Raw genomic sequence first — 54484 nt, 5'->3', positions numbered from 1 at the left:
TGGCCGGTGTAGCGATCGCGGCCGTGGTGTTCCTGGCGGCGCCGAACCTGTTCAAGGGCGAGGGCGATGGCTTCCTGCGCGCCGGTCCGCAGCCGAACCCGAACGCGCAGCCGGCGCCGGTCGCCGATGCCGACAGCGATGTCGGTACCCAGCCGGCCGCGCAGCCGGCTGCGCCGAAGCCGGCCGAACCGGAAAAGCCGGCCGCCACCCAGTACGACTTCTACACCCTGCTGCCGGGCAAGGAAGTCGAGATGTCCGACGCCGAACTGGCCGCCAGCGCGCGTGCCGAAGACCAGCGCCGGGCCAAGGCCGAAGCGCAGCGCGCGCAGGCGGCACTGGAAGGCAAGCCGGTTCCGCCGGCGACCACGACCGCACCGGCACCGGCGGCCACCGCCAGCGTGTCCAGCACCGCGCAGGTGACCGCCACCAGCCGTCCGCTGCCGGCACCGCTGAGTGAACGTCCGGCTGCGGCAACGCCGCCGGCCAGCACGGCCTCGACCAGCACCGCCGCCGCCACGCCGGCAGCGCGCGTGGAAACCGCAACGGCAACGGCGGGTACCCCGGCCACTGCCGCACCGGCGGCCGCCGACAACGCCCGCTATATCCTGCAGGCAGGCGCCTTCGGCGCCTCCGGCGATGCCGAAGCAACCAAGGCCAAGCTGGCGATGATGGGACTTGCGGCGCGCGTGGAGTCAGCACGGATCAACGGCAAGACCGTGTACCGCGTGCGCATGGGGCCGTATGGCAGCGCCGGTGAACTGTCCGAAGCCAAGCAGAAGCTGGATGGCACCGGCCTGCAGGCAATGGCGATCAAGGCCCAGTAAGCCTGCCGCTGTGAATGAAAAAGCCGGGCATTGCCCGGCTTTTTCTTGTTTCTGCAGAGTCGAGCCATGCTCGACTCTGCAAACGGCCATCAGCCTTCGCGGGCGACCTGGAAACCGGCGAACGACTGGCTGACCGGCATCAGTTCCAGGCGATTGATGTTCAGGTGCGGCGGCAGGCTGGCCACCCAGAAGATCTGTTCGGCGATGTCTTCGGCGGTCATCGGGTTGGCGCCGTTGTAGAGCTTGTCCGACGCCGCCTGGTCGCCGTGGGTACGCACCACGGTGAACTCGGTTTCAGCCATGCCTGGCTCGATCGTGGTCACGCGCACGCCGGTACCGTGCAGGTCCGAACGCAGGCCCAGCGAGAACTGGCTGACGAAAGCCTTGGTGCCACCGTAGGCGTTGCCACCCGGGTACGGGTAGACGCCGGCCACCGACGAAATATTGATGATCGCGCCCTTGCGCTCCACCAGCTGCGGCAGCAGGCGGTGGGTCAGGGTCACCAGCGCGGTGATGTTGGTGTCGATCATCGTGGTCCAGTCCGACAACTTGGCGCTCTGTGCCGGCGCGGTGCCCTGCGCCAGGCCGGCGTTGTTGACCAGCAGATCGATCTCGCCAAAGGCGGGCGGCAGTGCCAGCAGCGCCGCTTCCATCGCAACCGGATCGCGGATGTCGAAGGCGGCGGCATGCACCACGTCCTTGCCGTAGCGATCGACCAGCGGCTGCAGGCGTTCGCCGCGGCGGCCCGTGGCGATCACTTTCCAGCCGGCCTGGGCGAAGCGGTGGACGGCGGCGGCGCCGAAGCCGGACGTGGCGCCGGTAATCAGGACAGTGCGGGTCATCAGGCAACTCCAGGGGGAAAAACCGGACGCCCATTCTGGCATTCCCGGCCCGTCCTGAGTTGCCCGCCGTCCTGCCGTCCCCCCGGCTCAACGCACGCGAAACACTCTGGCCTTGGGCAGGTCTTCGTCGACCTGCAGGAACCAGCGCCCGGCAATTCCTGGAACAACGGCGATCTGCGGCGACTGCAGCACCTTGCGCAGCTTCATCTGCCCCTTCATCACCTGCCATTGCTGGCCGTTATCAAGGGTGAACAGCGTGCCGGGCTGCCAGCCTGCGACCTCTCCGACCACGCGTGCATTGACCGGTCCTTCTTCCAGGCCCAGATGCATTGCTGCCGGTGCCGGCACATTGGCAGGCAGCGGCGCAGCGGCGGGGGCCACCGCTGCCGTCGGCCCGGTGGCCGCGCGCTCTGCCTCGCGCAGTACCCGGTTCAGCGCCTGCAACTGCGCTGGACTGAGCCCGACCTCGGCCAGTTGGGATGCACTCAGGCGCCGCTCGACGGGTACGAAGCGGTCCTGGGCGAAGGCAGCGAAGCTGCTGGCGAGCAGCAGTGCGGAAAACAGATACCGGCGCATGCAAGGGTCTCAGCGAACGAGTGCCCACGATGCTGCAGTTCGATGACACTCCGGTGACACGCCAGGGGCCGGTACAATGGGCCATGATCAACAACGATGTCCTGCGCAGCGTGCGCTATTCCCTGGACCTGGGCGACCACCACGTGGTGACCCTGTGCCAGATGGCCGACCCGGCCTTCGCCGTGGATCCCGAACAGGTGAAGGCCTGGCTGCGCCGCGAGGACGAAGCCGGTTTCGAAGCGATGAGCGACAGCGCGCTGGCGCACTTCCTCGATGGCCTGATCGTGCACCTGCGCGGTCGCGACGAGAGCCAGCCGCAGCGCGCGGTGGAAACCCGCATCGACAACAACCTGGTGCTGAAGAAGCTGCGCGTGGCGTTCCAGCTGCGCGACGTCGATCTGATGGAGATCTTCGCCAGCGCCGGTTTCAACGTCTCCAAGTCGGAAGTCGGTGCGCTGTTCCGCCAGCCCGGGCACACCAACTACCGGCGTTGCCTGGACCAGATGCTGCGCAACTTCCTCAAGGGCCTGAGCCTGCGCTTGCGCGGCTGAGCACGGCCTCGACGAACGCCCGCGCCGCCGGTGTCGGCAGCCGCTGCCAGACCAGGTGCACGCGGCGGGTCGGGGTTGGCTGCAGCGGAATCCGCACCACGCCCTGGAAGCCTTCGGCGATCAGCGCCGGCACGATGCCAACCGCCAGACCATGGCGGACGAAGCGCTCGACCAGTTCCATCAGGTTGACCTCGAAACGCACTGTGTGCGGCAGGCCAGCGGCGACGAAAGCATCGTCGGTCTGCCGCCGCGCACCGGTGCCGCGCGGGAAGTCGACCAGCGCCTCGTCCTGCAGTTCGGTCAATGGCAGCCGCTTGCGCCTAGCCAGCCGATGCGAGGGGGCCAGCACCGCCACCAGGTCTTCTTCCTGCAGCATCTGGTGGCAGACCCCGTCCAGGCCGGCCGAGGGCGCCAACCCCACCAGTGCAACATCCAGGTCACGCGACTGCACCTGCGCGATCAGGTCCTCGCTCTTGTCCACCCGCAACTGGAATTCCACCTGCGGGTGCGCCTGCTGGAACGCGGCCAGCATCGCCACCACATCGATATCGGTCAGCGAGGAGATCTGCCCGATCGCCAGCAGCCCGCGCACCTCGCCACTGACCGCGGCCACGTCGGCGCGCAGGTGGCGCAGGCTGACCAGCACCTGGCGTGCGTGCACCAGCAGCGCCTCACCCGCTGCCGTCGCCCTCACCTGCCGCGGCAGGCGCTCGAACAGCGGCGTGCCCAGTTCCTGCTCCAGGTAGGCAATCTGGTGGCTCAACGCGGACTGCACCACATGGCAGCGTTCGGCGGCACGGGTGAAATTGCCCTCTTCGGCCAGGGCAACGGCAAATTCGAGCTGCTTGAGATTCATCCAACTATCTCGTTTCCAGATGGCATGGATGATGATGATTCATTTCCATCATGGCCGCAGCAGGTGGACACTGTGCCCCCCGCTTCCTGGATCACCGCGTGAGCCCGTCCCTCCCCCCTCTGCACCGCTGGCAGGTGCTGCTGATGTCCGTGGCTACCGGCGTGGCCGTGGCCAGCAACTACTATGCGCAGCCACTGCTGCACACCATTGCCGATGCCTTCGGTGTGCCGTTCGGCCAGGTCGGCATGGTGGTCACTGCGGCACAGCTGAGCTATGCCGCCGGACTGATCCTGCTGGTGCCGCTGGGAGACCTGTTCGAACGCCGCCGCCTGATCGTGGTGATGAGCCTGCTGTCGGCCGGCGGACTGGTGATCAGTGCCTGCGCACCGTCACTGACCTGGCTGCTGGTGGGCACCGCCATCACCGGCCTGTTCTCCGTGGTCGCCCAGGTGCTGGTGCCGTTCGCGGCCACGCTGGCCGCGCCGGAACATCGCGGTCGCGTGGTCGGCACGCTGATGAGTGGCCTGCTGCTGGGCATCCTGCTGGCGCGCACCGTGGCCGGCCTGCTTTCCAGCCTGGGCGACTGGCGCCTGGTGTATGCGATCGCCGCTGCCACCCTGGTGCTGACCGCACTGGCATTGCAGCGCGGTCTGCCGCGATTCCACCACAGCGCCGGCTTGGGCTATTTCGCATTGCTGCGCTCGATCGGCGTGCTGTTCGTGCAGGAACCGGTGCTGCGCCAGCGCACGCTGCTGGGCGCCTGCAGCTTCGCCATGTTCGCGATCTTCTGGACCCCGCTCGCGTTCCTGCTGGCACAGCCGCCGTATGCCTACAGCGACGCCACCATCGGCCTGTTCGGGCTGGTCGGTGCGGCCGGTACGCTGGCGGCCGGCCTGGCTGGCCGCATGTCCGACCGTGGCCAGACCGGGCGTGCCACCGCCATCGCACTGCTGCTTTTGCTGCTGTCGTGGCTGCCGCTGGGGCTGTCCGCACACTCGCTGCTGGCATTGCTGGTGGGCGTGGTGGTACTGGACCTGGCCGCACAGCTGTTGCACGTCAGCAACCAGAACCTGATCTACGCACTGCAACCGGCGGCACGCAACCGCCTCAATGCCGGCTACATGACCGGCTATTTCATCGGTGGTTCGCTGGGTTCGCTGCTGTCTGCGCAGGTCTACCAGCGCTTCGGCTGGACCGGCGTATGCGTGGCCGGCGCTGCCGTGGCTGCGCTGGCCCTGCTGCTGTGGCTGCCCGGCGCGCTGCGCGCGCGCCAGGCGTCGCTGGCCGACTAGAAGCTGCCCTGCAGCGCCAGCTCCCATCGCCCACCGGCGTTGCCGGGGAACAGGCGCTTGGCTGCGTTGTCCGTGTCATGCACGGTGGCGCGCAGTTCCCATGCCGGGGTCAGCGAGGCGATGGCACTGAGCTGCCCATGCAGGTAGTCCGGGCCCTGCGCGGTGGCCAGCCAGTACTGGCCCACCGCTGCTTCCAGGCGGAGGCGTTCGTGCAACGGCACACGCACACCCAGCTGGGCATAGGTACCGCGATGGCCGCCGGCCAACGCATCGTTGGAATGGGCGACCTGCAGCCAGGCGCGCTGCTTCCAGGTCACCGTGGTGTTGAGCTCGGTCCAGTCCAGCGCGCGGCCGGTGCCCGGGTACACGTAACGGGTCAGGTTGGCATCCAGGCTCCAGTCCGGTGCCAGTGCGCCGGACCAGCCCGCCACCAGGTCGAACTCGCTGCGCGCGCCATTGTCCGGCTTGAACGAAACGTTGGACCCCCACACGCTGGCGTACCAGCCCGCTGGGATCGAGACCTTCGCGCCGGCCTGCACCGCCGGGTCGCCGTCGCTCTGCGAGCTGCCGCGCCATACGTAGTCACTGGTCAACGCCGCACTGCCACTGACCTGCACCTGTGCCTGCGCGCTGCCGATCCCGAGCAGCCCTGCCAGGGCGGCCACCAGCGCCGCCATCATCCCCTTGCTGTTCACTGCACTGTGTTCCTCGTCGAAGGCGGTCACGCCGCCGGGAACGCAGTGTCGAGGCGAGGGCCGTAACGGATCGAGGGTGCTGCCGGGCCCGTGGCGCAAATTCGGCGTAAATCCCGTGGACTGCGGCCAATGCCAGCAGCGCGGTATCATGGCGCCCTGTTTCCAGGAACCAACCGCGTGGACGCCATCCTGACTCCGGTATCGATCGGCGAGCTGATCGACAAGATCACCATTCTCGAGATCAAGGCCGAGCGCATCGACGATGCCGCCAAGCTGGCCAACGTCCGCACCGAGCTGGACGGCCTGCTGCCGTTGCTGCAGCAGCTGCTGCACGCACAACCGGCACTGGCCGCGCTGAAGCAGCAGCTGAAGGTGATCAACGAGCGCATGTGGGACATCCAGGACCAGCTGCGCGACAAGGAAGCGGCCCAGGTGTTCGACGATGCCTTCATCCAGCTGGCACGCGGTGTCTATGGCACCAATGGCGAGCGCGTGCAGGTGAAGAACGAGATCAACCGCGTGGCCGGTTCGGCCCTGGTCGAAGAAAAGCAGTACCAGGGCGAGTAACCCCGCCTCAATCAGCGTCGATCAGATGGCGGAAGCGGAACAGCTCGCCATCGTTGCGGATGCCCAGCTTGCGGTAGGCCGCTCGCTTCTGCGTGCTGATGGTGCTGGCCGCACGCCCACTGCGGCGTGCCATCTCGCCGGTGCTGCAGCCACGCAGCACCCACTGCAGGACAGCGCGCTCGCGCGTACTCAACCGTGGTGAACGCATGGACTGCTGGCGCTGCCGGCGGGACTGGTTCAACTGTGCACGCAGCTCCGGCGGCACGAAGCGCCCGCCGCGGGCGACCACGCTCACTGCGCGCAGCAGCATCTGCGGCGCGCAGGCCTTGGACAGGAATCCGCGCGCACCGGCCTGCAGGGCCAAGGACACGACACCCGCGTTGCAGTGTGCGGACAGCACCAGGATCGGCACTGCCGGCCAATGTCGTGATACGTGCCGCAGCAGTTCCAGGCCTTCCCCGCTGTCACCGATCGGCAAGGCGTCAACCAGCAGCAGATCGATCGCAGCTGCCTGCTGCTGCAGGCGCTGCAGCAGATCACCGCTGCGGCCATAGCTTCCATCGACCTGCAGGCCCGCCTGCCGGGCCAGCAGTTCCTGCACGCCATGCCGCAACAGTGGATGCGGATCCAGCAGCAACAAGCGGCAGGGAGAATCGCGGGGCGAGGGAAACGGGGGCATCGTTGCATTCCTGCAGGACAGGCCACTCACCCTAGGGCGCAGCCGACGCCTGCGGAATCCAATTCGTTGCAATGCCGCCCGTCCACCTCAACACGGTCAGGTAGCGTTTGCCCAGCCGGAAACGCAACAGGCCCGGCATGGGCCGGGCCTGTCGAGGCATCTTCAGCGCGCAGGCGCGCCGAGGAAGCAATTACCAGCTGAAGCGCGGGCCGACGGTGTATTCCTTGTCGCCGTGGCGGTTCATCTTCAGCTCGCCGTTCAGGCCCCAGTTCTGGTTCAGCTTGACCTGACCACCCAGGCGACCGTACCACTGGCCGTCGATATCGACGCCGTGCTTCTTGGCGTAGTCTTCGTAGCCGACCATGCCGTAGACCTCGGCGTGGGCACCGAAGGCGGTGCGGATACCGGCTTCAGCGCTGTAGCCGTTGAAGTCCAGGCCGTGCTTGCGATCGAACTTCTGGTAGGCAACGCGGGCAACGAAGTCGGTCGACGGAGCGATTTCGACGTTGTAGCCGGCACCGACCTTCCACTGGTCAACCTTGATGTTGGTGTGGTCGACTTCCTGACGGCTGTATTCACCGAACGCGTGGAAGTTCGGCAGGAAGCCGTAGGAACCCTTGACGCCCCAGCCGTCAGCCTTGATGCCATCGACGTCGGTCTTGGCGTAGTCGGCTTCAGCGTAGTTGTACGACAGGTTCTCAGCAGCCGAAGCGGTGAACGGCAGGGCAGCGGCCAGGGCCAGAGCAATCAGCGAATTCTTCATGGGGGTACACCTTTACTTTCTTATGGTGTGCAGCAGCGCCAGGGCGCCATCGCATCGGGAATGTAAATTCTCCGTTATTCGCCACAACGCTCCCTGAAAACAGTGGTCTTCGCATTGCTGAATTTTTGGGCTTGATTCAGGCTCCGTCTGGCATACGCGCGCGTCGCGCGTGCATCTGTAATCCTTCGACGATTGCAACAGGAGGTTGCCTTGCTCGTTTCCGATCCGCTGCGGACGTGTGTCCGCGCCGCTGTCTTTGCTTGCATTGCCCTCTTGTCGCCACACACTGCACGTGCGCTGCAGGCGACCGACTACCAGCGCGCCGAACGCGTGCATGACAGTCATCTGCGCGGTGCGCTGCGCAATGCTTCGGTCCTGCCCCACTGGCTGGCCGATGGACGATTCTGGTATGAGCGCGAAGACACTCAGGGCCGGCGCCAGGCGGTACTGGTCGATCCGGTCCAGGCGACACGCCAGACCCTGTTCGAACCCACTGCGCTGGACGCTGCGGTTGCGCCGCTCGGTGCCAGCGGGCCACGCCTGCGCCTGGCCAGCGTGCAGCAGGCGGACGATGGCCTGCGCCTGCGGTTCAGCGGAGAAGTGCCCGTCGATTGCCAATGGCCGCGCTGGCAATGCGCACGTTCGCCGGATGCGCGGCCGCCGGCCGATGCACTGCCTTCGCCCGTAGGCGATGCGTGGCTGCAGGTGCGCGACAACAACCTGTGGCTGCAGTCGCCTGGCACGGCGCCACGGGCACTGACCCACGGCGGAGAAGCCGGTAATGGCTATGGCGTGCTGCCGGACTTCGCCCTGCGCGGTATTCCACGCCGTCAGGGCCGGATGGCGGTGCGGCCGTTCGCGGTTGGCTGGTCTGCGGACGGGCGCTACGTGGCCGGCATCCGCTACGACGAACGCGCGCTGCAGGACTACCCCTATCTGGAAAGCAGCCCGACCCACAGCGCGCGGCCGCGCGTGCATACCGTGAAGCTGGGGGTGCTGGGCGATGCACAGCAGGTGCGCGACACCCTGTTTGTGGTGGATACCCGCAGCGGCAGGCAGCATGACATCGCGCTGCCCGAGGGCTGGAACACGCTCAGTGAGGCCGGCATCCTGGGTTGGGACGGCGATCGGTTGTATGCCGTGATCGCGCACTTCGGCACACCGCGCAGGCTGCGCCTGGTGGAGATCGATGCCAACAGCGGTGCACTGCGCACGGTTCTGGAAGAAGCCAGCGACACTCGCCTGCAGCTCAACGTGTATTCCTACAACCGGCCAGCGGTGGCCATCCTGCCCGGGCAGGACACCGCCGTGTGGTTCTCGCAGCGCGATGGCTGGGGTCACCTGTACCGGGTGCGCCTGTCCGATGGCAAAGTGCTGCGCCAGCTCACCCGCGGCCACTGGGCGGTGCGCGACCTGCTGGGTGTGGACGCTGCCGGTGGCTGGGCGTACTTCAGCGCCGGTGGCGTCGACGCGGGCGATCCTTACGTGCGCGGCCTGTACCGGGTATCGCTGCAGGGAGGGCCGGTCCAGCGCCTGGCCGCCGATGGCTACGACCACATGGCCGATGCCGGTACCGGCGCGCTGTTCGGCGGGCGCGCACCCCAGGCGCTGTCGCCCAGTGGTGGCTATCTGGTGGATACCGTTTCCCGTCTCGACCAGCCACCACGCACCGTGCTGCGGGCCAGCGATGACGGTCGCGAGCTGCTGTTGCTGGAAGCGGCGGACAACCGGGCAGTGCTTGCTGCGGGGTGGCGCCCACCGCAGCGCGAACGTCTGCTGGCCGCCGACGGGCGCACGCCGATCTTCGCCACCGTCTACCTGCCCCGCGACTATCGCGATGACGGCAGCTTCCCGGTGATCGATGCGATGTACGGCGGCGCCTTCATCAGCAATGCCCCGGTGACCTACGCCGAAGCGGTGTCCGCGCTGAATCCGGTGTCACGCGCCAGCCTGGCCGAGCTTGGCTTCGTGGTGGTCAGCATCGATGCGCGCGGCACCGGCGGCCGCGACAAGGCCTTCCACGACAGCAGCTTCCTGCACGGCGCCGATGTGCAGCTGGATGACCATGTGGCCGCGCTGCGCCAGCTGGGCGAACGCTACCCGGGCATCGACCTGCAGCGGGTCGGCATCTACGGGCATTCGTTCGGCGGTTACAGCGCGGCGCGGGCATTGCTGCGCTACCCGGCGTTCTACAAGGTGGGCGTGGCCTCGGCCGGCAGCCACAATTTCCAGGGCATGTACGGCGGCGCCCTGCACGGCATGGACCGGCTGTTCGGTGGCGTGCTGCCAGCCACGGCCATGACCGATGGCGTGCCGGCGCCCTTTGCCGGGCTCGACAACGCAGCGCTGGCCGGCAACCTGCGCGGGCATCTGATGCTGGTCTATGGCGAGCTGGACGAAAACGCACCGCCGGCGCTGACCCTGCAGCTCGCCGCCGCCCTGAACAAGGCCCAGCGCAGCTACGACCTGCTGTACCTGGCCCGGCAGGACCACGAGCTGTTCCGCAACGACGCCACCTACACGCACCGCATGTGGGACTACTTCGTGCGCCACCTGGCCGGCCAGCAGCCACCGGATACGGTGCTGGCACCACTGCCCGGTGGCCCGGGCTGAACGGGCGCGCAGAGGATGTCGATCCCCGACGCCCTGGTTCGTCGTGTACTTGAAGGCCGTGCATGCGGCACGGTCCATCCGGAGGCAGGCAATGAGCTACATCGATGGTTTCGTCCTGGCGGTGCCCACCGCCAACAAAGAGAAGTTCCTCGCCCATGCACGCACAGGGGATCCCGTTTTCATCGAGTACGGCGCGCTGCGCGTGGTCGAGTGCTGGGGTGACGACGTACCGCACGGCAAGACCACCGACTTTTTCGGCGCGGTGAAAGCCACGCCGGACGAGACGGTGGTGTTTTCCTGGATCGAATGGCCGGACAAGCCGACCCGCGACGCCGGCATGAAGAAGATGATGGAAGACCCAAGGTTTGATCCGGCGACGAATCCGATGCCGTTCGACGGCGCGCGGATGATCTACGGTGGCTTCGTGCCGATCTACGAACTGACCCGCTGAACCGGGCGGACGTGCTCAGCGCGCGTCCGTTTCATCGCTGGCGGAGGCATGGCCGGCGCCCAGTGCGGCGCCGGCGCCGAGGCCCACACCGCCCATGCCGGCCCCCATTCCGCCACCGCCGCCTCCGCCCGCACGACCGCCCTTGGCATCGCCGTCGTTGCGGCCCTTGCCACTGGCACTGCCCGGCCGGGTCGGCCCCTGCGGCGGTATCTGCAGGTCGGCCGGAATCGGCGCCAGGTCCAGCGCTTCGCGCACGAAGTCGCGCAGCGAGACCACCAGTTCGTGGGTATGCACCGGTCGCCCCTGTGCAAGATCGTTGGCAGCGCGCGCAGCCAACCGCACCTGTTCGTCGGTGCCCAGCAGCAGGATGTCCGACAGCGCCGCTTCAACGGCATCGCGGATGCGGCGCGCGCGATCCGAGCGGGGTTCGGCGATGCCTTCGGCATCTTCGCGCTGGCGCAGGTCGCGGCGATGGCTGGGATCCACGCCCAGTTCGCCGGTGAACGAACCGCCCAGGGTCTTGTAGGCCGCCATCAGCGTGCGCAGCCGTTCGTTGATCTGCCGGTTCTCGCGCTCGCGGCGCTGTTGCAGGGTCTGCATCACCAGCAGGCGGATGCCCACGCCCAGCAGGGTGATCAGGACCAGGCCGGCCAAGGTGGACAGCACGCCCTGCCAGGAACTGAAGTCGATACCGCGCATGCCCGGGGCTCCGGCGGGAAGAACCTGCATCTTGCCCCGGACAATGTCCCGGAAACGCGAAAGGCCCCACCACCCGGTGGGTGGCAGGGCCTTCGGTCACGGCGCGATTACTTGCGCTTGGCGGCCTTGCGCACGGCCTTCTTGGCCGGAGCCTTCTTGGCGGCGACCTTCTTCAGCGGGGCAGCCTTCTTGGCAACCGTCTTGCGGGTGGCGGCAACCTTCTTGCCAACTGCCTTCTTGGCAACGGCGGTCTTCTTGCCGACAACCTTCCTGGCAGCAGCGGTCTTCTTGCCGACGGCCTTCTTGGCGACGGCAGCCTTCTTGCCGACAACCTTCTTGGCGGCGGCGGTCTTCTTGGTGGCGACCTTGCTGGTGGCGGCAACCTTCTTGCCGACAACCTTCTTCGCAGCCACGGCCTTCTTGCCAGCGACCTTCTTGGCGGCGACGGTCTTCTTGGCCACAGCCTTCTTGGCGGTGGCGACCTTCTTGCCGACCACCTTCTTGGCGGCCGCGGTCTTCTTGGCAACGGTCTTCTTGGCGACGGCGGCCTTCTTGGTGGCAGCCTTCTTCACGGTGGCGACCTTCTTGCCGGCAGCCTTGGTGGCGGCCTTGGTGGTCTTCTTGGCAGCGGCGGCCTTCTTGGTCACAGCCTTGCCTGCAGCGGCCTTCTTCTTGGCCACTTCCTTCTTCAGGGCAGCGGCTTCGGCCTTGGCGTTCTTCTTGGCCGCTTCCAGCTTCTTCTTGGCGTTGGCAACAGTCTTGCCGACCGACTTGGCAGCCTTTTCGGCCTTCTTGGCAACGGTCTTCTCGACCTTGGCCACGGCCTTCTTGGCCTTGGCAACGCGGGTACCGGCAGCCTTGGTGGCGCGCTTGACGGTCTTCTTGACCGACTTCACTGCGTCTTCGGCAGCGTGGGCGATGGTCTCGCCAACGTTGGTGGCGGTTTCTTTGACGTTCTCGACAGCGTCGGTCACGACCGACACACCATTACCGTTGCTCATGTTGCCCTCCTGGGGGCCTTAAGTATCAAAACGGGGCGATGCTATACCGACATTGACGATCGTGGAACGGGGCATGCGCCACCAATCGCATCTGCTGCGACGGCGATGGTGTAGTCGACCATCCCTGCAGGCACACCGTGTTTACAGGAAACCCCTTTTTTTCAGTGCTGCGCCGCATGATCCGCGTCGTGACAGGCATTGGTTGTGTGCACCCGCCCGGATGCCGCGGAAGGCATGCAATATGGCGCGTCGCGGCACCGGGATGCGCAGAACTGCGCAAGTATCGTCCTGTATCCGCGCGACCTGCGGCTGACGTCCGCACACTGCCGGGCGCCGCCGCCGCTGTCGTCACCGGCCCAGCGCTGGTCGCGCGATCCGCGCTCCCGACGCGCGGTTTTCATGGCGCATTTATCCAGATCGCGACACACTCATTCAGCTTGTTTTACCGTAGAGCCGAACCGCCCCCATTCCCGCCAGCGAACCGACTCCCATGCGACCGCTACCTACCCTGCTCACGCTCGCAATCGCCGCCGCCTTCGGTGGCTTCGTTGCCACCGGCATCAACGCCCACCTGGACAACCGTGCCGATGCCGCACCGCTTCCAGCGGTGGTGCCGACCATGGCGGCACTGCCAGCCGCAGTGGCCGGGCAGCAGGTTCCGTCACTGGCACCGATGCTGGAGAAGGCGATGCCGGCCGTGGTCAGCGTCAACACCAAGCAGGTGGTGCGCGTACGCAATCCCTTCTTCAACGACCCGTTCTTCCGCCGCCTGTTCCCGGACATCCCGCAGGAACGCATCAACGAATCGCTGGGCTCGGGCGTGATCATCGACGCCAGGGAGGGCCTGGTGCTGACCAACCACCATGTCATCGACAACGCCGATGACGTACAGGTGACACTGGCCGACGGGCGCACGGTCAAGGCCGAATTCCTCGGCTCGGACCGCGATACCGACATCGCGCTGATCCGCATTCCGGCGCAGAACCTGACCGACATCAAGCTCGGCAACAGCGACCAGCTGCGGGTGGGCGACTTCGTGGTGGCCATCGGCAATCCGTTCGGCTTCAGCCAGACGGTCACTTCGGGCATCGTCTCGGCGGTGGGCCGCAGCGGCATCCGCGGGCTGGGCTACCAGAACTTCATCCAGACCGACGCGTCGATCAACCCGGGCAACTCGGGTGGCGCGCTGGTCGACCTGCAGGGCCAACTGGTCGGCATCAACACTGCCAGCTTCAACCCGCAGGGCAGCATGGCCGGCAACATCGGCCTGGGCCTGGCGATTCCCTCGAACCTGGCGCGCAGCGTGGTCGACCAGCTGGTCAAGCACGGCGTGGTGGTGCGCGGCACGCTGGGCGTGGAAAGCCAGAACCTGACCGCGCAGATCGCGCAGGGCCTGGGCCTGGGCGAAACCCGCGGTGCGCTGATCACCCGCGTGCTGGCCGGTTCGGCCGCCGCCGCCGCCGGCCTGAAGCCGGGCGACGTGGTGGTGTCGGCCAATGGCCAGCGCGTGGACAGCGCCGAAGCCCTGCACAACGTGGAAGGCCTGGCGGCGGTCGGCAGCCCGATGACGCTGGACGTACGCCGCGAAGGCAAGCCGCTGCAGATCAAGGCGACGTTGAAGGAACAAGCACGCGCGGTCACCGGCGACAGCCTGGACCCGCGCCTGGGCGGGGCCACCTTCGTCGACCTGCCCGAGTCGCTGCGCCAGTCAGGCGCCAGCGGCGTGCTGGTCAGCGAGGTCAAGCGCGGCAGCCGCGCCGCCAGCAACGGCCTGCAGCAGGGCGACATCATCACCGATGCCACCGTCGGTGAATTCGCCGACCTGGCCAGCTGGCGCGCCAACTTCCAGCAGCGCCCGCCGACGCTGGTGCTGCGCGTGCTGCGCAACAATGGCCAGCAGCAGGGCCAGCTCGTGATGCGCTGATCGCCCTGCCGTAACACCCCCTATACCCCGGCAATGTTATTGCTGTCAGTCCAGGTCGGCACCGCCGACTCCCGTTCCCCCATCGCAACAGGAGTGATTCGATGAGCCCCACCAATACCGAGAACCTGAAGGAACACCTGGGTGAAGCCGGTTCCCACCTGAAGCAGGCCGCTACGGCCGCCGGCGGTGCGATCAAGGGTGCAACCGGTGCAGCGACCGACGAGCTTCGCATCGGCAAGGCCAACGTCAAGGCTGAATTGTCCGACAGTGCACTGTCCGGCCTGGCCGCCGCCGAGTTCGGCGGTGCCGCCGCCAAGGAACAGGTCGATGCGCTGATGGACAAGGGCAAGGACCTGATCGACAGCGCCGCCGAACTGATCCGCGAACGTCCGCTGGCCTCGTTCGGCGTCGCCTTCGCAGCCGGCTGGATCATCGCCAAGCTGGCCCGCGGCAGCAGCGACAAGTAAGCCGCAGCGTGAGCGAAGACAACACGCAAGCGCCTGACCCGGCGGCCACCCCGCCGCTGGATGAGAGCATCCGCCAGGTCGGCGCGGCCGGTCGTGCCGCTGCCGATTCGGCCAAGCACACGCTGCGTTCACTGCGCCGGCTGGCCTCGGCCGACTTCGCGCTGGCGCGCAGCGCATTCGGTCGCGCGCTGGCCTGGGCCGGCGTGGCGATCGTGTTTGGTGCATCGGCGTGGCTGCTGATGGCCGCCACCCTCATCGCGCTGCTGCAGAGCTGGGGCCTGAGTTGGCTGCAGGCCCTGCTGATCACCTCGCTGCTGAGCCTGGCCGTCACCGGCTATGCGATCTGGCGGGTGTCCTACTTCTTCCACCACACCGGCATGCACGCCACCCGGCGTCAGCTGTCACGCCTGGGCCTGTTTGACGAACCCAGCGAAGACGACCCTGATGCCGGCGTGCAGCTGCCCGAGGGCAAGCCATGAAGTTCGGCGCGCTGCAGCGGCGGGTAAAACGCTGCGAACAGGTGGTGACCGTGCGCCTGGGCGAGACACAGGACCACTGGTCCACCCTCGGCCAGGTATGGCGACAGGGCTGGTCGCCGTTGCGCATCGTGGTGGTCGGCCTGGCCGGTGGCTTCATCGCCGGCAAGCTGGAGGTGCCGGGCAAGGTCAACGGTGCCCGCTGGCTGCAGATGGTCGGTTCGGTCTCGAACCTGTTCGCCAGTGCGCAGGCGGCGTTCGCCACGGCGATGGCGGCGCAGGCTGCGGCCACCGCCGACGATGCGGCCGAAGAAGCCGACGATGCCAGCGAGCAGGCACAGGCAGCGGCCTCCGCTGCCGGAGCACGGCCGCCACCGGCACCACGCTCCGTACCGGAGCCAGAACCGGACCTGCGCGGACCGCGTCCGGCCGAAGCGGCCACCGAGCTGTCCGAACGTTGATCCATGGAATCCGCCGCGCCGATCGCGGCCGGCGGATAATGCGCTCCCCTTCCGGTTGATGCGTCGATGAGCGAGTCCCTCCTGTCCCCGCCACCGGCCGGCCCCGACGAGCCAGAGGCCGCGCTGCCACCACCGTCGCGCCCGCGCGGGCCGATGTCGCTGGTGGTGCTGGCGACCCTGGCGGTGGGCTACACGCTGTGGGCCGCGCAGGACATCATCCTGCCGGTGCTGCTGGCGATGTTCTTCGCCCTGGTCGGCAACCCGATCCTGCGCCTGCTGCAGAAGCTGTGGATTCCGCGCGCGCTGGGCGCACTGTTGATCCTCGGCGCCGGCCTGGGCGTGACCGGTTCGCTCGCCGTGCAGCTGATCGGCCCGGCGATGGAATGGGCGCAGGAAGCCCCACAGCAGCTGCGCAAGGTCGCCCGCCAGGTGCAGAACCTGACCAAGCCGGTGCAGCAGGCCAACCAGGCGGCGGAAAACTTCGCCCGTGTGGCCGGTGGTGACAGCAACCACAAGGTGCAGGTGATCCGTACCCAGCTGGACGACCCGTACCGCATGCTGACCCGTGCACCGCGGCTGGCTGCCTCGGTGTTGGCCGTGGTGCTGCTGACGCTGTTCTTCATGATCTACGGGCAGAGCCTGCAGCGCGCGGCGATCGCCCTGTTCCCCAACCGCCAGCAGCAGCGCTTCACCACGGACATCCTGCGTTCGATCGAACGCGAGGTCTCGCGTTACGTGCTGACCATCAGCGTCATCAACACTCTGGTCGGGCTGGTGTTCGCCGGCGTGCTGATGCTGCTCGGTATCGGCCTGCAGGAAGCGCTGCTGTGGGGCACGGTGGCCGCGCTGCTGAATTTTGCGCCGTATGTGGGTCCGTTGATCGGCGTGGCGCTGATGCTGTTGATGGGCTTCGTCGAGTTCCGCGACCCGCTGCAGGCCCTGCTGCCAGCGGCCGCCTACCTGGGCCTGCACACGCTGGAAGGGCAGATGGTGACCCCGATCGTGCTGGGCCGTCGGATGAAGCTGTCGCCGCTGGTGCTGATCCTGGCGCTGATGGTGTTCGGCTGGGCCTGGGGCATGATCGGGCTGCTGCTGGCGGTGCCGCTGCTGGTGTGCATCAAGCTGGTGCTGGCACGCCTGGACGGCATGCAGGGCTGGGCACGCCTGCTGGAGTGACGGCATCAACAACGGATGGACGCAGGTGGCGGAACCAGAAACAGGGACGAAGTGGCAGACTATGGCGCCCTACCCGGATGGATCCGCTCGGATGAACTCTCTCGCCACGCGTTGCCTTGCCTTGGCCTGCATTGCCGCTCCCGCGTTCGCCGCGACACCGCCGACTGCCGATCAGGCGCGCACCCAGCTTGCTGAGGCGGTTACCTGCAAGCGGCACCTCACGCCCATACAGTTCGACGCCATGGCCCGGATGCTGACACCGGCCCCGGCAAGGGTGCAGGACGGCGAATCCAGCGGCGAGTTCCGGCTGACCACGCCCTTGATGGTGCTGGGCCAGCCCGTGAACCGGCTGCAGTCCTATGACGGCGACAGCGGCGAGGATGGCATCGACAGTTTCACCGCGTACTTCAGCTCGGCCAGTGTGGAACAGGTCGCGGCACTGGCGAAGATGTCCGACCCGGTAGCAGGCACCTACACGAAGGAAGTTGGCCGGCACAACCTGGACGTGCAGCAGTTCGACGGCCAGACCACCATCGCCTGCTCGTACAACCTGCGCTGACCCGGCCCAGCCACAGTGCCCACCCGCCCGCCGCGTCGCATGAAAGCCCGCGCGGGCAGGGGTAGAATGGCGGGGTGAATTTCCCCGTCCAAGCCATCACCCTCGACCTTGACGACACGCTCTGGCCGTTCGCTCCGATCGGCGCCCGCATCGAACAGGTCCTGCACGCCTGGATGTGCGAACACAGCCCCGCTACCGCCGCGATGTATCCGGTGGAGGCGATGCGCGAACTGCGCGAGCGGCTGTACCACGCCCATCCGCACCTCCACCACGACCTGAGTGCGCTGCGCCGGCTGACCCTGCACGAAGCACTGCACACCAGCGGTGCCAGCCTCGATCTGCTGGAGCCTGCGTATGAAGTGTTCTACGCCGCGCGCAACCAGGTGGAGTGCTATCCCGATGCGATCGACGCGCTGGCGCGCATTGCCGCACGGGTACCGGTGGCGGCGCTGAGCAACGGCAACGCCGACCTGGAGCGGATCGGACTGGCCCATCATTTCGCCTTCCAGCTGGGTTCGCGCGAACACGGCGCGGCCAAGCCCGAAGCCAGCATCTTCCATGCCGCGTGCACCCGCCTGGGTGTGGCACCGGCACAGGTGCTGCACGTCGGCGATCATGCCGACATGGACGTGGCCGGGGCGATTGCCGCCGGCCTGCGCGGCTGCTGGATCAACCGCGACGCAGCCACCTGGACCCATCCGCAGCTGCAGCCGGACCTGCAGTTCGACACCCTTACCGGCCTGGCCGACTGGTTGGATGCCAACCTCGACGCCGCCGCACCCCGGAGTACCTGACGCATGAGCGAGATCACTGGTTTCACCGCCGACACCGCTGCGGCGCTGCCGTTGTACGTGCTGGACCGCGAGCAGTTCGCCGCCTGGAAGGACAGCCAGCCGGCTGCCACCCAGGCGTGGTTGGCATCGCAGGGCTTCAACGCCGGCGCCCACAGCGTGGCACTGCTACCGGGCGCCGATGGCCTGGCCGGTGCCTTGATGGGCGTGGGTGATCGTGCCGATGCCTACAGCTATGCGCATGCGCCGCACGCGCTGCCGGAAGGCAGCGTCTGGCAGCTGGCCAATGAACTGCCGGCCGCCGAACTGGCGCTGCTGCAGCTGGGCTGGGGCCTGGGCAGCTACCGCTTTGACCGCTATCGCAAGCGCAACCGCGCACCGGCGCAGCTGGTGGCCTCGCCGACCGGCGAAGTGGCCGACCTGATCGCCGCCAGCCTGCGCGTGCGCGACTGGGTCAACACCCCGACCGAAGACATGGGCCCGCAGCAGCTGGAAGACGCCGCGCGCGCGCTGGCCGATGCACATGGTGCGCAGGTCGAGGCGATTACCGGCGACGAACTGCTGAAGCAGAATTTCCCGGCCATCCACGCCGTGGGCCGCGCTTCGCACCGTGCGCCGCGCCTGGTCGTGCTGCGCTGGGGCAGGGAAACCGACCCGGCGCTGGTGCTGGTGGGCAAGGGCGTGTGCTTCGATACCGGCGGGCTGGACATCAAGCCGGCCGACGGCATGCGCAACATGAAGAAGGACATGGGCGGCGCCGCGCACGCACTGGCCCTGGCCGGCCTGGTGATGGCGCGCGGGCTGCCGGTGCGCCTGACCCTGCTGGTGCCGGCAGTGGAAAACGCGATCGGCCCCGATGCGTTCCGTCCGGGCGAGGTCATCGCCACCCGCAAGGGCCTGAGCGTGGAGATCGACAACACCGACGCCGAGGGCCGCGTGATCCTGTGCGACGCATTGACCTTCGCCGGTGAGCAGAAACCGGACCTGGTGCTGGACTTCGCCACCCTCACCGGTGCCGCGCGCATCGCCCTGGGCCCGGACCTGCCGGCGCTGTTCAGCAACGACGACACGGTGGCCCAGCAGTGGCTGCAGGCCGGTGACGCGACCCGCGACCCGGTCTGGCGCATGCCGCTGTGGCGCCCCTACCTGCGCTACCTGAGCAGCGGCATCGCCGACCTGGCCAACGCCGGTTCGCGCATGGCCGGCTCGGTTACCGCAGCGCTGTACCTGGAACGCTTCCTGGAAGACGGCCAGCGCTGGGCGCATCTGGACGTGTATGCCTGGAACGACGGCGAGCGCCCGGGCCGTCCGGCCGGTGGCGAAGCGCTGGCGCTGCGCTCGGCGTGGGCGATGCTGAAGCAGCGCTACAGCTGATCGGGTGGGTGCCGACCGTTGGTCGGCACGCCGTCCCCGGAAAATCTGACGAAAAATTGAATTTCGGCCCCGGCCGGGTTCTGCGAGGATGTGTGGGTCGACCACCCACACGCTCCGTGAAGGCAGGACTCCGGCCATGTCGCTCTTCCGCTACACCCGCGCTGGCCAGACGCCGGGCGCGCCACGCAAGCATTCACCCCTGCTCTGGATCGCACTGATCGCACTCATTCTGGGTGCGGTCGCGCTGGCCTTCGCCTGGCTGGCCGGCTGGATTGGCGGCCGCCTGACCGCGCAGCGCTTTACCGACACCATCGAAGCCACCGGCCCGGCACATCCCGGGTTCCGCCGGGCGCACAGCAAGGGCATCTGCGTGAGCGGCTGGTTCGAACCCAGTGCACAGGCCCCTACCCTGTCCAGTGCACGGGTGTTCTCGCAGCGCCGCGTGCCGGTGATGGGCCGCCTGTCGATCGGCGGTGGTGATCCCTACGGTGCCGACAACACCGCGCGCGTACGCAGCCTGGCGGTGCAGATGGTCAGCGATGATGGCCAGGAATGGCGCATGGCGATGAACAGCTTCCCGTTCTTCGCCGTGCCCGATGCCGAGGCGTTCTACGAGCAGACGCGCGCCTCCATTCCCGACCCGACCACCGGCAAGCCCGACCCGCAGAAGATGGCCGCGGTGCTGGCGAAATACCCCAGTGCACAGGCGTTCCAGCAGTGGGCCAGGACGGCACCTTGGACCAGCAGCTGGGCTGACACCACCTTCAACAGCGTCAACAGCTTCTGGTTCACCAACGCGCAGGGCCAGAAGCGCGCGGTGCGCTGGCGCTGGCAGCCGCAGGCGCCGGTGGTGGAGATGGATGCGGAAACGCGCAAGCAGGCCAGCGTCGATTTCCTCAGCCAGGAACTGCAGCAGCGCATGGCCAGCGGCCCGGTGCGCTGGAACCTGGTCGTCACTACCGCCGAGCCTCGCGATGCCATTGATGATCCGTCGGTGCCGTGGCCCGAGTCGCGTGATCAGGTGGTGGCCGGCGTACTCAGCCTGGACCGCATGCAGTCGCAGGAAAAAGGCGCGTGCGGCCAGATCAACTTCGATCCGCTGATCCTGCCCAGCGGCGTGCGCGGCAGTGACGATCCGATCCTGGCCGCACGCTCTGCGGTGTACTCGCAATCCTTCAACCGCCGCGAGCGCGAGCGCGCCAGCGGCAACGTCGAGCAACCGAAGGAGGCCGCGCGATGAACACCCATAACGGCCACTTCAACCTGCTGGCGCGGGTGCTGCACTGGACCATGGCGCTGATGATCATCGCCATGCTGTTCATCGGCGTGACCATGGTCGCCTCGCTGCACATGCGGCCACTGCTGATCGACCTGCACCGACCACTGGGCATCGCGATCCTGCTGCTGGTGCTGCTGCGCCTGTACAACCGCCTGCGCCACCGCCCGCCGCCGCTGCCGGCGGATCTTCCGGTATGGCAGGTGATGGCGGCCAAGGCCTCGCACTGGATGCTGTATGCGCTGATGCTGGCGATGCCGTTGATCGGCTGGGCGATGCTGTCGGCCGGCGGTTACCCGATCGTGCTGTGGGGCGGCCTGCACCTGCCGCCGATCGTGCCGCACACCCCGGCGTTGTATGCCGCGCTGCGTAATGCGCACAGCTTGTTGGCGTATGTGTTGTTCGCCACGGTGCTGATGCATGTGGGGGCGGCGCTGTTCCATTTGTGGGTGCGGCGGGATGGCGTGTTCCAGGCGATGGCGCGCGGGAAGGATTGATCGGGTTCGCCGGGTGTTCCCGGCGGATTGTTTCCGCGACTGCGGAGGGGTGTCACTTTCTTTGCGCGCAAAGAAAGTAACCAAAGAAACGCTCCGCCGGCCGCGAGCCGGCGTGCTTCGCACGCCGGTGCCCTGCGCTCCTCGGTCCGTCGAGGGACGGCGCGGGAACTCGCTGCGCTCAGACACCCGCACCTCTTCGCCCTCGCCGGACCTCCGGTGCTCGGCTCGCTTGAAGGCGGACTGGAAGGTCAAGATCAAGAGCAACAGCATCCACGCATGGCGTGGATCTACTGGGTGCAGCTGTGGCTTTTGACGTTGGGTCCGCCTTCTAGCGAGCCGAGCATCGCAGGGGAATCAGGGGCGTAGAGGCGCCGGTGTTTGAGCGAAGCGAGTTCGGCGCCGTCCCCTGATTCCCCGAGAAGCGCAGGGAACCGTCGCGTAGCGACGGCTCGCGCTCTGGCGGCGTGTTTCTTTGGTTACTTTCTTTGCACGAGCAAAGAAAGTGACACCTCTCCGCAGGCGCGGTAACAATCCGCCGGGCAGCGCCCGGCGCTACCAGTGCGTCGGCGCACGCCCCTACAACCATCCCTTCTGCCGCGCCAGCCGGTACGCCTCGATCCGGTTGGCCACGCCCAGCTTGCCGATGCACTCGGACAGGTAATTGCGCACCGTGCCATGCGACAACCCCAGCTGCTCGGCAATCTCGCTGGCGGTACGGCCCTCGCCCGCCAGCCGCAGCACGCGGCGTTCGCGGTCGGTCAGCGGGTCGGCCTGCGACCAGGCATCCAGTGCCAGCTGTGGGTCGATCGCGCGGATGCCCTGTTTCACCTTGCGCAGGGCATCGGCCAGGTTCTCGGCCGGTGCGTCCTTCAGCAGGTAGCCCAGCACGCCCGCTTCCAGCGCGCGGCGCAGGAAGCCGGCACGGGCGAAGGTGGTCACGATCACGACCTTGATCGGCAACTCGTGGCGGGCGATGCGCTGGGCCAGTTCCAGCCCGGACAGGCCAGGCATTTCGATGTCAGTGACCAGAATGTCCGGCTGCAGCTGCTGCAGCATGCGCCACGCCGCCTCGCCGTCGGCAGCGCTGCCCAGCACCTCGATGTCCGGCTCCAGGCCCAGCAGCGCCGACAATGCACCGCGCACCATCGCCTGGTCTTCGGCCAGCAGGATGCGGATCATGCGGCACCATCCCGTGCCAATGACGCTGGCGACAGCGGCGTGGTCGCGGCCACCAGTGGCACGCGCACGGTCACTACCGTGCCTTCTCCGCGCGACGACTGCAGTGACAACTGGCCGCCCAGCGCCATCGCCCGTTCGCGCATGCCACACAATCCGTTGCCCTCGGCCTGTACGCCACCGCGGCCGTCATCGCGTATCTGCATCACCAACTGTCGTTCCTCAAGCATGAAATCCACCTGCACCCGGGTCGCCTGTGCGTGGCGCACGATGTTGGTCGCAGCCTCGCGCAGCACCAGCGCCAGCCCACGTTCCACGTCGACCGGCATCGGCGGCGGCGGTGTGTACTGCAGGTGTACCTGCTGGCATTCCAGCAGCAGCCGCGCCGAGGCCAGCTCGCCGGCCAGGTCGCTGGCGCGGATGCCGGTCACCGCACTGCGCACCTGGGCCAGCGCCTCGCGGGCGATCGCTTCGGCTTCGCCGATCTCCTGCCGCGCGCGCGCGCCATCACGGTCGTACAGCTTGCGCGCCAGCTCCAGCTTCAGCGTGATCAGCGACAGCGTGTGGCCCAGCAGGTCATGCAGATCGCGGCCGATGCGCTCGCGCTCGGCGGTAGTGGCCAGCCGCCGCACCTCGTCCTGGGACAGCTGCAGGGCAACGTCCCGTTGATGGCTCAAGGCCTCCACGTTCACCACCAGGCCGACGATGAACGACACGGCCGGCATCCACACCATGGCTTGCCACGGATAACCGACGTAGAGCGCAGCGCCGCAGAACAACAGGTTCAGGCCGGTGAGCTGCAACAGGTACACCCACCAGCCGCCACGGCTGCTCATGCGGATCATCACGCAACCGAACACGAAGTAGCTCAGTCCCGACGGATACCACGGCAGCAGCACCAGGGCCATCAGGATCATGCCCAGCGCATAGCGCCATGCGTGGTGCCGTGGCGCCAGCATCACCTTCGCATAGAGCAGCAGGAACAGCGGATAGCTGGCCACGGTCAGCAGCAGCCAGCGCACCGTGAAGCCATTGCCAAGCACCGGGGTGAGGAAGATCCAGACCGACCACAGCAGGTGGATCGCACCACTCCAGGGCGACTTGCCACGCCTCAGCAGATCGGCCACCGCCGAATCCGGTGCGGGGCGCAGCAGGGACGCAAGCCAGCTCGACGACACGGAAGAATCCAGGCGGGAATGATCGCTGCCGATCATGCCAGTTCAGCCGATCCGGCGCAGGCGGCGGCGCGCCAGCAGCAGCGCCACCACCGTGACCGCCAGCAGCACCAGCAGGTGGCCAGCCATGCTGCCCACCGACGGCAGCCCGACCACCGGCAGCGCCAGCTGCGCCAGATGCCAGGTTGGCCACAGCGGTGCCATCATCGAGAACACCTTGGGCAGCGCCGACAACGGCAGCCACAGGCCCGACAGCAGGGCCAGCGGCAGGTAGACCAGGTTGACCATCGCCGGCGCCGCGCTGGCACTGACATGACTGCCGATCAGCAGGCCGATCGCGCCCAGCGGCAGCGCTGCCAGGCCCGCCACCGCCAGCAGCTGCAGCATCTGCACTGCCTGCAGCTGCACGCCACCCAGCGCGCGCGCCACCCCGATCAACAGGGCGGCTACCAGCAACGCGAACATCACCGCCATCACCAGTCGCGCCAGCAACGGTGCCGCCGCCGGCATCGGCAGCGCTCGCTTGAGGGTCAGCAGGCCGCCTTCACGGTCCAGCGCCAGCTGCACGCCGAAGCCGAACAGGGCCGGGGCCATCGCACCGAACACGCAGTAGGTGGCCAGCAGGTAGAGCGGTGCATGGCCGCGGCCCAACAGCACGCCGAACAACAGGTAGAACAGCACCGGGAACAGCAGCGAAGGCACCGCGAAGGCGGGTGTACGCCAGGCGCGGCGCAGCTCGGCCACCAGTTCAGCGCCGTACGGGCGCAAGGCCTGACGCCACGCCGATACCGGCGCGGGTGTAGTGCCGGTACGGGTCATCGTGTTCATGCGGCCTCCCGGGTCATGTCGAGGAAAGCGTCGGCCAGTGCCGCGCCCTGTACTTCCAGCTCACGCAGCTGTGCATCGGCGGCCAGCAGACGCGCCACCACCGGCTCGGCCGGGCTCGCCAGCAACTGCAGATGCTCGCCGTCACGCTGCACCTGCTGCACGCCCGGCCATTGCTGTACGTCTTCAACAGTCAGCACGCTGCGGCAGCGGATGCGGCGCGGCCGATCGACCAGGCGCAGCTCGCTCAACGGTGCGTCGGCCAGCACCCGGCCCTGCTCCAGCACCAGCACCTGCCGCGCCAGCGCTTCGGCCTCTTCCAGATAGTGGGTGGTCAGCAGCACGCCGCAGCCTTCGGCCACCAGCTGCCGGATCGCCTGCCACATCACCTGCCGCGCCTGGATGTCCAGGCCGGTGGTGGGCTCGTCCAGGAACAGCACGCGCGGGCGGCCACACAGCGCGATGGCGAACTGCACCGCGCGCTGCTGGCCACCGGACAGCTGACCGTAGCGACGGCCTGCCAGTGCCTGCAGGCCTGCGCGCTGCAGCACCTCCTGCAGCGGCATCGGGTCCGGATAGCAGGCGCTGGCCTGCGCCACCAGTTCGTCCACCTGCAGCATCGGCGGCAGGCTGGTGCTCTGCAGCATCACGCCCAGGCCGAGGCGGCTGCTGCGCTGCTGCGGGTCGCCACCGAGCAGCTCGACCTGGCCGGCATCGGCGCGGCGCAGGCCCAACAGCACGCTGATCGCGGTACTCTTGCCGGCACCGTTGCGGCCCAGCAATGCCAGCACCTGGCCAGCGCGGACCTGCAGGTCGATGCCCTGCAGGGCGGTATGGTCGCGGTAGCGCACCTGCACCTGCTGCAGGCGGGCCAGCGACGGGGCGATCGGATCCATGGGCGGTACCGGTAGCGGGGACGTTGCCATCCTGTGCCGCCGTGGTCACATTTCGCAGTTGCCGCCGTCAGTGTCATCGGATGACAGCTGTCACTGCCGTCATCGCTGTGCCTGCCTTCATGCTGTGCCGCACGCTCCACCGCCGGAACCGCCGCCGTCCGCGCTTCCGGCCATACCCGCCCGAACGCCTGTGATGGAACGAATGAACGCTTCTGCCGAGCTGTTGAAGGAACTCCGTATCGACCGCAAGTCGCCGCCGCCCGCCTCCGGTGGTGGCAGCAATGGCGGTGGCCGTCGTTGGCTGTGGATCGCGATCATCGTGGTCGTGCTGCTGATCGCCGCTGCCGTGGCCTTCCTGTTCGGCCGCGCGCCGGCCGTGGAAGTGGAAACCGCGCCCGCAGTGGCCATCCAGCAGGGCAGCGCCAGCAGTTCGGTGCTCGATGCCAGTGGCTACGTGGTCGCCCGGCGCATGGCCACGGTCTCGGCCAAGATCACCGGCAAGGTGCGCGAGGTGATGATCGAGGAAGGCATGCGGGTCGAAGCCGGCCAGGTGATGGCCACCCTGGATCCGATCGATGCCGATGCGCAGCGCAGCCTGTATGCCTCGCAGTTGCAGGCCGCGCGCAGCCAGGTGGCCGGGCTGGAGGCACAGCAGAAGCAGGCCGCCGCCGAAGCCAGCCGCCTGCAGGCGCTGGTCGGCCAGCAACTGGTGTCACGTTCGCAGTACGACCAGGCCGTGGCCCAGCGCGACAGCCTGCGTGCGCAGCTGGAAACGGCCCAGCGCAACGTCAAGGTCGCCAACGACCAGCTGGCCATTGCCGATCTGGGCGTGGACAACAACATCGTGCGCGCGCCGTTCTCCGGCGTGGTCACCGCCAAGGCCGCGCAGCCGGGCGAAATCGTTTCGCCGCTGTCGGCGGGCGGTGGTTTCACCCGCACCGGCATCGGCACCATCGTCGACATGGACTCGCTGGAGATCGAAGTCGAGGTCGGCGAGGCCTTCATCGGCCGCGTGCAACCGAAGATGCCGGTGGAAGCCACGCTCAACGCCTATCCGGAGTGGAAGATTCCGGGCGAGGTCATCGCCATCATCCCCACTGCCGACCGCGGCAAGGCCACGGTGAAGGTGCGCGTGGCGCTGAAGGTGAAGGACCCGCGCATCGTGCCGGAGATGGGCGTGCGGGTCAGCTTCCTGGAGCAGGCGCAGCCGCAGGCGGCCGCCAAACCGCAGGGCGTGCGCGTGCCGGCTGGCGCGGTGGTCCAGCGCGAGGGCGCCTCGGTGACCTTCGTACTGGGCGACCAGAGCCGCGTGCAGCAGCGCACGGTCGAGGCCGGCCAGGCGATGGGCAAGGACCGCCAGATCCTCAAGGGCGTCAGCGCGGGTGAGTCGGTGGTGGTGAACCCGCCGGACACCCTGCGCGATGGCGCCAAGGTGCAACAGAAACAAGCGCAGTAACGGCCTGGCGCCCATGGGCGCCGCCGGCAACACCGCTCGACGCACGCCTGCGGCCACCGCTGGTGCGCTTCCCCGTTTCCCGCCTTCCGTGGAGAACCACCCATGTCGACCCTGGTTTCACTGCGCAACATCACCAAGACCTACCAGCGTGGCCCCGAGAAAGTGCAGGTGCTGCACGGCATCGACCTGGACATCGCCAGCGGCGACTTCGTCGCGCTGATGGGCCCGTCCGGCTCGGGCAAGACCACCCTGCTCAACCTGATCGGCGGCCTGGACAACCCCAGCGGCGGCGAGATCAGCATCGAAGGCGAGCGCATCGACCAGATGAGCGGCGGCCAGCTGTCGACCTGGCGCAGCCACCACGTCGGCTTCGTGTTCCAGTTCTACAACCTGATGCCGATGCTGACCGCGCAGAAGAACGTGGAGCTGCCGCTGCTGCTGACCCATCTCAATGCCGCGCAGCGCCGCCGCAATGCCGAGATCGCGCTGACCCTGGTCGGCCTGGCCGACCGCCGCAGCCATCGCCCCAATGAACTGTCCGGCGGCCAGCAGCAGCGCGTGGCGATCGCGCGGGCGATCGTCTCCGACCCGACCTTCCTGATCTGCGACGAACCCACCGGCGACCTCGACCGCCAGTCCGCCGAGGAGATCCTCGGCCTGCTGCAGCAGCTCAACCGCGAACACGGCAAGACCATCATCATGGTCACCCATGACCCGAAGGCCGCCGAGTACGCCACGCACACGGTGCACCTGGACAAGGGCGAGCTGGCCGACGCGCCGCTGGCCCACTGACGGAGGCCACGGCGATGAAATACTTCTCGTTGGTGTGGGCGCAGCTGTTCCGCAGCCGCACGCGCACCCTGTTGACCCTGCTGTCGGTGGTGGCCGCGTTCCTGCTGTTCGGCATGCTCGACTCGGTGCGCGTGGCGTTCTCGTCCGGCGGCAGCGTGGAAGGCGCCAACCGCCTGGTGGTGGCCTCGCGGCTGTCGATCACCCAGTCGCTGCCGATCCGCCTGGAAACCCAGATCCGCCAGGTGGCCGGCGTGCGCGACGTGGCCTACGGCATGTGGTTCGGCGGCATCTACCAGGATCCAAAGAACTTCTTCCCGAACTTCTCGGTGTCGCCCAACTACTTCGATGTCTACCGCGAACTGCAGATCGATCCGGCCCAGCTGGAGGACTGGAAGCAGACCCGCACCGGCGCCATCGTCGGCGAATCGCTGGCCAAGCAGTTCGGCTGGAAGATCGGCGACACCATCCCGTTACAGGCCACGATCTTCCCGCGCGGCGGCAGCAACGACTGGCCGCTGGAACTGAAGGGCATCTACCGTTCCAAGGACCGAGCGCTGGCGGCCAACGAAGAACGCCAGTTGATGATGAACTGGAAGTACTTCGATGAATCCAACGACTACATCAAGAACCAGGTGAGCTGGTACACGGTGACGCTGGACAACCCGGATCATTCCTCGCGGGTAGCGCAGGCCATTGATGCAATCTCGGCCAACTCCGACCACGAGACCAAGACCCAGACCGAGTCGGCGTTCCAGCAGGCCTTCGTCAAGCAGTTCGCCGACATCGGCATGATCGTCACTTCAATCATGGGCGCGGTGTTCTTCACCCTGCTGCTGCTGACCGGCAACACCATGGCGCAGGCGGTGCGCGAGCGCGTGCCGGAGCTGGCCACGCTGAAGACGCTGGGCTTCAAGGACAGCACCGTGCTGACCCTGGTGATGGTGGAGTCGGTGCTGCTGATCGGCCTGGGCGGCCTGATCGGCATGGGCCTGGCCGCACTGATCCTGCCGGCGATCGGCCCGAAGAGCATGGGCATGCTGCCGCCACACGTACCGACGCCGACCTGGCTGATGGGGCTGGGCCTGATCGTGGTGATCGGCATCATCGTCGGGTTGTTGCCGGCGCTGCGTGCCAAGCGCCTGAAGATCGTCGACGCACTGGCCGGCCGCTGAGGAGGACACCGACATGTTCAAGAGCAAACTCAAGAAATGGCTGGGCAACGGCCTGACGGTGCTGCTGCTGGTGATCGGCCTGGTGCTGTGGATCAGCCTGCCGTGGGTCGGCGTGCTGGCCGTGGCCGTGCTGGTGGCACTGTGGCTGCTGCTGACCCGTGGCGGACGGTTGGCGCTGGCCGCCACCCGCATCGGCGTGGCCAGCCTGCCGCAGCGCTGGGGCGCGTCCTCGGTGATCGTGGTCGGCATCGCCGGCGTGGTCGGCGTGCTGGTGGCGATGCTGGCGATGGGCGAAGGCTTCCAGGCCACGCTCAACAACACCGGCGACGACACCACCGCCATCGTGCTGCGCGGCGGCTCGCAGGCCGAGACCAACTCGGTGATCACCCGCGAGCAGGTGCCGACGTTGTCCACCCTGCCCGGCATCAGCCGCGATGGCGAAGGCCGGCCGCTGCTGTCGCCGGAGCTGTCGCAGGTGGTCAACCTGGTGTCGAAGTCCGACGGCACCGACGTCAACGCGCAGTTCCGCGGCGTTGGTCCGCAGGCCTGGGCCGTGCATGACAAGGTCAAGATCATCGAAGGCCGCAAGTTCGCAGCCGGCCTGCGCGAGATCGTGGTCGGCCAGGGGGCCAAGGGCCAGTTCCGCGACATGGACGTGGGCAGGACGCTGACCCTGGGCAACCAGACCTGGACCGTGGTCGGCGTGTTCGCCACCGGCGATGCGCACGATTCGGAGCTGTGGACCGACGCCGATACGCTGGCCACCACCTACCAGCGCAGCGCCTGGCAGTCGATCAGCGTGCGTACCGATGGCAAGGCCGGCTTCGAGCAGTTCAAGGCAGCGGTCGCCGCCGACCCGCGCCTGAAACTGGACGTGGAAACCACCCGTGTCTACTACAGCAAGCAGGGCGGCGGGCTGACCAAGCTGATCGACATCCTCGGCAAGGTGATCGGCACGATCATGGCGGTGGGTGCAGTGTTCGGCGCACTCAACACCATGTACGCGGCCGTGGCCACCCGTGCGCGCGAGATCGCCACCATGCGCGCGATCGGCTTCCGCGGCCTGCCGGTGGTGACGGCGGTGATGCTGGAGACCATGCTGCTGGCGTTGCTGGGTGGCCTTCTGGGGTGTGCGGTGGCGTGGCTGCTGTTCAATGGCTACAGCGTGTCCACCATAGGCAGCAACTTCAGCGCGGTAGTGTTCAAGTTCCATGTGTCGCCGGAACTGCTGTGGACCGGACTGAAATGGGCGCTGGGCATCGGCCTGGTCGGCGGCCTGTTCCCGGCGCTGCGCGCGGCCCGTTTGCCGATCACCACGGCGTTGCGAGAAACCTGAGCATCACGCAGCGGTGGACTGCGCATCACGCAGGGGACGGAGCGAAGGCTCCGTCCCTTTTATTTTGCGCGTCATCCACGCTTGGTGGTGAGCCAGGACGTCCAGTAGATCCACGCCATGCGTGGATGGATGCCGGCGCACGCGCACGGCTACAGATTGCGGGAAATACGCCGCTATCGATGCCTCTGCCCATCGAAAGCGCAACGCGCGTGACGTTGCGCACATCCCATCTGTGGATTGTTGGTTGCGATTCATTTTCGCGCACATCCGCAGCGCAGAGGCAAACAGTTACGAATGGAAACATTCTAGAATCGCCCCCCCACGTTGGTTTGCAGCACCCCACGCGTCCATAGAACGGGCGCTTGTTTTTCCTGAAACACGAGATTTCACGGATGTCCCTGAAAACCAATCCGCTGCGCAACGCGATCGTCATCGCGCTGGCCGCCAGCTGCACCACCCCCGCCTTCGCACAGAGCGCCGGCGATACCCCGACCAACCTCGATCGCATCGAGATCACCGGCTCGCGCATCCGCCAGGCCAGTGTCGAGACCGCACAGCCGGTCGTCGCGCTCAGCCGCGCCGAGATCGAGAAGAAGGGTTACATCAACGTCGCCGACATCCTGCAGGACGTCACCGCCGCCGGCGCACCGAGCCTGAGCCGCTCGTCGTCGCTGAGTTCTTCGCGCGACTTCGGCGGCACGTACGTCAGCCTGCGCAACCTCGGCCCGGAGCGCAGCCTGGTGCTGATCGACGGCCGCCGCATGGGCGTCAGCGCCGGTGGCTACTCCGACCTGGCTTCGATTCCCTCGGCGATTGTCGAGCGCGTGGAAGTGCTCACCGATGGCGCGTCCGCGCTGTACGGCTCGGACGCCATCGCCGGTGTGGTCAACATCATCACCCGCAAGAACTTCGACGGTGGCGAAGCCAGCGTCTACGTCGGCCAGTACGGTGAGGGTGACGGCCAGAAGCGCTCCTACAGCGCCACCTTCGGCAAGACCTTCGACCGCGGCTGGTTCAGCGTCGGCGCCGAGCGCACCAAGGAAGACGAGATTCTCGGCAGCGAGCGCGAGTTCAGCCGTTACCCGGGTGGCCCGCGCCATCCCGACGACGTCAAGGCACTGAACCAGACCACGCAGTGGGGCAGCGTCACCGTCGACGGCAAGTCGCTGACCGTGGGCCCGGGCGGCGACCCGAGCCAGAAGGGCAATTTCCACACGCCCAATCCGGCCGATGGTGCCAACACCAAGACCAACATGAGCCTGCTGAGCGGCCTGGAGCGCACTTCGGTGTTCGCCAACGGTGGCTTCTCGATCACCGATGACCTGCGCATCGTGGCCGACGCGCTGTACAGCAAGCGCGAGTCGACCAAGCACCTGGCCGGCTACCCCTACTCGGTGTCCACCGCACAGGCGCGCAACGGTTCCCGTGCTGCCCTGTCCAAGGACAGCGCGTTCAACCACTGGGGCCAGGACGTGCTGTTCTCGCACCGCACCGAAGAAATGCCGCGTGCGACCGAGAACAACCTGGACACCAAGCGCGCCAGCATCGGCCTGGAAGGCAGCTTCGAAACCGGTTCGCGTTACTGGGACTGGAACGTCAGCTACATGTACAACCGCAATGAAGGCGAGCGCATCGGTACCGGCAGCATGTACCAGCCGCACGTCGACCTGGCGGTCGGCCCATCCTTCATGGATGGCACCGTGGCACGCTGCGGCAGCCCGGGTGCAGTGATCGCCGGCTGCGTGCCGTGGAACCCGGCCGCGCCGATGGGCTATGCGGGCCCGGGCTCGCTGAGCAACCAGGACGTGCAGGACTACCTGTTCACCCGCTTCGTCGACAAGATGAAGAGCACCACCAAGGTCGCCAGCGCCAACATCTCCGGTTCGGTGTTCACCCTGCCGGCCGGCGACGTGATGGCCGCGATGGGCTTCGAGCACCGCAACGAAGAAGCCAGCTACACCCCGGACCTGATGGTGCAGAAGGGCCAGATTGCCGGCACCACCGGCCAGCCGACCCGTGGCGACTACTCGCTCAACGAGGTCTACCTGGAACTGCAGGTACCGCTGCTGGCCGACATGCCGTTCGCGCGTGAACTGTCGCTGGACCTGGCCGGCCGCTACACCGACTACAACACCTTCGGATCGACCACCAACAGCAAGTTCGGCCTGAAGTGGAAGCCGATCGACAGCCTGCTGGTGCGCGCGACCTATGGCACCGGCTTCCGTGCGCCGACCGTGGACGACCTGTACGGCGGTGCGGTGAAGAGCCGTGATTCGTTCACCGATCCGTGCGATACCTCGTTCGGCATTGCTGCCAGCAGCGCGACCGTGGCCGCACGCTGCCAGGCGCTGAAGGTGCCGGCTGACTTCCGCCAGCAGACCGCGTCGGAAGGCAACGTCGCCAACCGTCCGGGCCAGCAGGGCATCGCCGATTTCGACTCCGGTTCCAATGCGAACCTGAAGCCGGAAACCGCCAAGACCTGGACCGTGGGCCTGGTGTACAGCCCCGAGTTCGTGCCGGGCCTGGACGTCAGCCTGGACTGGTGGAAGATCCGCATCGACAACGCGATCGTGGGTGAGTCGGCCACCGACATCCTCAACCAGTGCTACGTGCAGGGCGTGGATTCGGCGTGCGGCCGCTTCACCCGTTCCACCAGCGCCAAGACGCTGGGTCAGGTGACGTCGCTGGACCGCTCGCTGGTCAATGCGGGCTACCGCGAAACCGCCGGCTACGACTTCAGCCTGCGTTACCGCCTGCCGGAAACCGCGTTCGGCCGCTTTGCCGCCACCTGGAACACCACCTACACCGACTACCTGGAGCAGCGCAACGACAGCGCCGCCACCACGCCGGTGGAGCAGAAGACCGGCTGGCAGGGCAACTTCCGCGTGCGTTCGACCTTCAACCTGGATTGGCAGTACGGCGACCTGGGCATCGGTTGGACCGCCCGCTACTACTCGGGCATGAAGGAAGCCTGCTCGTATGACCTGGCCGGTGGCCCGGACTGCAACATGGCCGGCTTCGTCTCGCCGTACACCGATGCGCAGCCGAGCCGCAAGGTGGGCTCCAACACCTTCCACGACCTGCAGGTGCGTTACAGCCTGCCGTGGGACGGCACCGTGTCGCTGGGCGTGAACAACGTCTTCGACCACCAGGGTCCGATCATGTACAGCCAGCCGAACAGCAGCTTCACCTACTACGGTGGCTTCGACATCGGTCGTTTCATGTACATGAAGTACCAGCAGCGCTTCTAAGCCTGCAACCGCGTTCCCGCCACCGCCATCTCTCTCTCCTGGCGGTGGATGGAAGCAGAACGGCGCCCTTCGGGGCGCCGTTCTTTTTTGGGTGGAAGCGGGTCGGATCCCTTCGCCCTGCGAAGGGCTCTGACCCCACGCGACGGATAGAACAGGGTCAGAGCCCTCCGCGTTGCGGAGGGATCCGACCCCGCAGCCCCGCCGGCGCTAGCGCTTGGCGCGCATCGTGCGGATGTTGTCACCGACGAACAGGATCAGGCCGGCCCAGATCGCGGCGAAGCCGATCGCCTTGGCAGTATCGAACCCTTCGTGGAAGAAGAACACGCCCAGCAGCAGCTGCAGGCTCGGCGCGATGTACTGCAGGATGCCGACCAGCGACAGCGGGATGCGCTTCACGCCGTAGGCGAAACCGATCAGCGGCACTGCGGTCACTGCGCCACCGAAGACCAGCAGCAGGTCATTGCGCCAGCCCCAGCCATGGAAGAACGCGCCGCCATGGCCGTTTTCCGCCCAGATCGCGAAGGCCAGCGCCGGCAGGAACAGGTACATGCTCTCCACGCCCAGGCCGGCCACCGGATCGACCGAGACCAGCTTGCGCAGCAGGCCATACAGGCCGAACGAACAGGCCAGGCCCAGCGCGATCCACGGCGGCGTACCCGCGTCGATGGTCAGCCAGGCCACGCCCACCGCCGCCATCGCCACCGCCACCCACTGCAGGCGCCGCAGCCGCTCCTTCAGCACCAGCACGCCCAGCAGCACGTTCACCAGCGGGTTGATGAAGTAGCCCAGGCTGGTCTCGATCACATGGCCGGCGTTGACCGCCCAGATGTACAGGCCCCAGTTGAAGGCGATGGTCAGGCTCGACACCAGCAGGATCGGCAGCGCGCGCGGCTGCGCGGCGATCTTCTGCCACCAGCCCAGGCGCGAGCTGATCAAGAGCCAGCCCAGCACCATCACGGTGCTCCAGATGATGCGGTGGGCGATGATCTGGAACGAGGGTACCTCGTTGAGCAGGTGCCAATAGACCGGCACCAGGCCCCAGATCACGAAGGTGGATGCGGTAACCAGCAGGCCCCGGCGTTGTTCTTTCTCGTCCATGCTCACTTCTTTCTCGTCCTTGCCATTGTCAGCACCACCACACCCAGGAGAATCACCGCCATCGCCAGCAGGTCGCGCCAGCCGAAGCGCTCGCCGTTGAGCAGCGCGCCCAGCAGCACCGCGATCACCGGATTGACGTACGCATAGCTGCCGGCCAGCGCCGGCCGCACGTTCTGCAGCAGCCAGACGTAGGCGGTGAAGGCAACGATGGAACCGAACACGCACAGGTAGGCCATCGCCAGCAGGCCACCGGTATCGGGCAGCGTGGTCGGGCGCTCGCCGACCGCCAGGCCGATCAGCACCAGCAGCACGCCACCGCAGATCATCTGCCCGGCGGCGGTCATGAACGGGCCCGGCAGGTCCAGGCCGCGCGCCCACACCGAACCGAAGGCCCAGCCGATCGGCGCGATCAGCAGCAGCACCAGCCCGGTCGGCGAGGCCGTCAGGCTGCTGCCGGCGTTGAGCCAGACTACGCCGAGGAAGCCGATGGCGATGCCCAGCCACTCACCGCGGCTGGCATGCTGCCCGCGCAGCGCCGAGAACAGCGCCATCCACAGCGGCACCGAGGCCACCGCTGTCGCGGCCAGGCCCGAGGACACCTCACGCTCGGCCAGCACCACCATGCCGTTGCCCAGCACCAGCATGGTCACGCCCATCACCACCAGGTTGCGCCACTGCCGCAGGGTCGGGTTCGGCATCTTCCAGAACAGGCGCAAGGCCAGGAACATCAGGCCACCGGCAATGATGAACCGGCTGCCGGAAACCATCGTCAGCGGCAGCGCGCCGCCGTGCAGGGCCTTGGCGATGCCCAGGTAGGTCGAGCCCCAGACCACGTAGACCAGCAGCAATGCCAGCGCGACAAGGCCACCCCGGGGGGCAGCCGCAGACGAAGAGGGGGGAACCGACATGACACACCAGGGAGCCGGGGGAAGGCGGATTCTAGGACGTTTTGAGTATGGTCCGGCACCCCGGACGGTGGCACGCTGTCATCCATCCATGCACCCTGCTCTGGTCTGCTACCCCGTGTTGACGGCCGATGCAGTACCAAGAGGGCTGCCCGGCCGCGCCGCCCCAAGGCCGGGCGCCGTTTTCCCTGCGCACGGACGCGCCGCATCGAGGATTCCCACCCAGATGAGCACCACGTCCCAACCTGCCGTACCCGCGAACGACCGCGCTGCCCTGCGCCGGTCGATCTCCAATACCCTCAAAGGCTCCGCCGGCAACCTGGTGGAGTGGTATGACGTCTACGTGTACTCGGTGTTCGCCGTGTACTTCGAATCGCAGTTCTTCTCGCCGGACGACAAGAACTCCACGATGTACGTGTGGGCGATCTTTGCCGCCACGTTCCTGATGCGCCCGATCGGTGCCTGGTTCTTCGGCCGCTTCGCCGACCGCCACGGCCGTCGGTTGGCACTGACTGTCTCGGTCACGCTGATGGCGCTGTGCTCGTTCCTGATCGCCATCACCCCCACCGCCGCCAGCATCGGCATCTGGGCCGCAGTCATCCTGCTGTTCGCGCGCCTGCTGCAGGGCTTCGCCACCGGCGGCGAGTACGGCGCCAGCGCCACCTACATGTCAGAGGCCGCCATTCCCGGCCGTCGCGGCTTCCTGTCCTCCTTCCACTACGTCACCCTGGTCGGCGGCCATGTGCTGGCCCAGCTGACCCTGCTGCTGATGCTGACCTTCTGGGGCAAGCCGGAGATCTCCGAGTGGGGCTGGCGCATCGCCTTCGGCATCGGTGGCATCGCCGCGGTGGTGGTGTTCTGGCTGCGCCGCGGCATGGACGAATCGCTGTCGGAGTCGTCGATCGAAGCTGCGCGCGAGGGCAAGGCGCAGAAGTCCGGCTCCATGTACGAGCTGTTCGTGCACCAGTGGCGGCCGCTGCTGCTGTGCTTCCTGATCACCGCCGGTGGCACCGTGGCCTTCTACACCTACTCGGTGAACGGCCCGAAAATGATCCAGAGCGCATTCGCGGGCAACGACCCGATGACCGGCACCCTGATCAACCTGGGCGTGCTGGCGTTCCTGATGGTGCTGCAGCCGGTCGGCGGCTGGCTGTCGGACATCATCGGCCGCAAGACCCTGCTGGTGTTCTTCGGTGTCGGCGGCGTGCTGTACAGCTGGTACCTGATCACCCAGCTGCCGCACCAGCACGACGCCACGCTGGCGTTCCTGACCCTGGCACTGGCCTTCGTCATCCTCACCGGCTACACCTCGATCAATGCCGTGGTAAAGGCCGAGCTGTTCCCCACCCACGTGCGTGCGCTGGGCGTAGGCCTGGGTTACGCGCTGGCCAACTCGCTGTTCGGCGGCACCGCCCCGCTGCTGTACCAGGGCGCGCTGAAGACCGGCCACGTCGACTGGTTCGCCATCTACGTGACCGCAACGATCGCGGTATCGTTGGTGGTCTATGTGTTCTTCCTCACCAACAAGGGCCCGAACTGGCTCGACGGCACCCGCAAGTAAGCGCGTTGCCGTGATCGCGGCCACCGGTGCACTGCCGGTGGCCGCTGCATCTCCCGCCACGCCACTGATGTGGATCGCGGCGGCGCTGGCCGCAGCCACGGCACTGGCCTGGCTGCTGCGCCGCCCCAACGCACAGGCCGCGTGGCCACGCACCGGGTTCGGGGTCGCCCTGCTGGTGTTCTGCTCCGCGCTGGCGCTGCAGCTGGCGGTGGACCTGGGCAGCGGCCACAGCTCGCTGCAACTGCGCCTGCATCGCGGCATCAATGCAGGGTCGCCGGTTGGCCTGCGCACGATGGTGGCGTGCTATCTGGCAGCGCTCGCTGCCGCCGGCTGGGGCGCATGGACGCTGCTGCGCCGGCGCAGGTAGTGCCGGCCGCTGGCCGGCAATCCGCAATCGGCAATCGGCAATCGGCAATCGGCAATCGGTAGAGTCGACTGTTGGTCGACTGCTCTCTCTGTCGGCACCGAAAAACCCGCGCTGCGCGCGATAGTCGACTGGCAGTCGACTCTACCCCCGGCGAAATGACATGACACCCCGCCGGTCCCGAGCCTCAGCGGCGGGCCGCTTCGCTCTTGTCGCGCGCGCCGCGGAACTCCGATTCCTTCTCCCACGTCGGCCAGCGGCGGCTGTTGGCCAGCTCGGCACCCAGGTCGTAGACCAGCAGAGTGTCAGCCGCGTGGCCGCTCGGATCCCAGCTCGGGGTCCAGGCATCGCAGGCCTGGTGGTAACAGTCGGCGAAATACTTCTCGCGCAGCGCGCGGCCGGCTTCAACACCGCCGTCCAGCTTGTCCAGGCCCGGGCCGATGGTGATCGCCGGCACGCCCAGGCGGGCAAAGGCGAAGTGGTCGGCGCGGTAGAAGAAGCCGGCCTCCAAGTTCGGGTCCGGGCTGTAGCTGCGACCGCGGGCCTTGGCCACGCGTTCCAGATCGCCTTCCAGCGACACCCGGCCCTTGCCCCACGAAGCGATGTCGCGGGTCGGGCCATCCGGGCTGAACATCTCGATGTTCAGCACTGCAGCGGTCTTGTCCAGCGGCGCCAGCGGATGCGCGGCGTAGTAGCTGGCGCCCAGCAGGCCCTTCTCTTCGGCGGTCAGTGCCACGAAGTACAGCGTGCGCTGCGGCTGCGGGCCGGCGGCGAACACGCGGCCCAGCTCCAGCACCGTGGCCACGCCGGTGGCGTTGTCGATCGCACCACGGCGGATGCGGTCGCCCTTGGCGTCGGCTTGGCCGATACCGAACGCATCCCAGTGCGCGGAGAAGATCACGGCCTCGTCGGCGTGTTCACCACCGGGCAGCTTGGCCACCACGTTGCGGGTGACCACCTGCTCGCGCTTGAGTGCGAAATCCACGCTCAGCTTCGCGTTGTCCAGTGCCACCGGGCGGAAGTCGGCACGCATCGCCTTGCGCTTCTCGGCATCGAAGTCGAGGCCGGCGTCGGCGAAGATCGCCTCGGCAAGTTCGCGCTGCATCCAGCCACGCAGCGGCGTGTGCTGCGCCATCGCCTCGGCCTGGCCGCGTTCGATGTCGAACAGCGGCGAGGTGCCCGAGCTCTTCACAGTGGCCCAGCCATAGGCGGCCGGCGCGGTCTCGTGCACGATCAGCACACCCTCGGCACCACGGCGCGCGGCTTCCTCGAACTTGTAGGTCCAGCGGCCGTAGTAGGTCACCGCCTTGCCATCGAACGCGCCCGGCGCATCGGCTTCGAAATCGGCGTCGTTGATCAGCACCACGGCGATCTTGCCGTGCAGGTCCACGTCCTTGTAGTCGTTCCAGTGGCGTTCCGGTGCGTCGATGCCATAGCCGACGAACACCAGTGGCGCGTCTTTGATCTGCACGCGCTTGCGCGGCTGCAGGCTCTGCAGGGTCACGTCCACGCCGTTGGCCAGCGCGCGCTTGCCCTGCTTCAGCGACAGGCTGGCCTTGGCCGGGCCGTCCAGCTGCGCGCGCACCAGCGGCACCGGCTGCACCCAGCTGCCATCCACGCCACCCGGCTGCAGGCCGTAGCTGCGGAACTGCTCGATCAGGTACTGCACCGTGCGCTCTTCGCCCTCGGTGGCCGGCGCGCGGCCCTCGAATTCATCCGATGCCAGCACACGCACGTGCCGCGACAGTGCCTGCGGATCGATGCCGCCACCCGGCAGGTCGTTGGCCGCATGGGCCAGCCCGCCGACGAACAGGCAGGACGACAGCAGCAACACGCGCATCGGATTCACGGCAGTACCACGGCTAGCTTGGAAGTCACCAGAGTGTAACGTGGTCGTGACACCACGGCGCAACCTGGGCCCACGTCATCCACGCATGGCGTGGATCTACCTGCTGATGCGGTCCAGCCAGCAGGCCAGGCCCTGCGCGTTGAGTTCGATGTCCATCGCCAGAACAGCGATCACCGCCGCATCGTCCAGCGCACAGCCATGCAGCTGTGCACGTTCCAGGTACAGCGCCTGCAGCGCGGCCAGCAGGCAGCGGTGGCGGTCGGGGCGGCCATCGCACTGGCGGCCGATGGTGGCCATCGCATCGATCTGTTCGAACAGGTCGTTGGCCAGTTTCTGCACCTGCTCCACGCGGCCGTAGTGGGTCAGGTACATCGCCTGCGGGCCATAGCCCAGCATGCGCTGGATCGAGGCCTTCATCGCTTCCGGGTCGAACTGCACCGGCGACGAGGTCGGGAAGATGAAGGCCCCCTGCGCGCTGTCCAGCTCGCGGTAGGAAATGCCGAAGGTATCGCCGGTGAACCAGCTGCGGCTGCGCGCATCCCACACGCAGTAATGGTGCAGTGCGTGGCCCGGGGTGTGCAGCAGCACCAGCTCGCGGCCGGCCAGGTCGATACGGTGGCCGTCCTCGGCCACCACCACACGATGTTCGGGAATGGCCTCGATACGACCATAGCTGCGCGCGATTTCCTCGGCACCGTACACCGCCGTGGCACCGGCAATCAGCCGGGTCGGGTCGATCATGTGCGGCGCACCGCGCGGGTGCAGCACTGCCTTTGCGTTGGGCAGCTGCTGCATCAGCAGGCCGGCGCCGCCGGCGTGGTCCAGGTGCACGTGCGTGAGCAGCAGCCAGTCCACCGCGTCAACGGCCAGACCCGCGGTGGCCAGCGCCTGCAGCATCGCCGGCACCGACAGGCCGGTGCCACAGTCGACGAACGCGGCGCGGTCGTTTTCAACGATCAGATAGGCCGCGTCGAAGTCGGGACGCTGGAAGCCGGTATCGATGGTGTGGATGCTGGGGTCGGCGATCATCGGCACGCACCTGGCAGGATCGGGAACAGACGCCCATGGTAGGCGCGCGGGCGGTCCGGGTTCGATGCGGCTTTGGTCGGGTAGTGCCGGGTTGTGGCCGGGTAGAGTCGACTGTCAGTCGACTGTCGCGCGCAGCGCGGGCTTCCAGAAGAGCAGTCGACTCACAGTCGACTCTACCAAGGGCAAGCGCAGGCAAGGGCAAGCGCAGGCCAACCAACCGCAGGTCCATCGGGTGCGCAAGGGCCAGGTTCAGCGCAATGCGAACCGCGGCCGCAGCAGCAGGGCCAGCACCAGCACCGCCAGGAATGCGCCGTAGGCGTACAGCACCGCCAGTACCTGCGGCCAGATCGGGCCGGCGCCGGGCTGTGCCAGTCCAAGTCGATACCCCCACAGCATCGAGACGATGCTCAGGGCGAAGGCCAGCAGCAGGGTGGAGCCATCGAACAGGCGCCGCCGCGGGGTGCGCGGCTGGCGCGGGAACAGCCAGTACAGGCTGCCCAGCAGCAGGAACCAGGGCAGGAACAGCAGCAGCGACAACCAGGCCATCGCAGACTCCATGTCATCGCGCCTGAGGCGCGCGGACATCATGCCATGACCTTCGTTCGCGGGTAGGGCCGGCCGCTGGCTGGCGTTTTCCTATGCAGTGCCGTGGTAGTGCCGGTCGCTGGCCGGCGTTTTCCTATGCAGTTGCCGGCCAGCGGCCGGCCCTACCCTTACGCTTCGCGCAGCATGGCCAGGGCCGCCAGCACGGCGTCCACTTCGGCTTCCAGCTTGAACAGTTCGCTCTGCAGCTGGTCACCCTGCTCCGCCTGCTTGATCACGGCAATCAACTGCCCCGCGTCGCGCGGCGAATCGAAGCCTTCGCTCTGGATCAGCAGCGTGCCGTCACCGGCGGTCAGCTTGAAGTAGAAGCGGCCGTCCTTCTCGCGGTACTGCTTGAACAGTGGCGGTGCCACGCGGGCCACGCCGGCGTCCTCGCTGGCGATATCGCCTGCGCTGGACAGGTCACGCAGGCCCACCGCATGGCGCAGCTCGTCCAGCAGCGGTGCCGCCAGCTGCTCGCGCAGCTGCTGGCCACGGCGCTTGAGCAGCGCCTCGATCTTCTCCGGCTCGGCCATCAGCGCGTTGTAGCGTTCGCGCAACGGCGACAGCTCGCTGTCGATGCGCTCGAACAGCTGCTGCTTGGCGTCACCCCAGCTGATGCCGGCGGCGAACGCCCTGGCGAATTCGGTGGTCTGTTCCGGGGTGGCGAAGGCCTGGTACATCTGGAACAGCGCAGAGCCCTCGGTGTCCTTCGGCTCGCCAGGTGCGCGCGAGTCGGTCAGGATCGAGAACACCAGCTTCTTCAGCTCCTCGCGCGGCACGAACAGCGGAATGGTGTTGTGGTAGCTCTTGCTCATCTTGCGGCCATCCAGGCCCGCCAGCGTCGCCACCTGCTCGTCGATCACCACGTCCGGCAGCGGGAAGTACTCCTTGCCATACACGTGGTTGAAGCGCTGGGCGAAGTCGCGCGCCATCTCGATGTGCTGGATCTGGTCACGGCCCACCGGTACCTGGTTGGCCTTGAAGATCAGGATGTCGGCGGCCATCAGCACCGGGTACATGAACAGGCCGGCGCTGACGCCTGCGTCCTCGTCCACCCCTTCCTCGCGGTTCTTGTCCACCGCCGCCTTGTAGGCGTGCGCGCGGTTGAGGATACCCTTGCTGGCGATCGCGGTCAGGAACCACATCAGCTCGGTGGTCTCGCGGATGTCGCTCTGGCGGTAGAACCACACGTGTTCCGGGTCCAGGCCACAGGCCAGCCAGCTGGCCGCGATCTCCAGGGTCGCGCGCTGGGTGCGCTGCGGGTCCTGGGACTTGATCAGGCTGTGCAGGTCGGCCAGGAAGAAGAAGCTCTCGATCCCCGGCGCGCGGCTGGCCGCGATGGCCGGACGGATGGCGCCAACGTAGTTGCCCAGGTGGGGCGTGCCGGAGGGGGTGATGCCGGTAAGGACTCGGGTGGTCATGACTGCGTGGGGTAACCTTCGATGAACGGGGCCAGTTTACCTTGCACGCCACCAACCCCGTCAGGGCCTGCGGCGCGTTCATTCACGCAACCCCGCTGGAGACGCCCGATGAAACGCCTGCTGCCCCTGCTGCTGATCCTGCCCCTGGCCGGCTTCCGCCCCGCCCCGATGCCGCCGCCGGCCTACGAGGGCGGCCCCGTGCGCATGTCTCTGGTCGACCGCGACCGCGGCACCGAACTGCGCAGCTACCCTGCCGAGGGCCAGCGCTGGGTGGCCGGCGAGCGCGGCCACCGCTACGCAGTGCGCCTGTACAACGACAGCCCGCGCCGGGTGCTGGTGGTGCTGTCGGTGGACGGCGTCAACGCCATCTCCGGCGAGGATGCCGATCCGTCGCAGACCGGCTACGTGCTCAACCCCGGCCAGCGCGCCGACATCACCGGCTGGCGCAAGAGCCAGGATGAAGTGGCGCAGTTCGTGTTCAGCAGCCCCAGCGGCAGCTATGCCAGCCGCACCGGTCGCCCGGACAACATCGGCGTGGTCGGCGTGGCGGTGTTCGAGGAAGCGCGCCGCTGGCGTCCGGATCCGATCCTGCGCCGCAGCCTGCCGCTGCCGGCACCGGCCCCGACGGCCGAAGCGGCGGCCGATGCCAGCGCCAGCAACAGCCGCATCGAGGGCTATGCCAGCAAGTCACAGGCCCCTGCGCTGGGCACCGGCCACGGCGCACGCGAGCAGTCGTCGGTACGCGATACCGACTTCGAACGCGCCAGCCGCAGCCCGGCGCAGGTTCTGCAGCTGCGTTACGACAGCGCCCGCAATCTGCGCGCGCGCGGCATCCTGGTCGATACGCCGCCGTCGCGCCTGCCGCGCGAACCGCAGGCGTTCCCCAACCGCTATGTGCCGGACCCGCCGGCGCGTTGATCGGCCGCCCGGACAGCACAACGCCCGCAACCTCTCGGTGCGGGCGTTGTGCCGTGGGGGAAAACCGTAGCGCTTACTTGTAGTCCGGGTAGTCCTTGCTCACGGCATCCTGGAACTCACGGACTTCCTTCTCAGCGCGGTCCTTGGCCCAGCCATAACGTTCCTGCAGGCGGCCGGCCAGATACTCGGCATTGCCTTCAGCCACATCGAAGTCGTCGTTGGTCAGATCGCCCCACTTGGCCTGGGCCTTGCCCTTCAGCTGCGACCACTTGCCGGAAATGATGTCTTTGTTCATTGCTGGGAGTCCTTGGTTGCAACGGCGTTCTTACCGTGGCTACAGCTTCGCGCAGCGGCTGTTGAGTGCCGGTCAACCGACCATGAAAACACTACTCACCTGCTTGAATGGTTCACTACGCTTCGACACGTACGCTGCAGAAAAACGCGCAAGAAAAAAGGCCGGGGGAGCTCCCCCCGGCCTTTTTGCTTTCCGTTCCACTTCAGGCTCAACGGCCCTTGGCGGCATCCTCAACCTTTTCGCCAGCCTTCTGCACGTCCTTGCCGGCACCGGCAACGGTGTTGCAACCGGCCAGCAGGGCCACCGAGAACATCGACAACAGCATCAGGGCAACTACGCGCTTCATGGGCTTCTCCTTGGGTTCGCCGCTATACCGCTTCATTCGCGGATGGGGTTCGGTCGCTCGGCGGAAGGAGCCAATGCCACTGCCGCCGCGTGATGTGCAATCTGGCGGCAGGGGCGTGGAGCGCGTGTGAACGGATCATCGATCCGTTCAGGCGGAGAGCTCAGTCGCGCATCAGGGTGGACTTGCCGAACAGGCTTTCGACCAGGTCCACGGCCAGTTCGGCGGTGGCATTCTGCTTGTCCAGCAAGGGGTTGAGCTCGACGATGTCCAGCGAACCCATGCGCCCGGTGTCGGCAATCATCTCCATCACCAGCTGCGCCTCGCGGTAGTTCACCCCGCCCGGCACGGTGGTGCCAACGCCCGGTGCGATGCTCGGGTCGAGGAAATCCACATCGAAGCTGACATGCAGGTGGGTGTTCTCGTCGATGCCCGCCAGTGCTGCCTCGACCGCGCGCTTCATGCCGTTCTCGTCGATGTAGCGCATGTCGTAGACATCCACCTTGTGGGTCTTGATCAGGCGCTTCTCTTCCGGGTCCACCGAACGGATGCCGATCTGGTGCACCTGGATGGGGGTGATCGCCGGTGCGCTGCCGCCGAGGTGGGTCAGCGCCTTCGGGCCGAGGCCGCACAGGCAGGCCACCGGCATGCCGTGGATGTTGCCCGATGGAGTGACATCGCTGGTGTTGAAGTCCGAATGCGCATCCAGCCACAGCACGCGCAGGGTCTTGCCCTGCTCGCGGCACCAGCGTGCCACGGCAGTGATCGAACCGATGCCCAGGCAGTGGTCGCCGCCGAGCATGATCGGCATGCGACCGGCCTGCAGCTCGGCATAGCTGGCTTCCATCAGTGCGTGGTTCCACGCCACCACTTCATCCAGGTGGCGGTAGCCTTCCACCGGCGCGGTCCACGGGTTGCGCGGGCCATCCAGGTTTCCCAGGTCGCGCACGTCCACGCCGCGCGCCTCGAGCGCTTCCGGCAGCCCAGCCACGCGCAGCGCTTCCGGCCCCAGCCGTGCACCGCGATGGCCCGCACCCACATCGGTGGGAACGCCAATCAGCGATACGGAAATGGGATGGGCCATGGGTGCCTCCTGCGGGGGAAAAAGAAGCACAGTCTAGCCAGAGCTGTGTGACACCACTCGCGGCGGTGCAGCAGGGCCATTGCATGGCATGATGCCGCGCGGTCCCGACCACCTTTCATGGAAGATTGCGATGTCGCCCTTCATCAACACCGCCTGGCCACGCTTCTTCATGGGCGCGCTGCCCATCGCCGCTTTTGCGGTTCTGTTGAGCAGCTCGATCGATGCATCGCCGTACCGCTGGCTGATGCAGGCGACGCTCCTGCTGGTGCCGCTCTCGACCCTGGTATTCCTCGGGTTGGGTTGGCAGCGTCTGCGCAAAGCACACGCCGAACACCCGATTCTGAAAAGCGAGCTGCCCCGTGTGGCGACGGCATTGATCGGCAACGTGAAGCTGGCGGCGCTATGGTTCGGCCTGACCTTCGTTGGCATGTTCACCCTGATGCTGGCGTGGGTGTTGCTGTATAAGTCCTGCGGCTGAAGCCTGCCCCAACCCGCTGCGCGCTCAGCGTCCGCGGCGGCGAACCGGCGTCAGGCTCTGCACCTGGCCGTTGTTGCGCATCATGCACAGGAAGCGGCCGTCGGGATAATCGATGATCAGTTCCTGGTAATCGCTGCCCACCGGCATCTGGGTGACCAGGGCGCCCTGCGCGCCCTTGCGCACATTGCAGGCCCCCAGTGCGGTATCGCCTGACGGCGCCGGGGTGGTCACCGAAGACACATTGCGGAACACCGCGCGGCAGCCGCCATTGACCCACACCGAGTGCCGCGACAGGCCCCAGTTCTTGCCTTCCTCGCAGCGGGTGCGGCTGAGCTGGCGCACGATCTCCACATTGCCACGGGTATTCAGATCGCACGACACCTGCTGCTGGCCGGTGGATTCGCAAGTGACTTCGCGCGGTAGCGCGGCATCCCCGGTGGCAGCGTCGCCAGGGCGGGCGCTGTTTGTGGCGGGCGCGGGCGCACCACGGCTGCTGACCTGGCAGATGCCAGTGGCGCCGCCTCGGCCGGTGTAGCTGACCTGCGGCGAGCCGTCATCGTTGCGGCTGATCGACAGGGTGATGCCGCTGTTGGCATCGCGTGCTTCGAAATAGCGGTCGTTGAAACGTTTCAACGCCGTCTCGCGGCCTTGCACGTAGACCGGACCGCCTTCGTCGGCGTGCACATCGATGCCGCCCGGGCAGCTGGCGTTGAAGAACGGTACCGCGGCCATGGCTGGGACCACGAAGGCGGTGGATACCAGTGCGACGGTGAGCGACAGGGCATGGCGACGCATGTGCGGATCCCGAAGGGGCCCAGGATGGGCGTGTGGCGGCAGTATGCGGTGGAGCGCTGCGGGCTGTCCGTGAGGAATATCAATTTCCGGGTAGCGCGCGTGGGGATTCATGTCTGGTAAGGTGTTCTGGAAGCCCTGCCGGGGAAGTTAAGCCAGCTTTACTTCCTGGGCCATGAAAGGCCCTGCGACAGCAATGACGCACCAGGATTCATCGTTGGTTGCAGCCCCGCGCGAAATGTCGCTTCTGGCATTGCAATGCTCGAAACGGGCCAAACGCGATAATTCATTTTTCCTTTCAGATCACCCGATGCCATCGAAACAAACGACTGGCAGGCGGTGATTTCACGTGCGCATGATGAATCGCCACCTGCGAGGGTGGCCGGGACTTCCAAGCCCGTGTTGTCAACGATGTATACGCCAGCCGGCGTCGTCCTCCCAAGTACGGCGCCGGCTGGCAATCCGTTAGCCGATCGACGGCGGGCGGTGCGTGGGGGCCTCGTGCCCGCCGATTCGTTGACCCGGTCTTGGAAGCCACGCATCGCCCGCCACCCTCCTCGGGTGGCACCTCTGTTCCCGACGAGGATGCCCGCATGCCCAAGGCCCATCACCCGTACCTGACCGCCACCCTGGGCGAGGCTGCCCTGCGCCTGCCGCCCGAACTGGCGCAGCCGTTGGAAGCCGCTTTCGCCGCCGCCAACGAGGCCCCTGCGCCGATCAACCTGCCCGGATGCCTGCAGCGCATCCGCGCCGGTGATGCCGCCGACGGACAGCCGTGGACGGGGCCCGCCAGCACACCCGGCCAGGCCGTGGCCGCCGCACGCCGGGATCGCGCCGCAGTCGGCCTGGTGTCGTTGTTGGAGCCGTATCACGCCGCAGAGCGCGTGCGCGTGGACGGGGAAGAGAAGGACGATATCGGCGATGGCACGCGCGAAGGGCTGATGCTGGCCTGTCGGGGGCTGGCGGAGTATGTGGCGTTGCAGGTGGGCGGGGCTCAATAATGCGGAACATTGGCGTCTCCAACGCACAGATTCAACACGCCGCAACCCCGACGAACGAATCAGGCAGACCCGCTGCTGGAATGAGCACACCCTACCCAAACCTGAAACCTGTCCTCGTTGAGCTGCGGCTGGACGAAGTGGATTCGCGCGGCGGCGCTGTTGCCGAGATGATCGCCTCCACCGCGCGCCCCATGGCGCTGTCCATAAGCCCTGAACTCATGTGGTACAGCTTCGTGCTGAATGACAGAGCCATCGCCCGGATCCGTCCTGGAACGCGGGCGAATTGCACAATCTCATTCATCAATTACGAAGGTGCGAAGGAGGTGTTCACTTGTGGCACGTTGGCCGCCTTCGGAGACGGATCATCAACAAAGGGTTGATCCGCATCATCCGGTTTGATTGAACCTGTTCGCGCCGAATGCCTTGATCTGGCAACGGCAGACGCGTGAGGCATCAATGCGCAGCGTGGCACACAAGCTGCTTCGAGCCAGAATGGCCAAACGACTCCTCCTTTGCCGCGTCATTGAGTTGACTCACCGGCTTGGGACGAAAAAACCGCCGAAAGGCGGTTTTTTCATGCTTTTCCGTGCGCTTTACGTCCAGCGACGTGCCAACGCATCAAGGTCCGCACGTACGCTCATGCAGCGCTGGCATGCAGGCGCACACCCAGGGCACGAGTCACCTTCAGGATGGTCGAGAAATCAGGGCTGCGCTCGCCAGACAGGGCACGATACAGACTCTCCCGCGACAGGCCCGCCGCACGTGCGACCTTGCTCATCCCTTGGGCACGCGCGATATCGCCCAGCGCCTTGGCGATGAATGCCGAATCGCCGTCGCTTTCTTCGATGCATGCATCGAGATAGGCCGCCATTTCCTTCGGTGTATGAAGGTGTTCGGCCACATCAAATGCTTCGAGTTCAACTTTCTTCTTGATAGCCATGATGGGACAGCTCCAGTACTTCGGTATTGAGTCGTTTCGCCTACAACCAGTTCGATGCTCGCAGGGCACGCGCAATCTCCTTGGCCTTCTCTATATCGCGCTGTTGCGAACCCTTGTCGCCTCCGACCAGAAGAATCACCAACTGCCTGCCCCGCTGGGTGTAGTACACGCGGTAACCGGGTCCTGCATCGATACGCAATTCAGAAACGCCATCCGCCAGATAGCGGTGATCACCAGGATGGCCTTCAGCGAGCCGACCGATACGGGCCAGGATGCGAGCGCGTGCGGTTACGTCCTTGAGAGCGTCAATCCATGTCGCGAACTGACGGGTACGCTGGATCTTCATGGAGAAATGTAGCCTACTGGCTACATACTTTCAACAATCAGGTTCAACAATCAGGATCGCGCGCAGGGAAGTGCAGAGCGACGCATCACACGCCGCGAGGGAGAACAGCGGAGAAGGAAGGAGGGGGGGCGGGATCGGCGCCCGACTGGCCAACGCGCAGCCGCTGCAAAAAGAGATTGGCAGATGCCCATTGGTGCCGCTTATCCGAATCGAACGGATGACCTACTGTTTACAAGACAGTTGCACTTAGGCCTGGAATCAGTGACTTAGGCTGTTTCTTTTTCCCGGAGGTATGTCGTGGAACGCCCGCCCTTGCTATGGTCGGGGGTCAATTTTCCCGGTGCTTGAGCACCCTCCCACCGTGGTGACGGGACGGATGGACGACGAGCTCCGGCCAATGCTGATGGCGCCCCGCCACACCCAGCCGAAGGGCGGATCAATGGTCGACCTGGCTAACCCGCTCGCCCACGCGATCCTGCGCCGCGAGCGGACCTGGCCGACGTGTCGTGCGACCGCCCTTGCATCTTCCATCCACATCTCAGCATTGACACACCCCTGCCCCGGCTACTGCTTGTCCAGCTTCCGTCGCCTGGCTCAATCCAATGCAGGCCTTGCCTCGGCCAGGTGCTGGGACATGGCCCCACGCCACTTCAAGGTCAATCAGGGTCGGCCCTCATTTGAGCAGCTAGGCGCGGGAGTGTTTCAGTGATCGCCGGGGGGATCAACCCGCGAGACCGTCAAGCGGATCGATACCCTGTCAACAGCAATAGGAAGGTCGCGTGGCCACGCCCCATAGCTTGGGCAAACGCTGTATAGCCTCAGCCCAGACCTCACCAGAGAAAGTGGCTACCCCGTTTACAGCCATGCATTGGCTAGGACCCATTTGACCACCAGATCCGTGCTATTCGTGCCGTTGTTGAAATCCACAGAACCGCGTAATTTGGACTATTGGAAGCCAAGGCGGCGAAGTAGCCCTCAGGCTTATACAACCAAAGGACGATCTAATGACCTATCTTCCCGGACTGATGCCGTACGTGCGCTCGGGTACGACCGAGGGTGATCTGAATTACCTGAAGGACGTTTTCGTTACTCCTGCCCAGCTGGCAGACGTATGCAGCATTGAACCTGGCAGCATGCGTGTACTCGTTGGCAACAAGGGCGCGGGAAAGTCAGCCTTAGTTGAATGGCTCAAGCGCACTGCAATTGACGCGAAGCTTCCTTGTGTCCTGCTTCGCCCTGATCAGCTCGCTGACATGGTCGCGCCAACCTCAAGCGACCTAGCTACCCTCAAAGGATACTTCTACGAAAAGCTTCTCCGTACCGTTGCATCCGAAGTTGGAAGTCAGATCACCTCATACCTTCCGCTCGTTGGCAATCAAGCCACTCTCTACGATCACGCAGTTGCACAGGGAACGACTCGCGGAGACGTGATTACCCGGACGCTTCCACTATTGGCGGCACTATCTCGACCCGCCACAGGGCTGGATGCCGATAAACTGTTTGCCCAAACCAAGAGTAAAATGCCAAATGCTCAACTTCGCGAGGCCTTAAACTCCCACCTTCTGAACAAGACGAAGAGTTCTTTCTTGCTATTGATTGACGACACTGACCAGCTAGCAACACCGGACGACAAAGCCCAACTAAATAAGATCTGGGCGCTTATTTTGGCTGTCCGCAGATTAGCGATGGATTGCAACTCGGTTCGTCCGATAGTCACATTGAGATCTAGCGTTTGGGCGCGACTGAGCTATGAAAGTGCCGGCCAGCGGGACCAGGTAGACCACATACGCCCACTATCCATTCACTTGCGCTCAAGTGACCCGACTATTGTTGAGATCGTGGAGAAGCGCATGCGCACCGCTTCGCTGGCGAATCGCATTCCGATCTTGACACCCTACGGGCCTTACTTTGAAGGCCGTGACGTCCTGCTCCCCGATAGCGATCAGCGCCGATCGTGGCCAGACTTCATCTCAAAATCAGCGCGAGAAAGACCGCGCGATGCGTTGCAACTAATCAAGAGCATGATTGAGGCCGCATTGGACCAAAGTCACCAGAAGATTGGCGACGATGATGCATCGAGAGCAATGCACGTTTATTCTTCAGAACGCGTGGACGACGTTGTTAATGAATACGCGATGGATTGCCCCGCTATCCGTGAAGTCATTGAGTCGTTCTACTCGGGCAACTTCGACATGAGCTTCGAAGAGCTAAGAGAGCATCTGGGGCGCACCTTGGGAGTGACGTCCATCCAGCTCCGAGGCATCTCCATCCAGAACAGGGATGAACACTTGATCCAGCTGCTCGCCCTCCTTCACGAGGTCGGATTCATCAATGCGCGCTTACCTGATAAAACAAAGCCGAAGGGCTTTGACCACAAGAATTTTTCTGATGATCCAAAGTTCGTCAGGTACTCAAACTGGAACAATTTGCAGGCGTCCAATTGGGAAATCCATCCGGCGTTCCGTAGCCATTTGATCAACATTCGGATTGCGAAAGAGAAGCGCCGCTGAAGGTGATAAACAGGCTGGGTTACCGATCGACGACGACTGGCAGTCCCAATCGCCGTCGACGGCTTCTATCCGGGCAATTTGGAGACTGAGATGTTGGAGTGGGTGAACGGTTGCGTGCTGATTGCGAATATAGTGGCACACAACTCGGTTGAGGGGATTTCCAACGCAGGCTCAGGTTGGCTGCAGACCTACGGGCAACTCGTTGGTGTAGCGATCGGTACCATCCTTACCGGCGTGGTAGCGGTTTCGCTTGCTGTGATGAATAACCGCAGCAGCGATCACAGGTTGCGAATGCAGCAGACCCACGATCTGCAGCGCGAGAACCAACGCGTTACGCGAGAACGCCTTGAGGAGCTGTACGTACTGGCAGGCCACTGGACGGCAGGCCTCGCACAGTTCAACATTCTGGGATTGCGCCTCGCGAAAGGCATGCTCACCTATAAGCAGTACGTCGACCTTCAGCTGCAACAGGGCGAGAAGTCCAAGGTGGAGCTATCCCGCATGGAGCTTCTGCGTGACGTGTATGGGTCTCCAGCGCTGATCGAAGCAGCGGCGGCAGTTAAGGCGGCCCAGAACGCTTGGAACTCTCGATTCCACCCCATTGAGTTGATTGCACAGCGCCCTGACAGGTTTCGTGAGGTCGTGGTATCCAGGCAGCCGGCAAGCGAAGCGGAGTATGCGGAGCTCGACCAGCTGGCTGGCGAAGTCGGTAGCAGGAGCCGCGCGCTACTTGCAGCTATTGCTACCCAGGTGAAGAGCTAGCGCTTATCCCATCCAGCCGAACGGCGGCGCGGGGTGCAGCTTGGCCAGCCTGTTCGCGCGCACTGCCTCCCGAAACGCCGTAATCCTGCCCACGTACTCGCGCAGGCGGTCCTCGTGCCTGCCCACCCACAACTCAGCAACGGCACGGCCCTGCTCGAAGCTGCTGCAGCGCCATGGACCGCCTGGCCCTTGCCGCTGCCGGTCCAGCGTTGCCACCCAGCTTCTGTCGTCCACGCGCTGCGATAGCCCTACAGCCCACACACCCGCACAAGCGATCACTGACGGCCACGTGACCGAGGCCATGCGCCAGCTGTACGACCATTCCGTGCCAGTGGTCAAAGCAGCCGTGAAACCAAGAAAGAGCCGCTAATAATTTTTCCCGGTAATTTTCCCGGTAGACGCAGAAAGGCCAGCGCCCCGCGCTGGCCTTTTTCTCGTTGAAACCCCTATTTTTAAGGCGTTTCGGCGATTCTCTTATGGTGCCGCTTATCCGAATCGAACGGATGACCTACTGTTTACAAGACAGTTGCTCTACCAACTGAGCTAAAGCGGCATGGGTGGATCACCGGCGGCAGCGCCGCGGTCCGGGGATTCTAGCGCAACCTTGCGCATTCCAGCGACCGGCTCTGTGCCGCCCCGCTGCGCTGCTGGGCCTGGGCCGGTTGCGTGCCTGCCGCCAGCTGCCCTTCCAGCCACCACTGCCCGGCGTCGCCGCTGGCGACAAGGCGCGGCTGGAAGCCGGCGGCCTGCACCGCCGCCATGCGCCGCTCGGCGCCTTCGCGGTTGCGGTACTGGCCCAGCGCCACGGCGTTGGCCTCCTCGCCTTGGCTGATGATGTAGTAGTCGCTCAGGCCAGCGGCGACGATGCGTTTCACGGTGGCCTGGGCTTCTTCGCGGTTGGCGGCGGCCGGCAGCATCACCCGGTAACGGGCACTGCCGCTGGCAGCAGGCTGTTCGCGCAGGCGCACCTGGCTGAGCAGCGTGCTGGCCTTGCCCTGCGCACTGGTAGCGGCGGCGCGGTCGGCGAACGGGCCCAGCGCGACGCAGCGCGGCGGCTCGGCGGCCGCGGGCGGGGTTGCGGGCTTCTCCGGTGCCGGTGCCGGGGTCGGGGTCGGTGCAGGCGGTGTTGCCGGCTTGGCAGCGGCAGCAACCGGCGTAGCCTCAGCCGCCTGCGGCTTGGCAATCTCCGGCTTGGCCGGGGCGGCGGGCGCCGGCGTTACAGCCACGGCCGTCTTCTCCGCCGGTTCGCGCTCCATCAACGGCGCGGTCGGCGCGGCGGCCGTGGCTTCGGCGGCCGCAGCGGCATCCACGCCACCGGGCACCCAGCGCAGCTCGGCCACGCCGGCGGGTTGCGGCGGCGGCGCAGGCTTCTGCGGTGCATCGCGCAGCAGCCACCAGCAGGCGACGCCAAGATTGAGGATGGCCAGTACGACGATCAGGGCACGGGTCAGCATGCGCGGATACTAGCCTGCGGGCTGGTGCACCGCCCAGCGGGCGAGGCCATCCAGCACCAGCGAGGGGTGGTAGTCGGCGCCAGGCAGCAACGGCATCAGCGCCGGTGCGCCGCCACCATGCACCAGCAGCGAGGGCGCAACGCCCAGCAGCGTGTGCGCCTGCTGTGCGCTGCGTTCGATCAGTGCCACGGCCGCACCATCGCAGCCGGAGGCGAGCGCGTCGGCGGTGTCGTTGGCGAATTCGCTGTAGTCACCGCCGGTAGCCGGCAGCTGCACCGCGCGGGCATGCAGTGCTTCGCGCATGGTGGTGGGCGATGCGGAAATGCGGCCACCGTGGTGCTGGCCGTCGGCGTCGAGCAGATCAATCGTCAGTGCGGTGCCCACCCCGACCACCAGCACCGGGCGCTGCGCCTTGGCCGCGGCCAGCAGGGCCAGGAAGCGGTCCACACCGAATTTTTCGGGCTTGGCATAGGCAATGCGCACACCGGCGCATTCGGCGCTGGTACGCACCACGTGCACGTGCTCGAAGCGACGCTGCAGCTGGTCCAGCATCGCGCTGGTCAGCGACGGTGCGGCCACGCTGGCCACGAACGCGGTGGTGCCGCTGGGCAGGCTGTGCGGCGGCTGTCCGGCCATGCCTTCGGCGCCATGCGCCCAGGCCTGCACGTCACCGGCACGGTCACCCTGCAACGGCGCGAACTTGAAGCGCGAGTTGCCGAGGTCGAACAACCAATCGCTCATGCCGCCCTCACGCTGACTTCGCCGGCGTGCAGCAGGCGCTCACGGCCATCGATGCGCACGCGCAAGGCGCCGTCATCAGCCAGGCCGAGTGCGGTGCCATGCTGCCACTGCCCTTCCAGTTCCACCCGTACTTCGCGACCGGCCAGCATGTCGAACGCGGCGTAGCGCGGCAGGAAGGGAGCGAGGCCTTCGCGATCGAATTCTTCCAGTGCCGGCAGCAGGCGCGCCAGCACGGCAGCAACCACCACGTTGCGGTCCACCGGCTTGCCGGCCAGCGTGTCCAGGTCCACCCACGGCTGGGTGATCTGCTCGGCGAAGGACGGCGGCATGTGCGTGTTGATGCCGATGCCGATCACCGCGCGCGCCGGGCCGGCGTATTCGCCACCGCCTTCTGCGAGCAGGCCGACCAGCTTGCGGCCATCGACCAGCAGGTCGTTCGGCCACTTCAGCTGCGCCTGGGTGTAGCCCAGGTCGTGCAGCGCTTCGGCCACGGCGATGCCGGCCACCAGGCTCAGCCCG

56 protein-coding genes and 2 tRNA genes (2 of these 58 cut by a window edge) are annotated in these 54484 nt (G+C 66.5%); 29 read left to right on the top strand and 29 right to left on the bottom strand.

Annotated features, from left to right (window positions below):
* Nucleotides 1-824, top strand: the 3' portion of a protein-coding gene (locus AC5P9F_RS14420) for an SPOR domain-containing protein (protein ID WP_197596610.1). Its footprint begins 76 nt before the window's first position; only the last 824 of its 900 coding nucleotides appear in the window; its start codon lies beyond the left edge, outside the window; its stop codon occupies nucleotides 822-824.
* Nucleotides 825-913: 89 nt separating this feature from the next.
* Here the strand turns inward: AC5P9F_RS14420 and AC5P9F_RS14415 are convergent, their stop codons facing one another.
* Both AC5P9F_RS14415 and AC5P9F_RS14410 read right to left on the bottom strand, forming a co-directional pair.
* Nucleotides 914-1666 (bottom strand): SDR family NAD(P)-dependent oxidoreductase, encoded by a 753-nt coding sequence (locus tag AC5P9F_RS14415; protein WP_005411994.1) that lies wholly within the window; start codon nucleotides 1664-1666, stop codon nucleotides 914-916.
* Between the two features lie 87 nt (nucleotides 1667-1753).
* Nucleotides 1754-2242 (bottom strand): hypothetical protein, encoded by a 489-nt coding sequence (locus AC5P9F_RS14410; protein ID WP_005407755.1) that lies wholly within the window; start codon nucleotides 2240-2242, stop codon nucleotides 1754-1756.
* 83 nt (nucleotides 2243-2325) lie between these two features.
* Between AC5P9F_RS14410 and AC5P9F_RS14405 the strand changes: the two genes are divergently transcribed.
* Nucleotides 2326-2793 carry a YehS family protein gene (locus AC5P9F_RS14405; RefSeq protein ID WP_005411992.1) on the top strand — a complete coding sequence of 156 codons (468 nt, stop codon included), beginning with the start codon at nucleotides 2326-2328 and terminating at the stop codon, nucleotides 2791-2793.
* Here the strand turns inward: AC5P9F_RS14405 and AC5P9F_RS14400 are convergent.
* The gene (locus AC5P9F_RS14400) at nucleotides 2762-3649 is read right to left on the bottom strand and encodes a LysR family transcriptional regulator (protein WP_005411991.1); all 888 of its coding nucleotides are present in this window, start codon (nucleotides 3647-3649) and stop codon (nucleotides 2762-2764) included. The two genes, AC5P9F_RS14405 and AC5P9F_RS14400, sit on opposite strands and share 32 nt — an antisense overlap.
* 143 nt (nucleotides 3650-3792) lie before the next feature.
* Between AC5P9F_RS14400 and AC5P9F_RS14395 the strand changes: the two genes are divergently transcribed.
* Nucleotides 3793-4941, top strand: a complete 1149-nt coding sequence (locus tag AC5P9F_RS14395; RefSeq protein WP_219625406.1) for an MFS transporter — start codon at nucleotides 3793-3795, stop codon at nucleotides 4939-4941.
* Here the strand turns inward: AC5P9F_RS14395 and AC5P9F_RS14390 are convergent.
* Nucleotides 4938-5636, bottom strand: a complete 699-nt coding sequence (locus AC5P9F_RS14390; RefSeq protein WP_032967099.1) for a TorF family putative porin — start codon at nucleotides 5634-5636, stop codon at nucleotides 4938-4940. The two genes, AC5P9F_RS14395 and AC5P9F_RS14390, sit on opposite strands and share 4 nt — an antisense overlap.
* 129 nt (nucleotides 5637-5765) lie before the next feature.
* Here AC5P9F_RS14390 and AC5P9F_RS14385 point away from each other — a divergent pair, with 129 nt between their 5' ends.
* The gene (locus AC5P9F_RS14385; RefSeq protein ID WP_043035177.1) at nucleotides 5766-6203 is read left to right on the top strand and encodes a DUF6165 family protein; all 438 of its coding nucleotides are present in this window, start codon (nucleotides 5766-5768) and stop codon (nucleotides 6201-6203) included.
* A 7-nt stretch (nucleotides 6204-6210) separates the two neighbouring features.
* On the opposite strand, the gene AC5P9F_RS14380 is transcribed toward AC5P9F_RS14385, so the two are convergent.
* The gene (locus AC5P9F_RS14380) at nucleotides 6211-6882 is read right to left on the bottom strand and encodes a response regulator transcription factor (protein ID WP_024956372.1); all 672 of its coding nucleotides are present in this window, start codon (nucleotides 6880-6882) and stop codon (nucleotides 6211-6213) included.
* Between the two features lie 190 nt (nucleotides 6883-7072).
* On the bottom strand, nucleotides 7073-7645 hold the full coding sequence (locus AC5P9F_RS14375) for an OmpO family porin (protein WP_005407747.1): 573 nt from the start codon (nucleotides 7643-7645) through the stop codon (nucleotides 7073-7075).
* 210 nt (nucleotides 7646-7855) lie between these two features.
* Here AC5P9F_RS14375 and AC5P9F_RS14370 point away from each other — a divergent pair, with 210 nt between their 5' ends.
* Complete coding sequence (locus AC5P9F_RS14370) at nucleotides 7856-10258, top strand: S9 family peptidase (protein WP_180882553.1); 2403 nt, start codon at nucleotides 7856-7858, stop codon at nucleotides 10256-10258.
* A 91-nt stretch (nucleotides 10259-10349) separates the two neighbouring features.
* Complete coding sequence (locus AC5P9F_RS14365) at nucleotides 10350-10709, top strand: DUF1428 domain-containing protein (RefSeq protein WP_005407745.1); 360 nt, start codon at nucleotides 10350-10352, stop codon at nucleotides 10707-10709.
* Nucleotides 10710-10724: 15 nt separating this feature from the next.
* On the opposite strand, the gene AC5P9F_RS14360 is transcribed toward AC5P9F_RS14365, so the two are convergent.
* Entirely contained in the window at nucleotides 10725-11408 is a 684-nt protein-coding gene (locus AC5P9F_RS14360) for a hypothetical protein (RefSeq protein ID WP_043035179.1), read from the bottom strand.
* Nucleotides 11409-11515: 107 nt separating this feature from the next.
* Nucleotides 11516-12409, bottom strand: a complete 894-nt coding sequence (locus AC5P9F_RS14355; RefSeq protein ID WP_033833595.1) for a hypothetical protein — start codon at nucleotides 12407-12409, stop codon at nucleotides 11516-11518.
* A gap of 490 nt (nucleotides 12410-12899) precedes the next feature.
* Between AC5P9F_RS14355 and AC5P9F_RS14350 the strand changes: the two genes are divergently transcribed.
* The 10 genes from AC5P9F_RS14350 (at nucleotide 12900) to AC5P9F_RS14305 (ending at nucleotide 21410) form a co-directional block, all read left to right on the top strand.
* Entirely contained in the window at nucleotides 12900-14333 is a 1434-nt protein-coding gene (locus tag AC5P9F_RS14350; protein WP_012478904.1) for a Do family serine endopeptidase, read from the top strand.
* A gap of 101 nt (nucleotides 14334-14434) precedes the next feature.
* Nucleotides 14435-14800, top strand: coding sequence for a hypothetical protein (locus AC5P9F_RS14345; RefSeq protein WP_004153835.1), 366 nt, complete (start codon nucleotides 14435-14437; stop codon nucleotides 14798-14800).
* Between the two features lie 8 nt (nucleotides 14801-14808).
* Complete coding sequence (locus AC5P9F_RS14340; RefSeq protein ID WP_005407741.1) at nucleotides 14809-15279, top strand: phage holin family protein; 471 nt, start codon at nucleotides 14809-14811, stop codon at nucleotides 15277-15279.
* Nucleotides 15276-15737 carry a protein sip-5 gene (locus AC5P9F_RS14335; RefSeq protein ID WP_114618810.1) on the top strand — a complete coding sequence of 154 codons (462 nt, stop codon included), beginning with the start codon at nucleotides 15276-15278 and terminating at the stop codon, nucleotides 15735-15737. Before AC5P9F_RS14340 ends, AC5P9F_RS14335 begins: the two co-directional genes overlap by 4 nt.
* A 66-nt stretch (nucleotides 15738-15803) precedes the next feature.
* Nucleotides 15804-16913 (top strand): AI-2E family transporter, encoded by a 1110-nt coding sequence (locus AC5P9F_RS14330; protein ID WP_180882552.1) that lies wholly within the window; start codon nucleotides 15804-15806, stop codon nucleotides 16911-16913.
* Nucleotides 16914-17154: 241 nt separating this feature from the next.
* Nucleotides 17155-17472: a hypothetical protein gene (locus AC5P9F_RS14325; RefSeq protein WP_223846454.1), complete on the top strand. Its 318-nt coding sequence runs from the start codon at nucleotides 17155-17157 to the stop codon at nucleotides 17470-17472.
* A gap of 74 nt (nucleotides 17473-17546) precedes the next feature.
* Nucleotides 17547-18266, top strand: a complete 720-nt coding sequence (locus tag AC5P9F_RS14320) for an HAD family hydrolase (protein WP_049441851.1) — start codon at nucleotides 17547-17549, stop codon at nucleotides 18264-18266.
* Between the two features lie 3 nt (nucleotides 18267-18269).
* Nucleotides 18270-19637, top strand: a complete 1368-nt coding sequence (locus tag AC5P9F_RS14315) for a leucyl aminopeptidase family protein (RefSeq protein ID WP_111193398.1) — start codon at nucleotides 18270-18272, stop codon at nucleotides 19635-19637.
* Nucleotides 19638-19773: 136 nt separating this feature from the next.
* The gene (locus tag AC5P9F_RS14310; protein WP_180882551.1) at nucleotides 19774-20877 is read left to right on the top strand and encodes a catalase family peroxidase; all 1104 of its coding nucleotides are present in this window, start codon (nucleotides 19774-19776) and stop codon (nucleotides 20875-20877) included.
* Complete coding sequence (locus AC5P9F_RS14305; protein ID WP_111193400.1) at nucleotides 20874-21410, top strand: cytochrome b; 537 nt, start codon at nucleotides 20874-20876, stop codon at nucleotides 21408-21410. Before AC5P9F_RS14310 ends, AC5P9F_RS14305 begins: the two co-directional genes overlap by 4 nt.
* 576 nt (nucleotides 21411-21986) lie before the next feature.
* On the opposite strand, the gene AC5P9F_RS14300 is transcribed toward AC5P9F_RS14305, so the two are convergent.
* From AC5P9F_RS14300 to AC5P9F_RS14285, 4 genes are read right to left on the bottom strand one after another with little or no spacing between them, the layout of a single operon-like run.
* Nucleotides 21987-22589 (bottom strand): response regulator transcription factor, encoded by a 603-nt coding sequence (locus tag AC5P9F_RS14300; protein WP_005407733.1) that lies wholly within the window; start codon nucleotides 22587-22589, stop codon nucleotides 21987-21989.
* Entirely contained in the window at nucleotides 22586-23800 is a 1215-nt protein-coding gene (locus AC5P9F_RS14295) for a sensor histidine kinase (RefSeq protein WP_062605992.1), read from the bottom strand. Before AC5P9F_RS14295 ends, AC5P9F_RS14300 begins: the two co-directional genes overlap by 4 nt.
* Before the next feature lie 6 nt (nucleotides 23801-23806).
* On the bottom strand, nucleotides 23807-24589 hold the full coding sequence (locus AC5P9F_RS14290; protein ID WP_099497937.1) for an ABC transporter permease: 783 nt from the start codon (nucleotides 24587-24589) through the stop codon (nucleotides 23807-23809).
* Nucleotides 24586-25482 carry an ABC transporter ATP-binding protein gene (locus AC5P9F_RS14285; protein ID WP_099497936.1) on the bottom strand — a complete coding sequence of 299 codons (897 nt, stop codon included), beginning with the start codon at nucleotides 25480-25482 and terminating at the stop codon, nucleotides 24586-24588. The genes AC5P9F_RS14290 and AC5P9F_RS14285 overlap by 4 nt, the downstream gene beginning before the upstream one ends.
* A gap of 202 nt (nucleotides 25483-25684) precedes the next feature.
* Between AC5P9F_RS14285 and AC5P9F_RS14280 the strand changes: the two genes are divergently transcribed.
* The 5 genes from AC5P9F_RS14280 (at nucleotide 25685) to AC5P9F_RS14260 (ending at nucleotide 33489) form a co-directional block, all read left to right on the top strand.
* Entirely contained in the window at nucleotides 25685-26938 is a 1254-nt protein-coding gene (locus AC5P9F_RS14280; protein ID WP_099497935.1) for an efflux RND transporter periplasmic adaptor subunit, read from the top strand.
* A gap of 102 nt (nucleotides 26939-27040) precedes the next feature.
* Entirely contained in the window at nucleotides 27041-27730 is a 690-nt protein-coding gene (locus tag AC5P9F_RS14275; protein ID WP_004137569.1) for an ABC transporter ATP-binding protein, read from the top strand.
* Nucleotides 27731-27744: 14 nt separating this feature from the next.
* Nucleotides 27745-28902 (top strand): ABC transporter permease, encoded by a 1158-nt coding sequence (locus AC5P9F_RS14270; RefSeq protein WP_005407727.1) that lies wholly within the window; start codon nucleotides 27745-27747, stop codon nucleotides 28900-28902.
* A 13-nt stretch (nucleotides 28903-28915) separates the two neighbouring features.
* On the top strand, nucleotides 28916-30238 hold the full coding sequence (locus tag AC5P9F_RS14265; RefSeq protein WP_088436368.1) for an ABC transporter permease: 1323 nt from the start codon (nucleotides 28916-28918) through the stop codon (nucleotides 30236-30238).
* 392 nt (nucleotides 30239-30630) lie between these two features.
* Complete coding sequence (locus AC5P9F_RS14260; RefSeq protein ID WP_005407725.1) at nucleotides 30631-33489, top strand: TonB-dependent receptor plug domain-containing protein; 2859 nt, start codon at nucleotides 30631-30633, stop codon at nucleotides 33487-33489.
* Nucleotides 33490-33696: 207 nt separating this feature from the next.
* Here the strand turns inward: AC5P9F_RS14260 and rarD are convergent, their stop codons facing one another.
* Both rarD and yedA read right to left on the bottom strand, forming a co-directional pair.
* Nucleotides 33697-34593, bottom strand: coding sequence for an EamA family transporter RarD (rarD, locus tag AC5P9F_RS14255; RefSeq protein WP_012478888.1), 897 nt, complete (start codon nucleotides 34591-34593; stop codon nucleotides 33697-33699).
* On the bottom strand, nucleotides 34590-35495 hold the full coding sequence (yedA, locus tag AC5P9F_RS14250; protein WP_043035189.1) for a drug/metabolite exporter YedA: 906 nt from the start codon (nucleotides 35493-35495) through the stop codon (nucleotides 34590-34592). The genes rarD and yedA overlap by 4 nt, the downstream gene beginning before the upstream one ends.
* Nucleotides 35496-35718: 223 nt before the next feature.
* On the opposite strand from yedA, the gene AC5P9F_RS14245 reads away from it, so the two are divergent.
* Nucleotides 35719-37053 carry an MFS transporter gene (locus tag AC5P9F_RS14245; protein ID WP_043035190.1) on the top strand — a complete coding sequence of 445 codons (1335 nt, stop codon included), beginning with the start codon at nucleotides 35719-35721 and terminating at the stop codon, nucleotides 37051-37053.
* Between the two features lie 67 nt (nucleotides 37054-37120).
* Nucleotides 37121-37420 carry a hypothetical protein gene (locus tag AC5P9F_RS14240; protein WP_005407716.1) on the top strand — a complete coding sequence of 100 codons (300 nt, stop codon included), beginning with the start codon at nucleotides 37121-37123 and terminating at the stop codon, nucleotides 37418-37420.
* A gap of 184 nt (nucleotides 37421-37604) precedes the next feature.
* Here AC5P9F_RS14240 and AC5P9F_RS14235 read toward each other — a convergent pair whose 3' ends face one another.
* The 4 genes from AC5P9F_RS14235 to AC5P9F_RS14220 form a co-directional block, all read right to left on the bottom strand.
* Nucleotides 37605-39257, bottom strand: a complete 1653-nt coding sequence (locus tag AC5P9F_RS14235; protein WP_099484558.1) for a M28 family metallopeptidase — start codon at nucleotides 39255-39257, stop codon at nucleotides 37605-37607.
* Nucleotides 39258-39362: 105 nt separating this feature from the next.
* Nucleotides 39363-40295 (bottom strand): MBL fold metallo-hydrolase, encoded by a 933-nt coding sequence (locus tag AC5P9F_RS14230; protein WP_099484559.1) that lies wholly within the window; start codon nucleotides 40293-40295, stop codon nucleotides 39363-39365.
* Nucleotides 40296-40544: 249 nt separating this feature from the next.
* Nucleotides 40545-40841 carry a hypothetical protein gene (locus AC5P9F_RS14225; protein ID WP_099484560.1) on the bottom strand — a complete coding sequence of 99 codons (297 nt, stop codon included), beginning with the start codon at nucleotides 40839-40841 and terminating at the stop codon, nucleotides 40545-40547.
* A 167-nt stretch (nucleotides 40842-41008) separates the two neighbouring features.
* Complete coding sequence (locus AC5P9F_RS14220; RefSeq protein ID WP_180872366.1) at nucleotides 41009-42301, bottom strand: tryptophan--tRNA ligase; 1293 nt, start codon at nucleotides 42299-42301, stop codon at nucleotides 41009-41011.
* 108 nt (nucleotides 42302-42409) lie between these two features.
* Between AC5P9F_RS14220 and AC5P9F_RS14215 the strand changes: the two genes are divergently transcribed.
* Nucleotides 42410-43219 (top strand): hypothetical protein, encoded by an 810-nt coding sequence (locus AC5P9F_RS14215; RefSeq protein ID WP_012478876.1) that lies wholly within the window; start codon nucleotides 42410-42412, stop codon nucleotides 43217-43219.
* A gap of 73 nt (nucleotides 43220-43292) precedes the next feature.
* Here AC5P9F_RS14215 and AC5P9F_RS14210 read toward each other — a convergent pair whose 3' ends face one another.
* From AC5P9F_RS14210 to rocF, 3 genes are all read right to left on the bottom strand, one after another.
* The gene (locus AC5P9F_RS14210) at nucleotides 43293-43514 is read right to left on the bottom strand and encodes a CsbD family protein (RefSeq protein WP_004153772.1); all 222 of its coding nucleotides are present in this window, start codon (nucleotides 43512-43514) and stop codon (nucleotides 43293-43295) included.
* Between the two features lie 208 nt (nucleotides 43515-43722).
* Nucleotides 43723-43860 carry an entericidin A/B family lipoprotein gene (locus AC5P9F_RS14205; protein WP_005407710.1) on the bottom strand — a complete coding sequence of 46 codons (138 nt, stop codon included), beginning with the start codon at nucleotides 43858-43860 and terminating at the stop codon, nucleotides 43723-43725.
* Between the two features lie 160 nt (nucleotides 43861-44020).
* Nucleotides 44021-44941 (bottom strand): arginase, encoded by a 921-nt coding sequence (gene rocF, locus AC5P9F_RS14200; RefSeq protein ID WP_005407709.1) that lies wholly within the window; start codon nucleotides 44939-44941, stop codon nucleotides 44021-44023.
* A 130-nt stretch (nucleotides 44942-45071) separates the two neighbouring features.
* On the opposite strand from rocF, the gene AC5P9F_RS14195 reads away from it, so the two are divergent.
* Entirely contained in the window at nucleotides 45072-45419 is a 348-nt protein-coding gene (locus tag AC5P9F_RS14195) for a hypothetical protein (RefSeq protein WP_005411961.1), read from the top strand.
* 24 nt (nucleotides 45420-45443) lie between these two features.
* Here AC5P9F_RS14195 and AC5P9F_RS14190 read toward each other — a convergent pair whose 3' ends face one another.
* Complete coding sequence (locus AC5P9F_RS14190) at nucleotides 45444-46214, bottom strand: DUF3011 domain-containing protein (RefSeq protein ID WP_005411960.1); 771 nt, start codon at nucleotides 46212-46214, stop codon at nucleotides 45444-45446.
* 590 nt (nucleotides 46215-46804) lie between these two features.
* Here AC5P9F_RS14190 and AC5P9F_RS14185 point away from each other — a divergent pair.
* Nucleotides 46805-47212 carry a hypothetical protein gene (locus tag AC5P9F_RS14185; RefSeq protein WP_043035194.1) on the top strand — a complete coding sequence of 136 codons (408 nt, stop codon included), beginning with the start codon at nucleotides 46805-46807 and terminating at the stop codon, nucleotides 47210-47212.
* Nucleotides 47213-47292: 80 nt separating this feature from the next.
* Nucleotides 47293-47592: a hypothetical protein gene (locus AC5P9F_RS14180; RefSeq protein ID WP_005407704.1), complete on the top strand. Its 300-nt coding sequence runs from the start codon at nucleotides 47293-47295 to the stop codon at nucleotides 47590-47592.
* A gap of 257 nt (nucleotides 47593-47849) precedes the next feature.
* Here AC5P9F_RS14180 and AC5P9F_RS14175 read toward each other — a convergent pair whose 3' ends face one another.
* The 3 genes from AC5P9F_RS14175 to AC5P9F_RS14165 form a co-directional block, all read right to left on the bottom strand.
* Nucleotides 47850-48152, bottom strand: coding sequence for an addiction module antidote protein (locus AC5P9F_RS14175; RefSeq protein ID WP_005407703.1), 303 nt, complete (start codon nucleotides 48150-48152; stop codon nucleotides 47850-47852).
* A gap of 40 nt (nucleotides 48153-48192) precedes the next feature.
* Nucleotides 48193-48498 (bottom strand): type II toxin-antitoxin system RelE/ParE family toxin, encoded by a 306-nt coding sequence (locus tag AC5P9F_RS14170; protein ID WP_005407702.1) that lies wholly within the window; start codon nucleotides 48496-48498, stop codon nucleotides 48193-48195.
* A gap of 191 nt (nucleotides 48499-48689) precedes the next feature.
* Nucleotides 48690-48770: transfer RNA gene (locus tag AC5P9F_RS14165), tRNA-Thr, on the bottom strand.
* A 732-nt stretch (nucleotides 48771-49502) separates the two neighbouring features.
* Here AC5P9F_RS14165 and AC5P9F_RS14160 point away from each other — a divergent pair.
* Both AC5P9F_RS14160 and AC5P9F_RS14155 read left to right on the top strand, forming a co-directional pair.
* The gene (locus AC5P9F_RS14160; RefSeq protein ID WP_005407701.1) at nucleotides 49503-51008 is read left to right on the top strand and encodes a P-loop ATPase, Sll1717 family; all 1506 of its coding nucleotides are present in this window, start codon (nucleotides 49503-49505) and stop codon (nucleotides 51006-51008) included.
* Between the two features lie 90 nt (nucleotides 51009-51098).
* Nucleotides 51099-51770, top strand: a complete 672-nt coding sequence (locus AC5P9F_RS14155) for a hypothetical protein (protein ID WP_005407700.1) — start codon at nucleotides 51099-51101, stop codon at nucleotides 51768-51770.
* A 477-nt stretch (nucleotides 51771-52247) separates the two neighbouring features.
* On the opposite strand, the gene AC5P9F_RS14150 is transcribed toward AC5P9F_RS14155, so the two are convergent.
* The 4 genes from AC5P9F_RS14150 to birA all read right to left on the bottom strand — a co-directional run.
* A tRNA-Thr gene (locus AC5P9F_RS14150) sits at nucleotides 52248-52323 on the bottom strand.
* Between the two features lie 40 nt (nucleotides 52324-52363).
* Nucleotides 52364-53224 carry an SPOR domain-containing protein gene (locus AC5P9F_RS14145; RefSeq protein ID WP_262101535.1) on the bottom strand — a complete coding sequence of 287 codons (861 nt, stop codon included), beginning with the start codon at nucleotides 53222-53224 and terminating at the stop codon, nucleotides 52364-52366.
* 9 nt (nucleotides 53225-53233) lie between these two features.
* Nucleotides 53234-53965: a type III pantothenate kinase gene (locus tag AC5P9F_RS14140; RefSeq protein WP_005407698.1), complete on the bottom strand. Its 732-nt coding sequence runs from the start codon at nucleotides 53963-53965 to the stop codon at nucleotides 53234-53236.
* Nucleotides 53962-54484, bottom strand: partial view of a bifunctional biotin--[acetyl-CoA-carboxylase] ligase/biotin operon repressor BirA gene (birA, locus tag AC5P9F_RS14135; RefSeq protein ID WP_043035430.1) — the 3' portion only. Its footprint extends 443 nt past the window's final position; only the last 523 of its 966 coding nucleotides appear in the window; the start codon falls outside the window, past its right edge; its stop codon occupies nucleotides 53962-53964. Before birA ends, AC5P9F_RS14140 begins: the two co-directional genes overlap by 4 nt.

The organism is Stenotrophomonas sp. YJH_SMC_4, assembly GCF_059371575.1.
Note: the sequence above shows the minus strand (reverse complement) of the source record. Positions and strands in the feature narration are given on the sequence as shown.

What these genes read in the sequence shown, in the direction of transcription:
- AC5P9F_RS14415 (WP_005411994.1), bottom strand. Translation starts at nt 1,666, where the DNA reads ATGACCCGCACTGTCCTGATTACCGGCGCCACGTCCGGCTTCGGCGCC.
- AC5P9F_RS14410 (WP_005407755.1), bottom strand. Translation starts at nt 2,242, where the DNA reads ATGCGCCGGTATCTGTTTTCCGCACTGCTGCTCGCCAGCAGCTTCGCT.
- AC5P9F_RS14405 (WP_005411992.1), top strand. Translation starts at nt 2,326, where the DNA reads ATGATCAACAACGATGTCCTGCGCAGCGTGCGCTATTCCCTGGACCTG.
- AC5P9F_RS14400 (WP_005411991.1), bottom strand. Translation starts at nt 3,649, where the DNA reads ATGAATCTCAAGCAGCTCGAATTTGCCGTTGCCCTGGCCGAAGAGGGC.
- AC5P9F_RS14395 (WP_219625406.1), top strand. Translation starts at nt 3,793, where the DNA reads ATGTCCGTGGCTACCGGCGTGGCCGTGGCCAGCAACTACTATGCGCAG.
- AC5P9F_RS14385 (WP_043035177.1), top strand. Translation starts at nt 5,766, where the DNA reads ATGCCAGCAGCGCGGTATCATGGCGCCCTGTTTCCAGGAACCAACCGC.
- AC5P9F_RS14380 (WP_024956372.1), bottom strand. Translation starts at nt 6,882, where the DNA reads ATGCCCCCGTTTCCCTCGCCCCGCGATTCTCCCTGCCGCTTGTTGCTG.
- AC5P9F_RS14375 (WP_005407747.1), bottom strand. Translation starts at nt 7,645, where the DNA reads ATGAAGAATTCGCTGATTGCTCTGGCCCTGGCCGCTGCCCTGCCGTTC.
- AC5P9F_RS14365 (WP_005407745.1), top strand. Translation starts at nt 10,350, where the DNA reads ATGAGCTACATCGATGGTTTCGTCCTGGCGGTGCCCACCGCCAACAAA.
- AC5P9F_RS14360 (WP_043035179.1), bottom strand. Translation starts at nt 11,408, where the DNA reads ATGCGCGGTATCGACTTCAGTTCCTGGCAGGGCGTGCTGTCCACCTTG.
- AC5P9F_RS14355 (WP_033833595.1), bottom strand. Translation starts at nt 12,409, where the DNA reads ATGAGCAACGGTAATGGTGTGTCGGTCGTGACCGACGCTGTCGAGAAC.
- AC5P9F_RS14350 (WP_012478904.1), top strand. Translation starts at nt 12,900, where the DNA reads ATGCGACCGCTACCTACCCTGCTCACGCTCGCAATCGCCGCCGCCTTC.
- AC5P9F_RS14345 (WP_004153835.1), top strand. Translation starts at nt 14,435, where the DNA reads ATGAGCCCCACCAATACCGAGAACCTGAAGGAACACCTGGGTGAAGCC.
- AC5P9F_RS14335 (WP_114618810.1), top strand. Translation starts at nt 15,276, where the DNA reads ATGAAGTTCGGCGCGCTGCAGCGGCGGGTAAAACGCTGCGAACAGGTG.
- AC5P9F_RS14330 (WP_180882552.1), top strand. Translation starts at nt 15,804, where the DNA reads ATGAGCGAGTCCCTCCTGTCCCCGCCACCGGCCGGCCCCGACGAGCCA.
- AC5P9F_RS14325 (WP_223846454.1), top strand. Translation starts at nt 17,155, where the DNA reads ATGGCCCGGATGCTGACACCGGCCCCGGCAAGGGTGCAGGACGGCGAA.
- AC5P9F_RS14315 (WP_111193398.1), top strand. Translation starts at nt 18,270, where the DNA reads ATGAGCGAGATCACTGGTTTCACCGCCGACACCGCTGCGGCGCTGCCG.
- AC5P9F_RS14310 (WP_180882551.1), top strand. Translation starts at nt 19,774, where the DNA reads ATGTCGCTCTTCCGCTACACCCGCGCTGGCCAGACGCCGGGCGCGCCA.
- AC5P9F_RS14305 (WP_111193400.1), top strand. Translation starts at nt 20,874, where the DNA reads ATGAACACCCATAACGGCCACTTCAACCTGCTGGCGCGGGTGCTGCAC.
- AC5P9F_RS14300 (WP_005407733.1), bottom strand. Translation starts at nt 22,589, where the DNA reads ATGATCCGCATCCTGCTGGCCGAAGACCAGGCGATGGTGCGCGGTGCA.
- AC5P9F_RS14295 (WP_062605992.1), bottom strand. Translation starts at nt 23,800, where the DNA reads ATGATCGGCAGCGATCATTCCCGCCTGGATTCTTCCGTGTCGTCGAGC.
- AC5P9F_RS14290 (WP_099497937.1), bottom strand. Translation starts at nt 24,589, where the DNA reads ATGAACACGATGACCCGTACCGGCACTACACCCGCGCCGGTATCGGCG.
- AC5P9F_RS14285 (WP_099497936.1), bottom strand. Translation starts at nt 25,482, where the DNA reads ATGGATCCGATCGCCCCGTCGCTGGCCCGCCTGCAGCAGGTGCAGGTG.
- AC5P9F_RS14280 (WP_099497935.1), top strand. Translation starts at nt 25,685, where the DNA reads ATGAACGCTTCTGCCGAGCTGTTGAAGGAACTCCGTATCGACCGCAAG.
- AC5P9F_RS14275 (WP_004137569.1), top strand. Translation starts at nt 27,041, where the DNA reads ATGTCGACCCTGGTTTCACTGCGCAACATCACCAAGACCTACCAGCGT.
- AC5P9F_RS14270 (WP_005407727.1), top strand. Translation starts at nt 27,745, where the DNA reads ATGAAATACTTCTCGTTGGTGTGGGCGCAGCTGTTCCGCAGCCGCACG.
- AC5P9F_RS14265 (WP_088436368.1), top strand. Translation starts at nt 28,916, where the DNA reads ATGTTCAAGAGCAAACTCAAGAAATGGCTGGGCAACGGCCTGACGGTG.
- AC5P9F_RS14260 (WP_005407725.1), top strand. Translation starts at nt 30,631, where the DNA reads ATGTCCCTGAAAACCAATCCGCTGCGCAACGCGATCGTCATCGCGCTG.
- yedA (WP_043035189.1), bottom strand. Translation starts at nt 35,495, where the DNA reads ATGTCGGTTCCCCCCTCTTCGTCTGCGGCTGCCCCCCGGGGTGGCCTT.
- AC5P9F_RS14245 (WP_043035190.1), top strand. Translation starts at nt 35,719, where the DNA reads ATGAGCACCACGTCCCAACCTGCCGTACCCGCGAACGACCGCGCTGCC.
- AC5P9F_RS14240 (WP_005407716.1), top strand. Translation starts at nt 37,121, where the DNA reads ATGTGGATCGCGGCGGCGCTGGCCGCAGCCACGGCACTGGCCTGGCTG.
- AC5P9F_RS14235 (WP_099484558.1), bottom strand. Translation starts at nt 39,257, where the DNA reads ATGCGCGTGTTGCTGCTGTCGTCCTGCCTGTTCGTCGGCGGGCTGGCC.
- AC5P9F_RS14230 (WP_099484559.1), bottom strand. Translation starts at nt 40,295, where the DNA reads ATGATCGCCGACCCCAGCATCCACACCATCGATACCGGCTTCCAGCGT.
- AC5P9F_RS14225 (WP_099484560.1), bottom strand. Translation starts at nt 40,841, where the DNA reads ATGGCCTGGTTGTCGCTGCTGCTGTTCCTGCCCTGGTTCCTGCTGCTG.
- AC5P9F_RS14220 (WP_180872366.1), bottom strand. Translation starts at nt 42,301, where the DNA reads ATGACCACCCGAGTCCTTACCGGCATCACCCCCTCCGGCACGCCCCAC.
- AC5P9F_RS14215 (WP_012478876.1), top strand. Translation starts at nt 42,410, where the DNA reads ATGAAACGCCTGCTGCCCCTGCTGCTGATCCTGCCCCTGGCCGGCTTC.
- AC5P9F_RS14210 (WP_004153772.1), bottom strand. Translation starts at nt 43,514, where the DNA reads ATGAACAAAGACATCATTTCCGGCAAGTGGTCGCAGCTGAAGGGCAAG.
- AC5P9F_RS14205 (WP_005407710.1), bottom strand. Translation starts at nt 43,860, where the DNA reads ATGAAGCGCGTAGTTGCCCTGATGCTGTTGTCGATGTTCTCGGTGGCC.
- rocF (WP_005407709.1), bottom strand. Translation starts at nt 44,941, where the DNA reads ATGGCCCATCCCATTTCCGTATCGCTGATTGGCGTTCCCACCGATGTG.
- AC5P9F_RS14195 (WP_005411961.1), top strand. Translation starts at nt 45,072, where the DNA reads ATGTCGCCCTTCATCAACACCGCCTGGCCACGCTTCTTCATGGGCGCG.
- AC5P9F_RS14190 (WP_005411960.1), bottom strand. Translation starts at nt 46,214, where the DNA reads ATGCGTCGCCATGCCCTGTCGCTCACCGTCGCACTGGTATCCACCGCC.
- AC5P9F_RS14185 (WP_043035194.1), top strand. Translation starts at nt 46,805, where the DNA reads ATGCCCAAGGCCCATCACCCGTACCTGACCGCCACCCTGGGCGAGGCT.
- AC5P9F_RS14180 (WP_005407704.1), top strand. Translation starts at nt 47,293, where the DNA reads ATGAGCACACCCTACCCAAACCTGAAACCTGTCCTCGTTGAGCTGCGG.
- AC5P9F_RS14175 (WP_005407703.1), bottom strand. Translation starts at nt 48,152, where the DNA reads ATGGCTATCAAGAAGAAAGTTGAACTCGAAGCATTTGATGTGGCCGAA.
- AC5P9F_RS14170 (WP_005407702.1), bottom strand. Translation starts at nt 48,498, where the DNA reads ATGAAGATCCAGCGTACCCGTCAGTTCGCGACATGGATTGACGCTCTC.
- AC5P9F_RS14160 (WP_005407701.1), top strand. Translation starts at nt 49,503, where the DNA reads ATGACCTATCTTCCCGGACTGATGCCGTACGTGCGCTCGGGTACGACC.
- AC5P9F_RS14155 (WP_005407700.1), top strand. Translation starts at nt 51,099, where the DNA reads ATGTTGGAGTGGGTGAACGGTTGCGTGCTGATTGCGAATATAGTGGCA.
- AC5P9F_RS14145 (WP_262101535.1), bottom strand. Translation starts at nt 53,224, where the DNA reads ATGCTGACCCGTGCCCTGATCGTCGTACTGGCCATCCTCAATCTTGGC.
- AC5P9F_RS14140 (WP_005407698.1), bottom strand. Translation starts at nt 53,965, where the DNA reads ATGAGCGATTGGTTGTTCGACCTCGGCAACTCGCGCTTCAAGTTCGCG.